This is a genomic window from Frankia sp. CeD, assembly GCF_000732115.1.
GTDB classification, from domain to species: domain Bacteria; phylum Actinomycetota; class Actinomycetes; order Frankiales; family Frankiaceae; genus Frankia; species Frankia casuarinae.
Map to the genome: position 1 here is coordinate 1 of NZ_JPGU01000037.1, position 41,502 is coordinate 41,502.

The following is a 41,502-nucleotide window of genomic DNA, read 5'->3' on the forward strand; positions in this document are numbered from 1 at the left end:
GCCGTAAGAAGACCACGACCAGCCCGGCTGCGACCTCGACCGAGGAGTTCTACCTGGTCACGAGCCTGTCCACCGACCAGGCCAGCCCCGCGCAGCTGGCCCGGTGGGCTCGTGGCCACTGGACGGTCGAGGCCATTCACCATGTCCGCGACCGGACCATGGACGAGGACCGCCACACCATCCGCACCAAGAACGCCGCCCTGAACTGGGCCATCGCCCGCGATACCACGATCAGCGCACTACGCCTGGCAGGCTACAAGAACATCAGACAGGCCCGCCGAGCCACCATCAGAGACCCTGGGCTCGTCCTCCAGATCATCGCCCTGACCAGCCAAAACAGACTTTGACGGAGCCCTGATGTCATGGGGCCGCGTCTCGCGGCAGCCGAGGAGCTGGCCGGCGAGTAGGTCGCGGCCCGGGCGGTGAACGACAAGCTGGCCGCGACGAACGAACGGCTGCGGCGGGCCGTGGCGGACGCGGCCGAGCGTCACGAGACGGAGTTGGGCGCGGCACGGGCCGAGCGAGACCGGGCACGTGAGCGGGTCGGGGAGCTCGATGTTGCCAACCTGCGGCGGCGGTTGTCGATGGACAGCACAAACCCTCGGTGCTGTCGTCGAAGGAGCCGATCGGCGCGGTTGCGCGTTTCAGATGGGACCAGATACCCTCTCGGGCTGGTTCAGGTCGGGGGGTGTAGCCGGACCGGTAGCAGACCATCCCGACCACACTCACCCGCCCGGGCCCACCCCGACCGGGTACCCGCACCACCGGGGGTCACCCCACGCCGCGCCCACGTCCGCCCCGTGGCGGCCTCAGGCCCTGCCCTGTCTCGTCGAGGAAACAGACCCGGGCATCCCGGGCCGCCGCCGTGGTTGTAGCGCCGGCCACTCCCACTTGACCCACTCCCGCGCCGCGGTGTCGTCGCGTTCCAGCGCACGACGGGCCGGCATCTGACCGACCAGCCGTGCCGGCTACGCCTCTCGATTCCCAGGCGCGATACCCGCAGCCCGCCGTTTTCGGGGTCACCTTGAATTCCCGCGCCATCTCCGTTCGGGTCGTTCCCGCCGCGAACCGGTCAGCCGCAGCCATCCGGACCCGCTCCCGTTCCACCTGCTCCGCGGGCGTCAACCCGTCGCACGCCTCATGCAAAGGATCTATCACACACCCACAGCCATCACCAGGAACACTAACCCCACACATTGACCATCAGTACACCTCGTGAACACAGCCTGACCGAAGCCCGTGGCCGTGTGACCACGCATTCCAGCCTACCGCGAAGAGCCATTTAACGTACGGCCATTGCCCCGTCGGCCGCCGGCCCGTCAATTGGTCGCGCCGGGACGAGCGGGTTCCGGCCTGATGGCCGTCGCCAGCTCGTCCCGGCGCAAACAGATTCAACTCTCGCTATTTTCGCGGAATGTTGTCAGCGGCGCAGCGGCGCAGCGGCGGTGTGACGGGCTCGGGCTGAGGGGCCCCGGCCGCCTGGACCGCATCCGCGAGCAGTTGGCGCTCTTCAGCGATCGCCAACAATCCCCCGGACGCGACAAANCGGGAGGCTACATAGTCCGCTTCGGTGGTGGTTATCGGCGCCCGGGTGCGGACAGCCCGTATGCACACCCGTACCGCATCGGCGAGCACGACGAGCACTAGCAGAGCGAACACTATCGCTATGATCCCGTCCACGGTCGAGTTCTGGACGACTTTGTGCATGTCGCTGATACTCCTCGCGGGCGCCAGAACCCTGCCGTCGTCGAGCGCGTCGGCATAGCGGTGCCGTTGGGCGAGGAAGCCGAGCTTGGGATCGTCCGAGAAAACCTTCTGCCAGGCCGCGGTGAAGGTGACGGCGACATCCCAGCCGAGCGGGACGCCGGGCACCCAGGCCCACCGCGCTCGCCCACTCTTGACGAACAGGGTGGTGACGACCGCCAATGCGATGGCGGCAAGCATCTGGTTGGCCATCCCGAACAGCGGGAACAGCTGGTTGATGCCGCCGAGCGGGTCGGTTGCCCCGGTCCAGAGGAAGTAGCCCCAGGTGCCGACCACCAGCACGCTGCTCAGCCAGACCCCGGGCCACCAGCTCACCCGGCCGATTGGCTTCCATACGTTCCCGAGCATGTCCTGCAACATGAATCGGCCGACCCGGGTTCCGGCGTCGACAGTGGTCAGGATGAACAGCGCCTCGAACATGATCGCGAAGTGGTACCAGAAGGCGGCGAGGCGGCCGCCCCCGAATGCGCCTGAAAGGATGTTGGACATGCCGACAGCGAGCGTCGGTGCACCTCCGGTGCGGGCTACCAGCGTCGATTCACCGACGGCCCGGGCCGCGGAGTCGAGGGCGTCCGGGGCGATGGTGAAACCGAGGTCGGTGACCGCGGACGCAGCCGACGCCGCGGTCTTGCCGACGACCCCACCGGGCGCATTCATGGCGTAGTAGAGGCCCGGGCTGAGCACCGCCGCCGCGATCAGCGCCATCAGTGCGACAAGGGACTCGGTCAGCATCGCCCCATAACCGATGAACCGGACCTGGGACTCCTTTTGAATCATCTTCGGCGTGGTGCCGGACGCGATGAGGGAGTGGAATCCGGACAGGGCACCGCAGGCGATGGTGATGAAGACGAACGGGAACAGGCTGCCGGCGAACACCGGCCCGTTTCCCCTGGTCGCGAAAGTACTGACTGCGTCCGCCTGAAGTACCGGAAATTCGACGAGAACGCCGATGGCGAGCAGCCCGATGGTGCCGACCTTCATAAAAGTCGAGAGGTAGTCGCGGGGCGCGAGCAGGAGCCACACCGGCAGCACCGAGGCGACAAAGCCGTAGCCGACAAGGCAGGCGACCAATGCCTTCGGGCTGAGTGTAAAGGCGGAGGCGAGGGCGGAGTCCTGGATCCAGCGGCCGCCGACAAGGGCCGCGAACAGTCCGGCGACACCGACGGCGGTGGCCTCAGCGACCCGGCCGGGTCGCAGCACCCGCAGGTAAATGCCCATGAACAGGGCGATCGGGATGGTCATCGCGATCGAGAAGGTGCCCCATGCAGAGGCGGCGAGCGCGTTCACCACGACAAGCGCCAGCACCGCCAGCAAAATGATCATTATGGCGAAGACGGCGACTAGTGCCGCCGTCCCGCCCACCGGGCCGATCTCGTCGCGCGCCATCTGGCCCAGGCTCTTGCCGTCCCGCCGCATGGAGAAGAACAACGTCACCATGTCCTGCACGGCACCGGCGAAAATAACACCGGCGATGATCCAGATCGTCCCGGGCAGATACCCCATCTGTACGGCGAGCACCGGGCCGACGAGCGGACCGGCCCCGGCGATGGCAGCGAAGTGGTGGCCAAACAGGACCCGCCGGTCGGTCGGCTCGTAGTCGACGCCGTTGTCGAGGCGTTCGGCCGGCGTCGCCCGGCTGTCATCCACCCGCAGCACCCGGTTTGCGATGAACCGGGCGTAGAAGCGGTAGGCGATGGCGAAGGATCCCAGGCCGGCGAGCAGGATCCACGCCGCAGAGATCGACTCGTGGCGGGACATCGCGAGCACAGCCCAGCTGATCGCGCCGACCGCCGACACCGTGGTCCAGATGGCTATCGATCGGAGCCGGCCGGTCCTCCGGCCATGGCCAGGCGCACGACCGCCGCCAGGCGGAAGACCGGTTCCGGCAGTATCGAGATGGGTAGTCATACGATGCGTCCCTTGGCGAGAGCGGCCAGGCCGAGCAGGTCAGCGAGCCCGACATCGGGCGGCAGGTCGGTGCTGAAGCGCCGGAAGCCGAGCCGCGAGCGGCAGTCGATTGTGACATCGCGGCCCAGGAGGAACGGATAGGCGAGTGGATGGGCTACGGCGCTGCCACCGGGATCCGCGTCCACCGGGCGGAAGCCCCGGTGCCGCGGCACAAGCGCCCGCGGCGCGGGGCGCAGCCACAGTTGACCGGTGCAGGCGCAGCACAGCCCCAGCGGGGCCCAGTCAAAAATAACTACCTCGCCCTCGCGGAGCGCGGCCCGGGCCCGGTCGGTGACCTGGATCACCGCAGGCCTTCCGGCGCCGTCCCCCGGCTGTCCAGCCGCCAAGCGGCGGCGGTCAGCAGCGCGCTTAAGGGCACCCAGGCAAGCTGATACCAGTAAAAGAACGGCACCCCGGCCAGCCGTGGCTCATCATGCGCATAAAGCGGGACCGCCAGCAGGGCTGCGAACGGTGTCCCGAGACACGCGACCGCGGCGGTTTGCCGCCGACGTGCCGCCGCGCGGGCCGGACGACCGGCGGCCGGCCGGNCTGTTGCAGGCACGGGCCCTGCCGGGATTCCTGCCGCGGAGTTTGCCGGGACACCCAGCGGAGTGTCCCGGCCCTGCTCATCGTGCCACATCCTGATCTCCCTGCATTTTGATCTTCCTGGTGGACCACTGGCCGGCCCAGGTACCCAGGCCGGGTGGTCACGCAGGCCGCGATGGTGTCACCGGGAGAGTTGCTCGCCGCGCCTCCGCGGTTTACGACTTGGTGAGCTACAGGTTTACGACTTGTTGCGGGATGATGTCGTGTCAACCGCGCCGGCTCGGTGCGCAACTGGAATAAGGACCGGGGGACGACCGGGCGGGCTTCCACCGGCGACCTCGCCGCGCCGTACGGGAAGCCGCGTGCAACGGAAGGTGTCGGATGGCCGACGGGACGACCGTGGCGGGATTCACCGTCGCGATAGCAGGCACTTCGTTACTATCGGTAAGGGCGCGCGCGTTCCATCGGCGGGACGAGCTCCCCTCGCCGGAAGGGTGGGCGCTCGCAGGGCGCCCGTTCGGTGGCGTTCTGACCTGGTTCCTGCTCGGCGGTGCGATCTACACCGCATATACCTTCGCCGCGGTGCCCGGCCTCGTCTACGGCGTGGGCGCTCTCGGCTTCTTCGCGCTGCCCTACACGATCATCGTCTATCCGCTGGCCTTCGTGCTCCTCCCACGTCTGGCGGAGACGGCTCGGCGCCATGATTACGTCACGGTGGGCGACTACGTGCGGGAACGCCACCGGTCGCCGCTGCTCGCGCTCGCCGTGGCGCTGACCGGAATCGTGGCCACCACGCCGTACATCGCGCTGCAGTTGGTCGGCGTCCGCGCGGTGCTCGTTGCCGGCGGCCTCACCCCGCCTGGGCTGCCCGGCGACCTGGTGCTGGCCTCGGTGTTCGGGGTGCTCGCCGTCGCGACCTACCGCAGCGGCATCCGCGCTCCGGCACTCGTCTCGGTCGCCAAAGGAATTCTGATCTTTTTGGCGGTCTTCGCCGTGGTCGGACTCGTCCTAGCCAGGCTCGGCGGACCCGGCGAGATCTTTGCCGCAGCACGGCGGAACATGGCCACGGACGGCTTGCCGGATCCGTCGCTCACGCTGGAGCCGTCGACGTTCGCCTCGTTCGCGAGCCTCGTGCTCGGCTCGGCGATGGCCCTGCTGGTGTACCCGCACGTGCTCACCGCCGCATTTGCGGCGAAGGACCCCGACGTCCTGCGCCGCTCGGCGGTCACCCTGCCCGCATGGACGGGCCTGCTCGGACTCTTCGGGCTGCTCGGCGTTGCCGCCTTGGCCACGGGGGTACGCACACCCCGCGGGCAGGCCGAAGCAGCTGTCCCTCTGCTCGTCCAGCAGCTGGCCCCACCGGTTGTCACCGGCGTCGTATTCGGCGCGCTCGTTGTCGCGGCGCTCGTCCCCGCGGCGGTGATGTCGGTGGCGGTCGCCATGCTCTTCGTCCGCAACGTATACGTCGAGTATTTTCACCCCACGGCCACCCCTAAGCATCAGGTCCGGGTGGCTCGCGGTGTCTCGCTGGTGACAAAGATCGGGGCATTCGCCTTCGTGCTCGGTCTGCGCGACCAGGATGCCATCGATCTGCAGCTGCTGGGCGGGGTCTGGATACTCCAGACCTTCCCGGCGGTCGGGATCGGCCTGTTCTCCACCTGGCTGCATCGCGGTGCGCTGCTTGCCGGATGGGCGGTAGGAATGGCGGCGGGAACCTGCCTGGTAACCTCCGGCGAATTCTCCGCGGTGGTGAACCTGCACCTGTTCGGGGCGTCCGTGCCGCTGTACACGGCGCTCCTCGCGCTCGGGCTGAACCTGGCGGTCGCCACCGCGCTCACCCCGGTCCTTCACCGCGTCGGCGTGGCCCGGAGCAGCCGGACATCCCAGGTGGACCGACTCCCCCGGCCGGACGCGCCGGGATGGCGGTGAGGGCGGTGCGGGCGGTGCAGGGCATTCCCAAAGATCCAGCAGCCGTCACTGCCGGCGACGCCGCCACTCTGCTGCCGGCCGACAAGATCCAGGTGAATCTTCACGATCTTGATCGGGAGACCGCCATCGCGCGGCTCTTCAACACCCACTACGTCTCATTGGTACGACTGGCCGCCCTCCTCGGCGCGGACGACCCGGAGGATATCGCCGCGCAGGCGTTCTACGAGCTCTACCGGCGCTGGCGAAAACTGCGGGACTCGACCGCCACCCTGCCGTATCTACGTAGCATAGTCTGCAATCTCACCCGAATGCGACTGCGCCATCTCCAGGTTGTCCGAAAAAACATGGGATGGCCATCAGACCAGGTAGAATCGGCGGAGACGCAAGCGCTGCTGCGGCACGAACAGCGAGCTGTAGTCGTCGCGTTACAGCGGCTGTCGCCGCGCCAGCGGGAGGCCCTGGTACTGCGGTACTGGCTCGATCTGAAGGAATCCGAGATAGCCGCAGTCATGGGGATTTCCTGCGGCGCAGTGAAATCCCATGTGGCGCGAGGAATGACGGCGCTGTCCCGCGCGATGGAGTCCCAGACATGATATATCACACCGGGCCGCTCAGCGACACCGAACGACGGCTGCACGACGCCCTGGACGCTCTCGCCGGCGGCGTGCCCGTGTCGCCCGACGCCTACCGGCGGGCGCGGGCCACCNGGCGCCGCCGCGAGCGCCGCAGGCGGCTCATCCTCGCCGTCGTCATCGCGGTGGTCTTCACCTTCGCGAACCTGGTCGGCCTGTGGGCGCTCAACCACTGACCGGCGTGGAACTTCGCTCGACCGCAGGCCGTGACGCATCCGCATCGCTCCGCCTTGTGAATCCTCGCAAGCATGCTTACGCCACACCTCTCCCCCTGACGTGCGCTACTGTGGTGCTCACGGTATTAAGTGAACAGCACCTAGCCTAGGGAGTGGTGATGAGCGGTCGGGTGATGGTGGCGGGCGTCGGCATGGTGCCGTTCGCGACGCCGAGCAGGAGCGACAGCTACGACGTGCTGGCCGAGGGGGCGGTCAGGGCGGCGTTGGCCGATGCCGGGATCGACCTGGCGGCGGTCCAGCAGACGTACGCCGGCTATGTGTACGGCGACTCGACGAGCGGGCAGAAGGCGCTGTACCGGGTGGGGATGACCGGGGCGCCGGTGGTGAACGTGAACAACAACTGCTCTAGTGGGTCGTCGGCGCTGTTCCTGGCGCGGCAGGCGGTGGCTTCCGGGGCGGCGGACTGCGTGCTGGCGTTCGGGTTCGAGCAGATGCGGCGCGGCGCGCTGACGATGCAGTGGGACGACCGGCCCAACGCCTTCGAGCGGTTCGACGAGGTGGTCACCAAGGTGCAGGGCGAGGTCGAGGGGGTGCCGTTCGCACCGCGGTACTTCGCCGGTGCGGGTGCGGCCTACTGTGAGAAGTACGGGATGGACCCGGCGGTATTCGCGCGGATCTNGGTGAAGTCGCGCCGGCACGCGGCCAACAACCCGTATGCGGTGTTCACTGATCCGGTGACCGTGGAGGAGGTTCTTGCCTCGCCGCGGATCCTCGGTTGGCTGACCCGGCTGCAGTGCTGCCCGCCCACCTGTGGCGCGGCCGCCGCGGTGGTCGTTTCCGAGGACTTCGCGCGCGCCCACGGCCTGCGCGCCGATGTGGCGATCACCGCGCAGGCGATGACCACGGATACCCCGTCCTCGTTCGACGGGGACCTGATGCGCCTGGTCGGTTACGACATGACCGCGGCCGCCGCGCGGCAGGTGTACGAGGTGGCCGGGGTGGACCCGCTCGATGTGCGCGTGGTGGAGCTGCACGACTGCTTCACCACCAATGAGCTGATGACCTACGAGGCGCTGGGGCTGACTCCGGAGGGCACGGCGGAGAAGTTCATCGTCGACGGCGACAACACCTACGGCGGCCGGGTGGTGACCAATCCGTCGGGTGGGCTGCTGTCCAAGGGGCACCCGCTGGGCGCGACCGGGTTGGCGCAGTGCGCGGAGCTGGTGTGGCAGCTGCGCGGCGAGGCCGACAAGCGCCAAGTCGAGGACGTGACCGTGGCGCTGCAGCATAACATCGGCCTCGGCGGCGCCGCCGTGGTCACCCTCTACGAGAAGGTAGGCTGATCCACACCGAGGAGACCGAGGGGGTTGTACCGAGGGGGTTGTTCTGCCGGACCGCACGCTTGCGCCGCCGCGCGGCACCCGCCCGCGTAACCGGCGGGCGCTGATCCTTGGCGCCGCCTCGGACCTGTTCGCCCGCCGCGGCTACGACCAGATCGGCATGACCGATCTCGCCGAAGCCGTGGCGGTCGGCCCGTCCGCGCTGTACCGGCACTTCTCCGGTAAACAGGACCTGCTCCGCGAGGTCATCGCCGCAGGCCTGGCCCCGCTGCGGCACCTGCTCGATGATCTCGATCTCGCCGACCGCGCCGACCACGCCACGGCGTCGGCCCGGCTCGCCGCTCGCTGCCTCGACGAACGCCATATCGGCGTGCTCTGGCAGCGCGAAGCCCGCCATCTGACCCCTGACGACCATGCCCTGCTGCGCGCCGAGGTCCGCGAGATCGGACGCCGCCTCACCGGCCGGGTGCGCGCCGCCCGCCCCGAGCTCGACGCCCCCACCGCGGACCTGCTCACCTGGGCGATGCTGGCCGTGCTGATGAGCCCGTCCTTCCACCACCTGGACCTGCCCCGGCCCGCCTACGACGACCTGCTCGCCGAGCTCACCGACCTCGTGCTGGACACCCCGCTGCCCGGCACCTGCGCCGCATCGCCGCCACCACCGGCCGGACCGCCACCACCGGCCGGACCGCCGTTGCGGCTGGCCTCCCGCCGCGAGGCGCTGCTCACCCAGGCGGTGCGGATGTTCGCCACCCACGGCTACGCCGGCGTCGGCATCGAGGACGTCGGCAACGCCGTCGGCATCACCGGCCCCAGCGTCTACCACCACTTCCCGAGCAAGCTGGACATGCTGCGCACCGCGTTCCAGCGCAGCACGGCCGCCCTGTTGATGGACGTCAGCGCGATCTATCGGACTTCGAACGGCGCCGCCGACGCCCTGCGCCGACTGGTCGGCTCCTACATCCGGTTCACCCAGGCCCACCACGACCTGATCGGGCTGCTGATCACCGAAGTCGAGCATCTGCCGGAGGACGAACGCCACGCCGCCCGTCGGGCCCAGCACGACTACCTCACCGAATGGGTTCACCTGCTCCGGCTCGTGCACCCCGAGCTCGACCCCACCGCCGCCCGGATCCGGGTGCACGCCGCGGTCGCCGTCGTCAACGACACGGCCCGCACCCCGCACCTGCGGCACAACCCGGGCGTGCCGGGCGCGGTCGAGTCGATCTGCGGCCGGCTGCTCGGGCTCTGACCTGGCGCCTCCCGGGATTGCGCGCGACCGCGCTGGTGGCGCCGGTGGGTTCGATCAGGCCGAACGAGGCGCATCCGCGGACAGATGCCGCACCGGCCGCGCCAAGCCCGAGTCCGCGACCAGTCGGGTGACGATCAGCGTGACGGTGTAGGTGGCGGTGGCGGTGGCAAGGATGGCGAAGCTCGGGGGGATCCGCGGGGCGAGGTAGCTGGTGGTCAGCCCGACCCAGGTCACCGCGACCGCCACCGCGGTGGAGATCATCATTCCGTGGTAAGGGTGGGCGGTGAGCCGGTGGGCGGTGCCGGCGGGNGNGNCNNGCATACCGAGGNGCAGCAGGGNACCGACGGCCTGGGNGGNATCGGCTGCGGTCGCCCCGACGAGGCCGAGGAAACCGACGCCGAGGAGGCGGACGGGGACACCTCGGGCGGCCGCGACCGCGCCGTCCAGGCTGGCGAACAGCAGGGGACGCCCGATCGCGATGGTGGCGAGACAGAGGATTACGGCGAGTATGGCAGCCTCCCAGGCGTGGGAGGCGTCCAGGCCGAAGATCGAGCCGAACAGGACGGTGACACCGGCGGTGCCGTTGCCGGTGTTGCGGTGGGTGGTGTAAAGGGTGAGGAAGAGCACCCCGAGGCCGAGGACCCAGGCGAACACGCTGCCGATGACGACGTCATCGGCGTGGCCGCGGGGGCCGAGGGCGCCGAGGGCGCCGAGGGCGCATCCGACGGCGACGGTGGCGGCGAACAGGCCGACTCGGGCGTCGATCCCGGTGGCCAGGGCGGCGAGTGCGCCGGTGAACGCCACATGGGACAACGCGTCGGCGGTGAAGACCTGGGCCCGCAGGACGAGGAAGTAGCCGACGAGTCCGGCCGCCATGGCAATCCCCGTTCCGGCGATGAACGCATTCTGCATGAACGGGTGCTCGAACNTCGCGGTCAGTCCCGTGTCCGCCGTGGCCGCGGTCATGCTGCTGCTCCGGTCATCCGGGGGACGCGGGCGGCCCGGCCGAGCAGGTCGTGCGCGCCGACGGCGAGACGGGCGAGGAGGTACAGGCCGAAGGAGAAGCTGGTGATGAAAAAGCCGATCGGATAGGGCGAGTAGTAGGCCACGGTCAGCCCGGCCCAGGTGACCAGCAGGCCTAGCAGCACGGTGAGCGTGAGGCTGAGGGCCGGTCGGGTGGTGAGGACCTGTGCGGTCGCGGCCGGGATGACCAGCAGGGTGAAGACGAGGAGGGTTCCGGTGATCTGGCTGACCTCCGCGGCGGTGCTCCCGAGCATGATCAGGAAAGCCACCGACAGACCCCGCACCGGCACTCCGGCGGCGGCAGCCACGGCTGGATCGAGCGAGGCGAACANCAGCGGCCGCCCGATGAGCGCCAGCACTGCCAGGACCGCCACGGCGACGGCGGTCAGCGTGAGGACCATGTCGTCGGTGATTCCCAGGAAGCTGCCGAACAGCAGCGTGTTGACCCCGCCGAGGAATCCCTTGTACAGGCTGACGAACAGGAATCCGCAGGCCAGCGCGAACGCCTGGACGGTACCGATGGTGGCCGACTCCGCGGCCCGCCCGGCGGCTGCCCCGCCCGCCCCGGGGATGGCCGCGATGATCAGCGCCGCGGTGAGGCAGAAGGCGAAGTAGCCGTAGGTCGCGCCCAAGCCGAGCCAGATCGCCCCGGCCGCGCCCGGGAAACCGGCCACGGCGAGGGTGTGGCCGGCGAAGGCCTGGCGGCGTAGGACCATGAACCATCCGGTTGCCCCGGCGGTCAGCGCGACGATGGTTCCGGCCCGGAACGCGTTCACCATGAACGGGTAGGCGAACATCTGCCGAACGTCGCGGACCAGGTCCCACGACAGGCCCGCGTCGGTCGCGACCACCGCTGCAGTGATCACAGGTGGCCGGTCCCGTCGTGACGGTCGGCGTGTACGGCGGGCGGCTCGGGCTGGCCGACGACGACGAGGCGCCCGTCGGAGGNGGTCAGCACCTCGATGGGGGCCTGGTAGAGCCGGCTTAACGTCGCACTGGTGATGACCTCGGCGGGAGGGCCCGAGACCGCGCCGCCGCCGGCGAGGTAGATGACCCGGTCGAGGCTGGACAGGATTGGGTTGACGTCGTGGGCGACCATCAGCACGGTCACCCCCGCCGTCTGGCAGATGGTGCGGATGAGGGTCGCGACCGAGGCGGCGTTGGGCGGGTCCAGGCTGTCCAACGGTTCGTCGAGAAGCAGCAGCCGGGGCCGGCGGGCGAGCGCCTGGGCGATCAGAAGCCGCTGCTGCTCCCCACCGGACAGCCGGCCGATCGGCTGGTGGGCGTAGCCGGTGGCGCCGACCTGCTCGACGAGTTCGGCGACGCGCCGCCGCGCGGTCCGGGCGCGATCTCCGCCGGGCAGCGGCAGACCCCACCGGTGGCCGTCGAGACCGAGGCGGACGATGTCAAGCCCCCGGATCCGTACCGACGGGTCGAAGCTCCGTCGCTGCGGCAGATAACCGACCTCGGTGCGGGCCCGCCCGGGATGCCGGCCCAGCACCACCACCCGCCCCGCGGCCAGCGGCAGCAGGCCAAGGGCCGCCTTGAGCAGGGTGGACTTACCGACGCCGTTGGGACCGAGGATCGCGACGAACTCCCCCGCGCCGGCCTCGACGTTCACCCCGCTCCACACCATCCGCCCACCGAGACGAACCGCCGCACCCTCGAACATCACCGCCGGCGCGGCCGGCCTGCCGGCGCTGACCGGCGCCACCGCCGCGTCAACCTCGGCGCTCGCGCCGTCGGTTCGAGGGTGCGCCACCGCCGCCATTCTCGTCACCTTCCGCTTACTTTCCGGTTGCCTGCGCCAGCGACCCGCGCAGGGCTTCCAACTGGGCGACCTGCCAGTCCTGGAACGACGCTCCGGCCGGGACGAGCGTCTCGGTGATGGTGGTCACCGGGATGTGGGCCGCCTTCGCCTCCTCGATCTGCCGCCGCACGTCCGGGGTGGCGTTCTGGCTGTTGTAGACGTAGATTTTGATCTTCCCGGTCTTGATCTGGCTGTCGCTGGTGCTCTTGTCCGCGACAGTCGGATCGCTGCCCTCCGAGATCGCACGCAGGAAGGCCGGCGGGGTCAGCAGGTTCAGCCCGAGCGCTGGGGACAGCATCGCGAAGATGCTCTCCGAGGCCCCGACCGGCGTCCCGGCATACTTCTTCTTGATTGTCGCGATGAGATCGGTGTACGGCTTGAGGGTCGTGGCGGTGAAGGATGCCCGCTGCTGATCGAAGTAGCCCGAGTCGACGGGGNCGATCTTCTTGTAGTCGGCGGTGACCTGGTCGATCACTTTCGCGACGTCATCCGGGTTGTACCAGCGATGCGGGTTGTCGCCGTCCTTCGCGCCGACCAGGTCGCCGACGGTCAGCGTCACCCGCCCGGTCGCCGGGTTGGCCGCCGCCAGCTTGCCCGCCCACGGGTCGTAGCCGACGCCGTTGTCGATGAACAGCCGCGCACCGGCGATCGCCCGGCCGTCGGCGGGGGTCGGCTCATAGTCATGCGGGTCGGCGTCGGGATTGTCGATGATGCTGGTGACCGCCACCCGGTCGCCCCCCAGCTGGGCGGCGATGCTGCCCCAGAAGTTCTCGGCCGCCACCACGGTGATCTTCTTGCCGCCGGTGGCGCCGGTCCCGGTGTTCCCCGACGAGGACGTCCCACACGCGGCCACGACCATCGCCACGCCGGCGGCCACTACCCCCAGGCCGCGCGGCACCCGCCCGGGCCGCACCCGCCAGCGCCGCACCGTGACCAGCCGTGCACCATCCACCACGATCTCCCTGCTTGTTACCCGACCGGACCTGCTAGCAGGACCGGGATTCATTGCCGCAAAGGTAGTCGCTAATGGAAACCGTTACAAGTTCGAGTTCGAGCGGTCGGCGATGACGCGGGGCGAGCCTCCCCGCCGCCTACCCGTCCACCCACCCGTCCACCCGTCCAACCGTCCGTCCACCCGTCCAACCGTCCGTCCACCCGTCCACCCGTCCGTCCAACCGTCCAACCGTCCAACCGTCCAACCGTCCAACCGTCCACATGATCGACCAGGTGCTTTGTCGGGTCGGACGTCCTGTACCGTCCACCGGGGCGTGCGCCGGGTGCATGGAGGCGGACGCGTCGCATCGCATGGCAGATCCGGCGGGGTGTCGGGGCGCCCCGTCGCGGCGCAATCGATCTGCATACGGAGTATTACTGTTGGTATTGACAACGGTTGTTACATCCAAGACAGTGGTGATCGTTGTCGCTGCCACCAGCCCAGGAGGTATCCATGTCCCTGACGGTGTCGCCCGACCTGTTGGAGCAGGCCGAACAAGGTCACGTCGACGAGGCCGACTTCCTCGCCTGCATCCGCACTTCCCTGCCCTACGCCTACGGCCTGGTCGAGCGGCTCGCCGGCGAGCTGCCCACCGCAACCCGCGACTTCGCCGACAACCAGACCCCGCCCGCGGACGACGCCGAGCAGGGCCAGCTGTTGCGGGCGATGGCCAGCACCTCGATACGCGCGGCTCTGGAACGGCACTTCGGCGTGGCGCTGGCCTTCCAGAACTGCCATCGGCTGGCCGCTTTCCGCCCCCAGGCCACGAGCGGCGAGCAGTACCGCCGCTTCGTCTCCCCGGAGAGCCAGGTCCTCAACCAGCAACCGGAGTTCGTCAACTGCTAGCCTGGGCTCCCGGGATATTTTGATCCCGATGGCCTGGTGGGCCGGTGTTGTCCATTTTGTACCGGATTTTTTGTACCGGATCTGTCCTGGACGTTCATCCACCGGCCCGCCTGGCCCATCGATCAGAATCGGGTAACGCCCACAATGTGGCGTCGATCGGGGANGCGTCGAGGCAGACGGACCTCCTACCTCGCGTTCATCAACGCCACGAACACCAAAGCGTCGATCGCGCAACGGGGCAGGGCGCTGTGGCGTGTTACCGCTACCGCGTTGGGATGCTCAGGATGACGTCGCGGCCCACGCTGCTCACGGTCGGATGCGCCGGCGGTGCTGGCCTGCGTCCACACAGCCCGAGGTAGTAGGTCACCACACCCTCGAAGTCGCCGCCCTGCTTCACGTGGACGACATTCGTTGTCCGGCCGAGAGGGAAGAGGTTCCTTGGAGCGGCGGGTCGACCTTCGATGTTGTGCGCGGCGGNATTNTGGNAGGNGNCCTTCACGAAGGATCGGCCCAGCACAAAGACTCGATTACCGGATCCGTCCTGGATCAGCCCCGATCTCGGCACGTACTCGGCTCTGACATCTTTCGGCGCTGACGGCCGGAAGACGAAGGTGACGATGTCCACCCGGGCGCTGGCCGCGTGGGCGAAGCGGATGTGCATGAGCACGGGTGTGACCGGTGGAGCCGCCCGAGAAACCCCCGCCTCGGTGAAGACCAAGCTGAGGGTGAGGAGCAGGACGGCGCTTATGGCTGCGGCGATCCTTCTCATTGCTGGTTCCTTTTTCTTCGCTGCTTGAGGGGCACCGAAAGGCGTCCAACCTGATACGTGTGGCCAAGCGTCCCGTGGTGGCGCCCGGGCCGGGCCGGGCACCGCACGCGGGGCGTGTGCGCCGCTCGCGCGGACCGCTTCCGGGTAGCTGGCGCNCGGCAATCGGTATGAGTCAGGGCCCTGCCACGGAGGGAGACACGGATCGCCGTTATGAGTCTCGGCGAAGGCGTTGCTCCTTACTCCGTGCATGAGGCCACCCCCTCGGGGGGTTCCGCTCGCGGCCTACAGGTTCCGCCCTGCCCTGGGGGGTGTCAATTTGGCGAACCGGCGGAATCCGGGCCGGTGGCCGGGGGCCGGTGGCCTAGGCTGGAACCGTGCACGATGGCGTGGTGACGCTGTTCCTCTGCGGCGACGTGATGCTAGGTCGCGGTGTCGACCAGATTCTGCCGCATCCGGGCGATCCGAGGCTTTCCGAGGGATATGTCCAGGATGCCCGCGCCTATGTCGAGCTGGCGGAGGCGGTGAACGGCCCGATTCCTCGTCCGGTCGAATTCTCCTGGCCCTGGGGTGACGCGCTGCCCGTGCTGGATGAGGTCCGGGCCGATGTTCGGGTGGTGAACCTGGAAAACAGCATCACCCGGTGCGATGACTTCGCCGCCGGAAAGGAGGTTCATTATCGGATGAGTCCGGACAACCTTCCCTGTCTGGCCGCCGGCCGGCCCGATGTGTGCGTGCTGGCGAACAACCACCTGCTGGATTTCGGCCACCGCGGGCTCGTCGAGACCCTCGACGCGTTGTTCACGGCCGGGCTGAGAGCGGTGGGAGCCGGACGCGACGCGGACGAGGCGTGCAAACCGGCCATGGTCCCGCTCGGCGGGGGCCGGCGGGTCCTGGTCTCCTCGTTCGGCCTGTCCTCCAGCGGCATTCCACGGACGTGGGCCGCGGCCCCGGGCCGGGCCGGCATCGACGTCATCCCCGAACTGTCGGACGCCACCGCCGAGGAGGTGACCGCCCGCGTCCGGCGGGCGAAGCGCCCCGGTGACCTCGTCGTCGCCTCCGTCCACTGGGGATCCAACTGGGGCTATGACGTAGACGACGACCAGATCCGCTTCGCCCGCCGGCTCATCGATGGCGGTGTCGACGTCGTGCACGGGCATTCGTCGCACCATCCGCGTCCCGTCGAGGTGTACCGGGACCGGCTTGTCCTGTACGGCTGTGGCGACTTCATCAACGACTACGAGGGCATTACCGGCTACGAAATGTACCGGGACGATCTGCGGCTGGCGTACTTCGTCTCCGCCGGGGTCTCCGTCGATCCGCCCGGCGCGACGCTGACCGGCCTGCGGATGGTGCCCCTGCAGACACGGCGGATGCGGTTGTGGCGCGCCGCACCCGAAGACGCCGGGTGGCTACGGGGGGTTCTCACCAGGATCAGCCGTGGCTTCGGGACGCGGTTCGATCTCAACGCGCCCGGCGTGCTGTCGCTGCGCCAGCCATGAGCGAACCCTCGATGGTGCGCTCCAGCGCTTCGACAGCCTCGGCCAGCGACGAAGGCCGGAAGGTCAGGACCGGTCCGTCAGGCACGCTCACGCCGGCGTGAGGGCACCAGCCGGCTGAGCACGTCGAGTTCCGCCAGCCACAGCTGCCCCAACCGGGCGTGGTTCGGCACGCTGGCACTGGCCACGAACGTGACACCGACCCGCTCGTCGATGCCAAGCATGGCGACGGCCAGATGCTGACGTCCGACGAGTAGTTGGCCCGTGCCGACCAGCCCGGTCACCGCGCGTCCCGCGACAGCCAGCGGCCCGCGCATCGTCCGGACGTTGCTCGCCACCAGGGCCATCTTCCGGATCTGGGCCGGGTAAGCGGCGGCGCCCGCGAGCATGCGGGGCGAGGCGATCGTCGCCAGGGTGGAGAAGTGGTGACGTTCCACCACCCCCAGCCCGCCCTTCTTCATGCGACGGGTCTCCGCGGCGATCCACGCCAGTCGCCGGCCGGGGTCCGGCTCCCCGCAGGGAAGCGGGACACGCACGCCCGAGGAATAGTTCGACAGCACGTTCCGTTCGGCGGCGGTCCGGAAACTGATGGGCATCAGCGCGTGGATGGGCTGACGGTCCCGGCGCCATTCGGGAAGGGACCACGTCCGCAGCGCCCCGGCGAGCGCGGCGAGATAGACGTCGTTGACCGTGACATCGTGGTGGCGGGCCACCGCTCGCAGCGTGCCCAGATCGGTGGTGACCCAGGAATGNCGCGCCGNCCCGGCNGGNGGCCCGCCCCAGGCGTCGAGGGCGCGGGTGGGCGCCAGGCAACGCAGCCCCCGGCCGACGAAACCCGCATAGTCCGAGGGCCGCGGCCGGCGGACAGCGGGAGGCAGACCGAGGTCGAGTTCGTCCTCCCCCCCGAAGAGCAGGTGCAGCGCCTGGTAGAGCGCGAAGCCGTCCTGCTGGATGTGGCTGGTCCGATACACCAGCACCGTGCCGGACGACCCCGGGGCGCGCAGCAGGTAGAGCATCCACGGCGACCGGCTGAGGTCGATCGGCTGGGCGGCAATGCGGTCGACGGCGGCACGCAGCCGCGCATCGCCGGCACCACCGTCGCCCCCGCCCACACCGCCAACACCGCCAACACCGTCGGCGGACGGTAGGTCCATGGCGACAACGTGGTCGTCGACGTTCAGGCCCGGACCGCGGACCCAGAGGGTCTCGTTCGCCGTCGAGCGGCGACCGGAGAACCGGACCGCGACAGTCTCGAGACGGTCGGTAAGCATCCGTGCCCGGGGGTCGCGCAGCCGCTCGGCGACGTGCGCACGCAGGTCCGCCAGCTCCAGCGGAGGGCCGTCGACGAACAGCAGCGCACCGACGTCCTGGAACTCCCCGGGATTGAGCCGGCTGAAGGCGAGGTAGGCCCGGTCACCCGAGGTCAGTGGACGAGCGTATGTCCGCTCGGGACCGGCCTTCGTGACCACGTCGAGCAGGGCCATCAGACGCTCCCCCACCCCGTCCTGGGGCGCGGAGCGCGGGCCTGGAAATCGGGCTGAACAACTTCACCAGATTGACGCGTCAACACGCCAAAGACACATGGGCCCATGTACCTATTACTCCTGATTCCGAGCAGGCCACCGGGGGTCTGTGTCGCACGTCTCCACGGAACAGACCCGAATGGGGAAAAGAACACCGTAGAGCACCATCACCAGCAACAATCAGATATGGCGTCGCCAGCGCAAGATAATGACACGTTTANGACATCACCACGAAAGGGCTATGGCACCGCTTCATCAGGCGCACCGAACAATGGCCGCCGGATCGCGTCCGCACGCCGCCCAGTTCGCACGCCGCCCAGGCACGCACGCCGCCCAGATCCGCACGCCTCCCAGTCCTCACCACGGCCGTCCAGGCAGCGAGCGAGCCAGTCGGCGGCCCTGACGAACTCGTGATCCGTCATGCTTGGGGGTACGGACGGGGCGGCCTCGTCGGCGCGGGGGTAAGACCCCAGGAAACGGATCTTCCGGCAGATCCGGTGCAGCCCCATCAGGGCCTCGCGCACCCGGCGGTCGCTGATGTGCCCTTCCGCGTCGATCGAGAAGCAGTACCGGCCCAGGCCCTCGCCGGTCGGCCGGGACTCGATCCGCATCAGGTTGGCCCCGCGAACGGCCCATTCCTGCAGGAGTTCCAGCAGCGCGCCCGGCTCGTCCGCGGCCGGCCACACCACGATGGACGTCTTGTCCGTGTTGGTCGGCGCGGTGGCGCGGCCTGGACGGCCGAGCAGGACGAAACGGGTGGTGGCGTCGGGGACGTCGTGGATGTCGGTCACGAGGGCCTCCAGTCGGTAGCGCCGTGCGGTGAACTCCCCGGCGAAGGCGCAGTCGAAGCGCCCCTCCCGCACCAGCCGGGCCCCCTCGGCGTTGGACGCGGCCGATTCCCACTCCGCGTACGGCAGGTGAGCCGCGAGCCAGCGGCGTACCTGGGCCCGGGCGACCGGGTGGCCGGTGACGGTCTTGACGTCCTCCAGCGTGGTTCCCGGCCGCACGAGCAGCGCGAAGCTGATCGGTAGCAGCACCTCGCGGCAGATCATCAGCGGCCTGCCGGTCGCGAGCTCGTCCAGCGTGGCGGTAACTGCCCCCTCGACGGAGTTCTCGATCGGTACCAGCGCGCCGGACGCGTCCCCGTTGCGCACCGCGTCCAACGCCTCCGCCACGGAGAGGGAGGGGAACAGCTCATGCGTCCGCGCATCCGGCAGCGTCCGCAGCGCGGCCTCGGTGAAGGTCCCCTCGGGGCCGAGGTAGGTGTAGCGGGGGGGGTAAGCAGGCAAGACAGACCTCCTAGGACCGGGGCGGGCAACGGTCATCGCCTGCTGGTAAGGCGGTGGTCAGAGGTGCGGTGGTCAGAGGTGGCGCAGCAGCACCGTGGGGTCTTCGACCGCGTCGGCGACGAAGCGCAGAAAGGACCCGGCGGTGGCGCCGTCGCAGACTCGGTGGTCAAAGGTGAACGAAAGCTGCACGATCCTGCGGACCGCCAGTTCGCCGTCCACCGCCCAGGGCCTGGGGACGATCCGGCCGATGCCGATCATCGCGGCCTCGGGGTGGTGGATGATGGGCGTGGAGCCGTCGACACCGAAGACGCCGTAGTTGTTGAGCGTGAACGTGCCGCCGGTCAACTCGGCGGGAGTGAGCGTGCCCGCGCGGGCGGCGGCGGTCAACCGGGCGATCTCGGCGGCCAGTCGAGCGGTGGTCAGGCCCTGAGCGTGGTGCACCACGGGCACGACCAGGCCGCGCGGGGTCTGGGCGGCGAATCCCAGGTGGACGGCGGCGTGGTGGCGCACGCCGGTCGCGCGGCCGTCCGCGTCGGTGACGACGGCGGAGTTGAGTGCGGGAAAGCGGACCAGGGCGGCGACGCAGATGCGGGCCAGGATCGCCAGGAGACCGATTCTGGGCTCGGCGCCCCCAGCGTTGCGGGTGTCGTTGAGGGTGTCCTTGGCGGCGAGCAGCGCGGTGGCATCCGTGTCGACCCAGCAGGTGGCGTCCGGCACCTCGCGCCTGCTGCGCGCGAACGTCTCCGCCGCGCGCCGCGCCAGCGGGTCCAGCGGGACGACGGTCGAGTCGGTCTCCGCCGGGCGCGACGGAGCGGAACGCGGGGCGATGGCACTCTCCACGTCCTTGCGCAGAATCAGCCCGTCCGGGCCGGTGCCGACGAGTTTTCGGAGATCGACGGAGTTCTCGCGGGCGAAGCGGCGAACGAGGGGCGAGACGACCTTGACCACGGTCTGGGCGGAAGGCCCGAGTGGCGTCGCCGGTCCGGGAGTCGGGGTGAGCGCCGGTACGGGGGGCGCTCCGGGAGCGCCGACGCGTCGTCGGCGGCGGGTTCGGGGGGGTTCCGTGCTGGTGCCGTAACCGACGAGGATGTTCCCGGAGCCCGTTCGCCCTGCTGCCGGCTCGCTGACGGCCACGGTGATCAGTGGTGTGCCGACCGGGACACTGGTACCGGCCAGGCCCGCGAGGGAGGTGACGACGCCGGCGTAGGGGCAGGGCACCTCGACGACGGCTTTGGCGGTCTCGACCTCGGCTACGGGTTGGTCGACGGTGATGACGTCCCCGACGCCGACAAGCCAGCGGACGACCTCGGCGGAGGTCAGGCCCTCGCCGAGGTCGGGGAGGGGGAATTCGCGTACCGCGGCCACGGTGTCACTGCTCCCACTGGAGTCGGGCGACGGCGTCGAGGATGCGGTCGACGCTGGGAAGGTAGTGATGTTCGAGCATGGGGGGCGGGTAAGGGATGTCGAAGCCGGTGACCCGCAGGACGGGGGCGGCAAGGTGGTGGAAGCACCGCTCGCTGACGCGGGCAGCGATCTCCGCACCGACCCCGCCGAAACCCGCGGCCTCGTGGACCACAACGGCGCGCCCGGTGGCGCGGACCGCCTCGCAGACCGTCTCGTCGTCGAAGGGGACCAGCGAGCGCAGGTCGACCACCGCCAGGTCCCAGCCCTCCGAGCGCGCGGCCGCCGCCGCCTGGAGGCACACGGGGAGCGAGGGGCCGTAGGTCAGGAGGGTCGCCGAGGTACCGGTCCGGCGGACCACCGCCCGGCCGATCGGCGGCACCTCGGCCGCAGAGAAGTCGTCCGTGGACCGCTCGTCCGTGGACCAGTAGAGCCGCTTGGGCTCCAGGAACACCACCGGGTCGTCCGAGGCAATCGCCGAGCGGAGCAGCCCGTAGCCGTCGGCGACGGTGGCGGGGGTGACGACGTGCAGGCCGGGGGTGTGCGCGTAGTAGGCCTCGCTGGAGTCGCTGTGGTGCTCGACGCCGCCGACGCCGCCGCCGTACGGGATGCGGATGGTGATCGGCAGCGTGGTCTTCCCGGCCGTGCGGTTACGCATCTTGGCCACATGCGACGCGAGCTGCTCGAACGCGGGGTAGGCGAAGGCGTCGAACTGCAGCTCCACGACGGGCCGCAGGCCGTACATGGCCATGCCCACGGCGGTACCGAGGATGCCTGCCTCGGCCAGGGGGGTGTCCAGGCAGCGTTGCGCGCCGAATTCGGCAGCCAAGCCGTCGGTGACTCGGAAGACGCCGCCGAGAGTGCCAACGTCCTCGCCGAGGATGTGGACGCGCGCGTCCTCGCGCAGCGAGTCGCGCAGCGCGGCGTTGAGGGCCCGCACCATGGTCGCGGCGCTCATCGTGCGTCGTCGCTCTTGGCTGCGTCCGCGGCCTGCCAGGCCATCAGCTCGGCGGCCTGCTCACGAAGCTGGCTGGTCGGCTGGGCATAGACGTGCGTGAACAGTGAGCCCGGATCGAGATCAGGCACACGATCGAACTGGGCGCGCATCTCGGCGGCGAGTTCCTCGGCGGCCCGCGCGACTGCGGCGACGCCGGCGTCGTCGAGGAGACCGGCCTTGCGTAGCTGCCGCTCCAGCAGCGTCAGCGGATCGCGGGCCTGCCAGGCGGCGACCTCCTCCGAGGTGCGGTAGCGGGTCGCGTCGTCGGCGTTGGTGTGCGCCTCCAGCCGGTAGGTGACCGCCTCGACCAGCACCGGGCCGCGACCCGACCGCGCGTGCTCGACCGCCGCGCGCAGCACACCGTGCACCGCGGGCGCGTCGTTGCCGTCCACCAAACGACCGATGATCCCATGGCCCACCGCCTTGTGTGCCAGCGTCGGCGCCGCGGACTGCTGGGCCAGCGGCACCGAAATCGCATAGCCGTTGTTCTGTACCAGGAACACCACTGGCGCGTTCAGCACCCCGGCGAAGTTCAGCGCCTCGTGGAAGTCGCCCTCGCTGGTGCCGCCGTCGCCGATCAGGGCAAGCGCCACGACGTCCTCCGCCGCCCACGGATCCGAGGCCGCGCGCAGGCGAGCGGCGTGGGCCAGGCCCACCGCATGGCAGGCCTGGGTGGCCAGCGGAGTCGACAGCGGCGCGATCCGGTGCTCCCGCGGATCGTAGCCGCTGTGCGCGTTCCCGCGCATCAGCGTCAGCGCGTCCACCGGGCGCACGCCCCTCGACACCACCGCCAGCGTGTCGCGGTAGCTGGGGAACAGCCAGTCCGACTCCCGCAGCACCATGGCCGCGGCGATCTGGCATGCCTCCTGGCCGGTGGACGCCGGGTACACGGCGAGGCGGCCCTGCCTGGCCAGGGTCGTGGCCTGCTGGTTGAAGCGCCGTCCCAGCACCAGACGGTGGTACAGGACGCGCAGCAGATCGGTGTCGACCTTCCCCACCGCCTCCGTGCCGAGGACCCGGACCGGCTCGGGGTCGGGCAGGAGCGGAGCCGGGTCACGACGCGGACCGTGGGAGCTCGGCGGCCCGACGAAGCCGGGCGCGGTGCTGTCGTCGAGGATTGTCATGGTCCACCTTCGGCAGTTGGTGGCGGAAAGGGTTCGGGGATTCCGGTCAGGTCTACGCCGCCGTTGACCGGCTGCTGATGCAGGTCGGAGCTGTCCGTGGGCTGGCGGACGAACTGGGGAGGAGTCGTCCACCATCGGGCCTGGTCGGTCTCGCGGAAGTGGAGCGCCGGTGCACGATCAGCAGTAAGGTCCGCTCGGCCAGCGGTCCTCGATGCGTGCTGGCTCGCGGTCTCGAGCTCCGGACGCGGACGCCGGACCTCGGACGTCGGACTCCGAGTCGAGCTGCGGGACCTGAGTAACAGCCTGGCCAGGACGAGAGGTGCTTCTCACCGTCCGGATGAGCCGCCCAGGCCAGGTTCGACGATCAGGAAGCGAGGTACGGGGAGCCGTGGCCTCGCTTGAGCTGTCCCGGTTCGCCGGCTTGCCCGGTTCGGGCGCCGTCCGTGGTCACGATCCTCCTCCGCTCAACTTCTCGGCTCTGGTCCTCTGATTTTCCATCCCCCGTCGGCGGCTGGATCGTGTCCATAATCACCTTGATAGTCATCGTGCGGGCTCCGGCATGGCATTAATGCGTGGAGCGCGCCGCGCATCAGGTAGAAATACTTTCGTAGGTCGACTCGCCGAAGAGGCGGGGGNAGCGAGTCTGACGTAACCGGTGGAAAANCGACCCCGAGGGCTTGAGGTGATTGTCATCTCACCGGCGACAGGAGTGAATCTGCCTGGTCAGGGCCGTGCGGGCCCGATCCTCGCCGAGTCGGGCCCCGGCGGGCGTGAAGTGCGCAGCGCGACGTTCACCGAACGAGCCGGCCAGTACCGCTCGCCGCGGAAGTACCCGGCTGTTTCGATGCCATGTTTGTCGGTTGAATTTCCCTGGACATCGGTTCTCCGCTGTGACCAGCGTCTCGTGGGAGCCCGCCGAAAGTGCCTTCGACGGCTGTTACGTTGCTCTCCGAGCCCGCGCCAAGTTTTTATTGGTTGGGCCAGGCGAGTTGATCCTCTCGGCGCGCCGTTCAAATGGTGGTCGCCTGTTGGCTGATGCTTGCGTTCCGGGAATACCCATTATGGGCCCCCGCCGGCCGAATGCTAGGCGCGGGGACGGGTGAAGAAGCCGACGACGGCGCGACGGAGGCGGGCCTGCCCGCGCTGGCGGCCACTGGTGGGGCCTTCGATGGCGGGTGGGACTCGCTCGGCGGCGGCGAGGGCGGGTGCCGGGGCCGAGGGTTTCGGCAGTTCGACCTCGGTGTACCGGCCGGCGGGTTCGAGGCGGATCCAGCCGGTCTCTTCGGGAGCGGCCGCCTGCCGGCGTTCGCGGGCGGCAGCGGCGCGGCAGAGCCTGCGGGTGGCATAGAAGGCGAAGGGTGGCAGCACCAGCAGGCCGATGCGGCCGGCCCAGACGACGGCGTTGAGGGACAGGTGCAGGACGAGGGCGAACACGTCGTCGCCGCCGGCAAGCAGCAGGACGCCGTAGAAGGTCAGCGCCATCACCCCGAACGCGGTGCGGTCGGGGTGATGGCGGGGGCGTTGCAGCAGGTTGTGCTGATCATGATCCCGGGTGACCAGCGCCTCCAGGAACGGGTAGGCCGCGAGCAGGCCGAACAGCACTCCCGGCAGGACCACCCCCGGCCAGAGTACGGGCGGGACGTCGTGGCCGAGGCCCCGGTACTCCCAGGGCAGGAACAGCCGCAGCGAGCCCTCGAGGAACCCGACGTACCAGTCCGGCTGCGCCAGCGAGGAGACGTCCATGGGGGTGTACGGGCCGTAGGCCCAGACCGGGTTGATCNGCGCGACGCCGCCGAGCACCGCGAGCAGGCCGGCGGTGATGAGCAGGAAACCGACCGACTTGGCGGCGTAGCCGGGGAACAGCCGGCTACCGACAACGTTGTCCTCCGTCCGGCCAGGGCCGGGGAACTGGGTGTGCTTCTGGTGCCACAGGATCCCCAGGTGGGCGCCGATCAGCGCGAGGAGGAGACCCGGGACGAGCAGGATGTGCACCACGTAGAGCCGGGTGATGAAGTGCGTGCCGGGGAACTCGCCACCCCAGAAGCCCCAGGCGATCCAGGTTCCCACGACGGGGATGGACTCGGCGATCGCGTAGGCGATACGCACCCCGGTCCCGGACAGCAGGTCGTCGGGCAGGGAGTAGCCGGCGAAGCCCTCGGCGATGGCGAGCAGCAGCAGGCTCACCCCGATCAGCCAGTTGATCTCCCGGGGGCGACGGAAGGCGCCGGTGAAGAAGATCCGGCACAGGTGCACGATGATCGCCGCGACGAACAGCAGCGCCGCCCAGTGGTGGATCTGGCGGATGACCAGGCCGGCGCGGACGTCGAAGGAGATGTCGAGGGTCGAGGCGTAGGCACGGCTCATCGTCACCCCGCGCAGCGGCACGTAGGAGCCGTCGTAGACGGTCTGCTGCTCGCTGGGTTCGAAGAAGAACGTCAGGTAGACCCCGGTGGCCACGAGCACGCCGAAGCTGTAGAGCGCGATCTCGCCGATCATGAAGGACCAGTGGTCGGGGAAGACCTTGTTCATCACGCTGCGCAGGAACCTCGCGCTGCCCAGGCGCCGGTCGATGAATCCGACCGCCTTGTGACCGGCAGCGGTCACCGGCGATTCCCGCCCGGGGCCCGGCGATTCCCGCCCGGGACGGTCCGCGCGCCGCGTGGAGGTCCCGGAGCCGGTGGTGGCGGTCATGAGCGGCTCCAGAAGCCGGGCCCGACCGGTTCGGGGAAATCCGACCGGGCTCGGAAACACCCATCGGCGTCGACCGTGACGGGCAGCTGGGGCAGGGCACGGGTCGCCGGGCCGAAGATCGGCCTGGCCAGGTCGGTCATGTCGAAGACCGACTGGTGGCACGGGCACTGGAGCTGATGCGGCTGGCTCATGTACATGCTCACCGGGCAGCCCGCATGGGTGCAGATCTTCGAGAACGCGACGTGGTTGTCGTACCCGNCCGCGGCCTGCCGGGGCGGGGTGGCCAGTCCCGGGGGCAGCCTGATCAGCAGCGCCGCGCTGTCCGCCTGGGCGTCGAGGCCGAGATGCCCCTCAGGCAGCACGGTGAGGATGCCGCCGATCGCCAGGTCGCCAAGGCGCACCGGCCGGCCCTCCGGCGTCACCAGCCGCGCCCCGGGTGACCAGCGGGTGGTGAACAGGTCCCGATGCGGGGCCCGCCTGACCAGGTTGAGCAGCGGCACCACGGCTATCNCCCCGAAACCGCCGAGCATGGCGAGCACGAGCCGGCGCAGCACCGGCAACTGGCGCAGCCCTGTCTCGGCCACGACCCGGTCCACGGTCTGCTGGGTGGCCGCCTCCTCGGCGCCCGGCGAGACCATGGGGTGACGTTCCTCGACCGCCTCCTCCTGGGGGATGAGACGCTTGTCCCACAGCACCGCGCCGATGCCGGCGGCGATGATGGCCAACCCCAGGGAGAGACCGAGCAGCGCGTTGTAGCCGACGGTGCCCGTCCGGCCGGTGAAGTTCACCACCGCGAACGCCACCGCGCCGACGAGCGAGAGCGACAGGCAGGCCGCTATCCCCGCCACGCCCCCGGGCCCGCCGGGCCGGGCTGCCCCGTCTGGTCCAGCCGGTCGCTGCGGTCGCTGCGGTCGCTGCGGTCGCTGCGGTCGCTCCGCGTCGGCGGAGCCCGCCGGAGTCAACGCCGTCCCCGCGGAAGCAGTGCCATCACGCCCCCGAAGGCGAACACGGCGCCGGCGAGCACGAGGGTGTCACCCAGTGCCCGGCTCGTCACGACCACGGCATCGACAGCGAACAGCGCACCGGCAAGCGTCGCGAACGCCGCAGAGAGCGCCAGACCGCGTGGAAAGATCATATACTCCTCCTTCGGGCTCATCGCCGTACGCCGCCGTGGCGGCCCCCACCGGCCTTCACCGGCCTTCACCGGCGCCCCTGTATCGACCATCACCGGCCCTCGCCCGGTGCGGAGGTGCCGTGACCCCGGGCGGCGTCCTGCGAGTTCTTCTCATCGGTGGATTCGTGCTGGAACACCAGGCCCACGATGGTGATCGCGGTCAGCACGCCACCGATGAACAGCAGCCAGTAGCTGATGATCGGCCCCAGCAGGAGCAGCCCGAAACTGACCGCAATCGCCGCCGGCCAGTAGCTGAACGGGCTGAAGAAGCCGATGTCACCGGCCCCCTCGGGGATCTCGATCTGGCTGTCGTCGGCGGGCAGGCGGCTGCGCCGGCCGGTGTACCAGAGGAATCCAGCGACCAACAGGCTCATCACCATGCTGAAGATGAGCGCGGCCGCACCTGCCGGGTCATGTCCGGTGAACAGGTACACCCCGCCGGTGACCAGGAAGAACAGAGCCAGAACGGCGAACAGCCGGGCGGAGGTAATCACCCGGCCGCGTCCGGGTCCACCGCGGTATCACGCCGCGAGGCCGTCTCCCCCTCGACGGAGGCCAGCTCGCGCCGGTGCCTCTGGTCGNCCCGGCGCGGCTGCCGCTGGCGACCTTCCCGCCCCTCCGGCCCCTGCCGGGGGTGGTTCAGGTCGAAGGCCGGCCGCTCGGATCGGATACGGGGTATCTGGTGAAAGTTGTGCTTCGGTGGTGGGCAGGACGTCGCCCATTCCAACGAGTTCCCGTAGCCCCAGGCGTCACCACTGGTCGCCGGGTCACCATGCCGCAGCGACCGCCAAACATTGTACAGAAACGGTAGGGTGGACAGGCCGAGCAGGAAGGAGCCGGCACTCTCGATCGTGTTCAGCGTGGTGAAACCGTCGGTGGGCAGGTAGTCGGCGACCCGCCGCGGCATTCCCCTGACACCCAGCCAGTGCATCGGCAGAAACGTCACGTGGAAACCGACGAGAAGACTCCAGAAGTGCAGCTTCCCCAACTTCTCGTTCAGGAACCTTCCCGTCACCTTGGGGAACCAGAAGTACACACCGGCGAACGCGGAGAAGACGATTGTCCCGAACAGGACATAGTGCAGATGACCCACGACGTAATAGCTGTCGGTGACGTGAAAGTCGATGGGTGGGCTGGCCAGGGTGACCCCGGTCAGCCCACCGAACAGGAAGGTGATAAGGAATCCGATCGAGAACAGCATTGGCGTGTTCAGGATGATCGTTCCGCGCCACATGGTGCCGATCCAGTTGAAGAACTTCACCCCGGTCGGGACGGCGATCAGAAAGGACAGCAGAGAGAAGAACGGCAGCAGCACGGCACCGGTCGCGAACATGTGGTGCGCCCACACCGCCATCGACAGCGCGCCGATTCCCACGGTCGCGAAGACCNACCCCCGGTACCCGAAAATCGGTTTACGGCTGAACACCGGCAGGATCTCCGTGACGATGCCGAAGAAGGGCAGCGCGACGATGTAGACCTCGGGATGACCGAAGAACCAGAAAAGGTGCTGCCAGAGGATCGCTCCTCCGTTGCTCGCGTCGTACACGTGGGCGCCGAACCGGCGATCGGCCTCCAGCGCCAGCAGGGCCGCGGTGAGGACCGGGAACGCGAGCAGCGCCAGCACCGACGTAATCAGCACGTTCCAGGTGAATATCGGCATTCGGAACAGGAGCATGCCCGGCGCGCGCAGCGTGATGATCGTGGTGATGAAGTTGACGCTCGCCAGCACGGTGCTCAGCCCGGACATCACCAGGCCCACCGCCCACAGATCACCGCCGAGGTGCGGCGAGTACTGCGCCGAGGTCAACGGGGAGTACGCGAACCAGCCGAAGTCCGCCGCCCCGCCCCGGGTCAGGAACCCGGAGACGACGATCAGACCGCCGACCAGATACAGCCAGTAGCCCAAGGCGTTCAACCGGGGGAAGGCGATGTCAGGCGCCCCGATCTGCAACGGGACAAGATAGTTCGCGAACGCGGAGAACAGCGGGGTCGCGAACAACAGCATCATCACCGTGCCGTGGATCGTAAAAAACTGGTTGTACCGCTCGTTCGAGACGATCTGTAGACCGGGCCGGGCCAGTTCCCCCCGCATNAGCATCGCGAGGATCCCGGCGAATAGGAAGAACCCGAACGAGGTCACCAGATACATCAGACCGATCGACTTGTGATCGGTCGTACCGAGGATGTCCAGGGCCGTCGGCGGCTCCCCTCGCTGCTCCCCGACACTCGGCGGAAAAGGACGGACCTCGACCGTCATCGGGCCATCCGACCAGACACGGCCACGTCGGGCACGAGTTCCTCCTCGCATACTATTCAAGCCAGCGAAAACGGGCGGTCTCGACAACCGGACATGCCGCCAGGATCACCCGCTACGAATGGCTCACCCGCTCGTCGGCGTATGGATGTACCGGCAGTGCATCACGTCTCTACCAACCTCCGCCGCGTTGAAACGCCCGGCCACCGGAAAATCCACTCCCCACAGATCCGCGACCGCCGCCGGGCCGTGACCGAGACGCCTCATCCCGGGTCGGTGCCGTCGAGGGGTCGGAGGGTGGCGGCAGTCTCCAGAACCAGGGCATGGACGAACGCCTGGGGAATGTTGCCACGCAGCTGGCGCTGAGTGACATCGAACTCCTCGGCGTAGATGCCGGGCGGCCCGCAGGCGGCGCGGCCACGCTCGAAGTACCGCCGGGCCTGATCGTGCCGGCCGGCACGGTGGTAGGCCAGCGCCAGCCAGAAGCCGCACAGCAGGAAGGCCCCTTCGGCCACCCCGAGCCGGATCCCGGCATGATCGAATCGGTAGACGTAGCCGTCGTCGGTCAGCTGCTCGGCCACCGCCCGCAGCGTCGCCACCGACACCGGGTCGCGGACGTCGACCGCTCCCCGCACCGCGGGCAGCAGCAGCGCCGCGTCCACCCGCGGGTCGTCGGTCGCCCGCTGCCAGCGCCCGCTCGAATGCCGCATCTCCTCGCGGGCGGCGCTGAGCAGCCGCCTTGCCAGCGCCCGCCAGCCGTCGGCCTCCCCCACCCCGGCGCCGTCCACGCCGGCCAAGGCGAGCAGCCCTGCCGCGCAGGTCAACCGGCTGTGCGTCCAGTGCCGCGGCTCCAGCTCCCAGACCCCTGTGTCCGGGATCCGCCAGCGTGCCGCGATCACCCCGGCGGTCACCGCCGCGGCCCGCCGGGCGTCATCGGTCAGCCGGCCCCGCCGCGCCGCGGCCGCCAGCAGCAGCGCCGCCTCCCCGAAGACGTCCAGCTGGAACTGGTGGCCGACCTTGTTCCCGACCACGTCGTCGCCGCCGGGGTACCCCGGCAGATCGAGTCGGCGCTCGTCCGGGATCGGGCCACCGCGGGCGGTGTAGGCCGGACGCAGGTTCGGGCCGTCCGCCAACAGCCGTTCGGTGACGAACGTGACGGCGTCGTCGAGCAGCCCGTCGAGGCCGGCCCGCGCGGCCGCCAGCCCCGCGTAGCACTGATCTCGGATCCAGACATACCGATAGTCGTAGTCGCGGCCCTGACGGGCCCGCTCGGGCAGGGAGATGCTGGCCGCGGCCACCATCCCGTGCCCGCCGCCGGTCAGCCCGCGCAGCACCGCGACCGCGTGCTGAGCGTCGCGGACACCGGCCAGGCTCGGCAGCTCCGGTACCGCGGACCGCCAGGCCCGCTTCGTCTCGGCCCACAGCACGTCCGGGNCCGGACGGTCCGCCGGCAGCTCACCGAGCTCCAGCACAAGATCGAGACAGTCGCCGGCCCGCACCAGGCGCTCCGCGACGAGACTGCCACCGCCCGCATCATGGTCGATCCGGGCGACCGCCGCGAGCCGTCCCGACCAGCGCAGCTCCAGCTCGCCGACTCGCCCGCACCAGGCCTCCACCCCGTCCGGCCCGTCCGGCCCGTCCAGCCCGTCTTGCCGCAGCCCCGCCACCGCCCGCCGGCCGAACCCNGGACGCGGATCCAGCGTCACCCGCACCGGCACGGTCCCCTCGACCCCGAGAATCCGGCGCAGCAGCACCGCACGGTGCCGCCGCCCGGGGAGGGCGAGAGCCTCCCGGCACTCCGCCACGCCCGCCCGCGTCACCCACCGGCTGTGCCAGATCAACGACCGGTCCTCGTAGTAACCGCCCCAGGTGAAGGCGGTCGCCGGAGTCACCGAGTAGGAGCCGGCGCCACCGATCAGCGTCGAGAACACCGCGTCGTCCGCCCACGAGGGCACGCACATCCAACACACGCGGCCGTCCGGGCCGATCAGCGCACCCCGTTCCCCGTCCGCGAGCAGGGCGAACTCACGCAGCGTCGGCACCAGCCCCGGATTATCGTCCCGCTCGCTCCGCTCCGCTGTCATCGGCGCGTGCCCTCCACATCCGGCATGCCCGCCCCCTTCCCTGCCCCGCCACTCCCCGGACCGGGCTGTCACTCCCTCGGCTGTCGGCACGACGTAGGGGTTCCGCTGCCGGCACGACAGCTGCCGACACGGCACCTCGGCACGGCACAGGCCGCGATGCCCAGGCGCTCGATCGCCGGCACAGCGGCTACCTCCCGAGGTAGGGGCCCGAGGTAGGGGATGGCCTCCCCGGGGCGGGGTGGCGGGAACGGGCAGATCGCAGGTGGGGAAACTACCTGCGGGCGGCGTGCGGGAGGTGCTCCCTCGCCTCCTGCCACTTGCCCTTGAAGCCCTGCACGGCGATGCCGACGGCCTCTGGGTCGCCCTGCAGGAACGCCCGGGCGGTCTTGCGCATCTGCTCGGGCCGGACGTGCGGCGGCAGCGGCGGCACCTTCGCGTCGACAACGACCTCAAGCACAACCGGCCGGTCCGCAGCCAGCGCCTGTTCCCACGCGGCACCGATCTTGTCCGGCGAGTCGCAGCGGATCCCGGTGAAACCGAGGAGCCGGGCGAAATCCGCCGCCGGCACATACGGGATCTTCTGCGTCTCGACATTGATCCGATCACCCGCCATCACCNGCTGCTCGTAGGAGACCTGGTTGAGGTCCTCGTTCACGAACACGGTGAACACCAGCCGCGGATCGGTGTTCATCCTCTCCCAGTACCGCTTGACCGTGAACAGCTCGTTCATGCCCAGCATCGAGAACGCCCCGTCGCCGACGAACGCGATCACCGGTCGTTCCGGATAGGCCAGCTTCGCCGCCACCGCGTAGGGCACTCCGGGCAGCATGGTCGCCAGGGTTCCCGACAACGACGCCTTCATGTCCCCACGGATGCGCAGGTAACGGGCCCACCAGGTGGTCGCCGACCCGGAGTCCGCGGTGAGGATCGCGTTATCGGGCAGTCGCTTGTCCAACTCGTACGCGACGATCNGCGGGTTCATCGGATCCGCCCGCAGCCTGGCCCGGTCCGCCAGCACCCGCTGCCAGGTCGCCACCTCCCGTTCGATGAACCGCCGCCAGGAACGGTCCTCCTTGCGGATGAGCAGGGGAATCAACTGGCGCAGCGTCTCGGCCGCGTCGCCGACGAGATGAACATCCATCGGATAACGAATACCGATCATCCGGCCGTCGATATCGATCTGGACGCCGGCGGCCTGGCCCTCCCGCGGCAGCCACTCCGAGTAGGGGAAGCTCGTCCCGACCAGGAGGAGCGTGTCGGCGCCCATCACCATCTTGTGGCTGGCTTCGCTGCCGAGCAGCCCGATGGGGCCGGTCACGAACGGCAGGGTATCGGGGAGCGCATCCTTGCCGAGCAGGGCCTTGGCGACACCCGCGCCGAGCAGGTCGGCGGCCTCCGTCACCTCCTCGCGGGCGCCGGCCGCCCCTTGCCCGATCAACATCGCCACCCGGCGGCCCCGATTCAGCACGGCGGCGGCGCGGCGCACCTCGTCCGGATCCGGCAGGATGCGTGGTTTCGTCCAGCCAATGCTGGTCCGCACCGCCCCGTGCTCATGCGGAGGCTCGGTGTACTTCTCCTCCTGGACATCCTCCGGGAAGATCAGGCAGACCGGCGCCCGGCTGGACAGCGCTGTCTTCATCGCCCGATCGACGAGATGACGGGCGCTGGGCGGGGCCATGCAGTACTGCACGTACTCGGTGACGTCCTTGAACAGCGAGATCAGATCGATTTCCTGCTGGTAGTGGGCGCCGAGGGAGGNCCGCCGCTGCTGGCCGACGATCGCCAGCACCGGCTGATGGTCGAGCCGGGCGTCGTAGAGACCGTTGAGCAGATGGATCGCCCCCGGGCCGGAGGTCGCGACACACGCGCCTACCTCACCGGTGAACTTGGCGTGCGCGCAGGCCATGAACGCCGCNATCTCCTCGTGCCGGGTCTGCAGGAACCCAGGATCACCGCCGGCCCGGTCGAAAGCCCCGAGGAAGCCGTTGATGCCGTCCCCGGGATAGCCGAATATGCGGTGAACNCCCCAGCCGGTCAACCGCTGCAGGACATAGTCCGCGACCTGTGACATAGCTGCGCTTCCCTCCCNCCCATCGATCAGCCGACCGCCGCTCGCACCAGCACCGTGAGTCTGGGTATGGACGGTGCACGCCACCGTCAAACCCGTTCGTCGCGGCCGGTCCCGGCCGGTCTCTCGTGCCGTTGAAGGACCGTCGCCCGACGCACCGACGTCATTGTCAGCCGAATGTAAGGTTCGTTCCCGAGTCATGCCGGCATCCCGGGGCAGGAACAGGAAGATGACAGGCGACGCGGAGTCGGCGCCCGGGCGGAGAGCGACCCACGGGCGACCCACGGGCAGTACCCGGCACGCAGGGTCCCCGGCACGCACGTTCGGGGCGGGACCGCATCAGTCCGCATCAGTCCGATCCGCCCAGGCCCGCCCTCGAACACCTAGATCCGTCCCCGAACAGGCGAGAGGAGCAACATGCGTGTCCTGCTGGTTCATCCCAGCGCGCTGATGTACTCGAAGATCTTCCTACGGCTCGAACCGCTGGGGCTGGAACGGGTGGCGGCCGCGCTGCTCGCCGCGGGCCACGAGGTGAGCATGCTCGATCTTCAGGTGGAGAAACCGGCCGCCTACGCGCGCCACCTGCGAAAGTGCCGTCCCGACGCGGTGATGTTCGGGGTGAACTATCTCGCGAACGTCCCCGAGGTCATCGAGTTCGCGCACCGGGCGAAGCGGGAACTGCCCGACTGCCTGGTCGTGGCCGGCGGCCACAGCGTCTCCTTCATCGCCGAGCACCTGCTGAAGCAGTGCGACGGCGCACTCGATGTGGTCGCGCGCGGCGAGGGCGAAGTGGTCGCCCCACGCATCCTCGAAGCCGACCGCGCCCGTCTCGCGGACGTCCCGGGCGCGGTCACCGCCGACGGGGCGGGCCCGNCCCCGGCCCTGCTACCCGGCCTCGACGAGCCGCTACCGGCCCGCCATCTGCTGGCCCACCGCCGCCGCTACTTCATCGGGGAACTGGACCCGTGCGCCTCGGTCGAGTTCACTCGCGGCTGCCCATGGGACTGCTCCTTCTGCAGCGCCTGGACCTTCTACGGCCGCAGCTACCGCCGCCTCTCCCCGGACGCGGCCGGCGAGGAACTGTCCGCCATCCGGGAACCGAACGTCTTCATCGTCGATGACGTCGCCTTCATCAGGCCTGAACACGGCATGGCCATCGCCGATCAGGTCGAACGCCGAGGGATTCGCAAACGGTACTATCTGGAAACCCGTAGCGACGTCCTGCTGCGCCATCCCGAGGTGTTCGAGCGCTGGCGCCGCCTCGGCCTCGAATACATGTTTCTGGGCATGGAAGCCCTCGACGCGGACGGCTTGGACCTCTACCACAAGCGGATCTCCCCGGACGAGAACATCCGCGCCCTCGAAGTTGCCCGAAAGATCGGCATCACGGTCGCGGTGAACCTCATCGCCGACCCGGACTGGGACGAGAAGCAGTTCCGTCTCGTCCGCGAATGGGCGTTGTCGGTGCCGGAAATCGTGCATCTCACGGTGTGCACCCCCTATCCGGGTACGGAGATCTGGCACACCCAGTCCCGGCGGCTCACCACCCTGGACTACCGGCTGTTCGACATCCAGCACGCCGTCGTCCCCACCCGGCTCCCCCTCGACCGCTTCTACCGCGAGCTCGTCGCCACCCAGGCGGTCCTCAACCGCAAACACCTGGGCGCGAAGGCGCTTGCCGCGACCGCCCGGATCGTCGCCGCGAACCTGGCGCGTGGCCAGACGAACTTCCCACGGATGCTCTGGAAATTCCCCCGGGTCTACAATGCCGGCCGGCTGTACGCCGAGCACCAGCATCCCGCCCGCTACCGGCTGCCGGAGCCCGTCCCCGCGGCCATGACCCCGCGGCGGCGCGAGCTGTACGTCCATCAGCCCGCCGCTCGCCACCCAGTGGCGAGCAGGGAACGGGAGAGGACCGATCCATGACGACCGGGAGGCGGTCCTGCCGCTGAGGCTGCCACGGTCTCGGCTACCGCGGTCGCACCGGTCAACGGTCGTGCCCGCCCAGGTCAACGGGTCGTGTCCAGGCGAGCGAGCCAGTCATTGTACGCCCGCCAGCTCGCCTCATCATCGTCGAGGTCGACGGATCGCGCCCGGGCGGCCGGTCTGGCGACCACCATGGTGGTGGGGGCGGGTTCGTGGCCGGTGTGGGTGGCAAAGGTCGCGGTACGGGCCCGTTCCAGCCAGCTCGAACGGGCCCGGCGCACCGGCTCGGGTTTACGCGTCCATACCCGAAACAGCAGCACGATGAGCACAACCATGATCCCGTCACCGACGACCCACATGATAGCGCCGCCGGTCTGAGTGTCCAGCAGGGGGCTGCTGCCCCAGGTGTGCGGTGCCATGGCAATCGGGGTGCGGGACTGTAGCAGGACGACGCCGACGAGGGTGTCGACGCCCATGGACAGGATGACGAGCGCGAGCCGGCCGGGCATGGACAACCGCCAGCGGATCGGTTCGTCGCCGACGAGCAGCACGAAGAACTGGTAGCCGGCAGCGAGGTAGAGAACGTGTTCGAGCTGGCCGAGCCAGGGCCGGGCCATCGCCTCGTTCATGAAGCCGGTGAGGTGGGTTCCGATGATCGTGATGGCGTAGCCGGCGAGGGCGGCGGGCGGGGAGACCAGGACGCTGACCGGCCATGAGCGGATCATCTTACGGACCCTGGTGTGCAGGGGGTTGCCGACAGCGTGCAGCAGGAGGATGAGGGGCCGGCCCGCGACGAACAGCGGTGGCGCCACCATGATCAGCATCAGATGCTGGACCATGTGCATGCTGAACAGCGCTTCATCGTAGACGCCGACGGCGCTGCTCGTCGCGAGGACCACCACCGCGACACTGGCGAGGTGGGCGCAGGTGCGGGGCCAGGGCCAGGACCGCGCGGGATGGCGGGCGCGGACCCGGGCGACGCCCCACAGGTACAGGACAGTGACCGGCACGAGGAAGGCGAGCGCGGCCGCGTCAAGCTGCCAGGTGTCCACCAGACGCGCCGGGGTCAGCGGGGGCGGCCCGTCGCCCTGGCCCCAGCGGCACCACGAAACCGGCAACAGGGGTGTCGTCGGCTGGCGGCGGGTCCACCAGGTGGCCGCGGCCGCCGCCCCCGCCATGACAGTGACAGCGGCCAGCGCGACCCGGGCACGGCGCCCACGCCTTCCGCGCTCGCCGAGATCGATCAGAGATGAGGTGTCCCGGGTCATGGTGTCTCCGCGAGGTCGGGGTGCGCTCATGCGCCATCGAGGAGCTGCTGAGCGAGGAAGCCGCCCGGCGGCGGGGCGGGNGGGATGGCGAACAGGGCGTTGGAGGTATGCCGGATGAAGGTGCTCAACGCGTCGGAGGCGGCGAGGGCGCGCTGGACGGGAACGAAGGCGGTACGTGGGTCGGCCTGGTAGGCCTGGAAGAACAGCCCCGCGTCCGGTTCACCGGTGGCGTCGAGGCCGTCGTCGTAGGAGTAGCCGCGGCGGAACATCGCGACGCCGCCGTGGAACTGCGGATGGGCCAGTCGGATGTGGGCGTTGACGGCGATCGCGGGCCGGCCGTCGGCAGTGCGGGCGGCGAAGTCCGGCGCTGTCGTCTCGCCCCCGCCCTGGTCGGCGGGCGGGGCGGACAGCGGTGCGCCATCGGACTTGCGCCGGCCGATGACCTCGCTCTGCGCCGCCTCGGTCAGCCGGTCCCAGCTGTCGAGCAGCATGCGGATCCGCCGGCAGACGACGTAGGTCCCGCCTCGCATCCATGCCGGCCCGTCGGCGGCCCACACCGCGAGGTCGAACTGTGCCGTGCCCGGCCGGGGATTGTCGGTGCCGTCGACCTGCCCCATCAGGTTACGCGGGGTGGCATCGGGGTCGGCGGCACCGGCCGCGGTGCGCTGGAACCCTCGCTGCACCCAGCGGGGCTGGACGTACGCAGCGGCGATGCGACGCAGTTGGCGGGCCGCCGAGTAAGCGACCATCGGGTCCTCCGCGCAGACCTGCACGGCGAGGTCCCCGCCGCCACGGGCCGCGTCGATCCGGTCGCCGGGCAGGGCAGGGATGTCCGCGAGCGGACCGGGAATCCGCGTGTCGAGGCCGGCGCGGCGCAACGCTGACGCGCCGAGCCCGACGGTGACCGTCAAGGCGGCCGGCCCGAGCCCCGCCGTGTCCCGCTCGGCGCCGGCGGTCGGTTCGCCGCGCATCAACACCGCCGAGGCCGACGTCCAGGTCCGCAGCAGCGCGGCGAGGGCGGATCGGACCGCCGTCGGCTCGGTCGAGATCAGGTCGTAGGCGGTGAAGATCAGATGCGCGGGGGCCCGTTCGGCGATCCCGGGCTGGTGACGGCCGTCACCGGCCACGGCGGCCACCGCGGCGCGGCGAGCCGCCTCGACCGGGTTCGGCCGGTCCGGTAGCAGGCGTTGCGTGCCCAGGGCGACCCCCGTGCCGAGGACGACTCCGCCACCGAGGCCGAGCAGCCCGGCGCCGCCCAGCAGCCGACGGCGGTCCGGCCCCGGCCGTCCGCGCTCGTCGACCGGCGCGGCTCCCGGGCTTCCGGTCGGCGCGTCGGTCGGCGCGTCGGTCGGCGCGTCGGTCGGCGCGTCGCCGGTCACGCGTCGCCCCGCAGGAGCAGCGGGAGGTCATGGGCGTAGTCGGCCACCGGGGTGCCGGCGAGGTAGACGACACGCGCCTGGCCCTTCGGCGTGAATGCCAGGACCTGAGCACCGTGGTCCACGGTGTAGCTCCCGTCGGCCTGCCGTCGCGGCGGCTCCAGCGGCACCCCGACGCTGCGCGCGGCGGTGTCGATGGTCTTCACGTCACCGGTCAGGCCGACGAAGGTGTGGTCGAACATGTCCAGCCAGTGGCGGATCACCGGCGGGGNGTCCCNCGCCNGGNCCGAGGNGACGAACACGACGCTCGTCTGCCGGCGCACGGCCGGGGAGACCTGCGTCAACGCGGCGGCGAGATCGGCCATCGTCGTCGGGCAGATGTCCGGGCAGTGGGTGTAGCCGAAGAACAGCAGGGTGAGCCGGCCCGCGGCATGCGGGCGCAGGTCGTAGGGCCGCCCGGCGGTGTCCGTCAGACGCAGGTCCGGCATCGCGATCGGTGCGCCGAGCGTGGTGCCGCGGATCCCCGCGCTCGGTGACGTGGATGCGCCGCGCACCAACGGGCCCGCCGAGGAGCCTCCCGAGGAACAGCTGGAGATCGCTACGAGAGCGACGAGAAGGACGAGGGGGAGGACGGGAACGAGGAATGTCCGGCCGGGAGGAAGGAACGGGCGGTCGGTCCCGGCGGGGGTGGACAGGCCACGGCGGAACCGGGTGGCGCGAGGCGCCGGCATGTAGGGCATGGGAGAACTCCAGACTNGGTACTACCCCGGCGACACGGTGTGACGCGAACCCGTCACTTTCGGCGATGATTCGGATGAGATACCCCAGGGGATCTCCACCCGGCCCGGCCGGGGCGGAACCGTGCCCGGCGAGATGGGCAAGCGCGGAGAGGGCCACGCATGTGCCGGCGAACACGGTTGTTCGCATCACGCGTGCCCCCGCTCCGGCGGACGCCTCCATGCCGTCAGAGTGTAGGAGCCTTCCCGACCGAATGTTCTACGTGACGTCGAAGATTTGGGTCGAAGATTTTGTCGGCCACCCGCGAAGGCCGGTCAGGTCCAGCCGAGGGCCGAGGCGTCCCGACCGGATATCGCCGCCGGTTCGCCGCCGGCGTCCGCGAAGGCGCGCAACGCGCCGACCAGGCTGCCCCGCACGTCCGGAGCGAGCCGGGCGACGATCGTCGCGATCTCGGCCCGGCGCCGGGCGGTGACCTCGTCGACGAGGCGCCGGCCCGGCCCGGTCAGCTCGACGATGACCTCCCGCCGGTTACGCGGGTTGCCGACCCGGAGGATCAGCCCGGCAACGACGAGCCGGTCGGCCATCCGGGTGGCCGTGGAGGGGTGCACGTCAAGCGACTCGGCGAGCTCCCCGGCGCGTTGCGGTCCACGCCCGGCGAGCACGACGAGCATCCGGAACTGCGGCAGGGTGACATCCTCGCCGACGGCGGCGATCGAGCGGGCCGACACCGCCACCAGCAGCCGGGATGCCGTCAGGACCGCATCGGTGACCTCGTCGACGTCCACGCCCGGCACTCCCGCGGGGTCGGGAACCGAGGGCGGCAGGGCGGAGCCATCCGGCGGGCATGCCATGTCACCGTTTTACCGCGCAACGCGATCNCTACTCGGACCGGATCATGGCAAGCACAAAGCAACAGTTGTATGGTGCAAACATGCCGGTGACGTCACGCGGGATCTCCACCCGATGGGCAGCCCGTCCGGAGATCTACCAGCACCGAGCCGGCGCCGTCCTCGCGGCCCTGGCCGTCATGATCGGCGCGGGGGTCGGGCTCGGCGCGGTCGCCTTCCGCGGGCTGATCAACCTCTTCACAGAGGTGTTCTGCGGCCGGGCGGACTGCTCGGTCGGCGGACGGCTGCCCAACCCCCACATCCCGGACCTGGGTTTCTGGTTCCTGCTGGCCGTCCCGGTGATCGGAGGCTTGGTCTACGGACCGCTCATCCACCGGTTCGCCCGGGAGGCCCGCGGCCACGGAGTCCCCGAAGTGATGTCCGCCGTCGCCGAACGCGACGGCCGCATCTCCCCCCGCGTCTCGGCGGTGAAGTCACTGGCCTCGGCGTTGTGCATCGGTGCCGGAGGGTCGGTCGGCCGGGAAGGCCCGATCGTGCAGATCGGCGCGTCCCTCGGGTCGGCTCTCGGCCAGCTCCTGCGCGTGCCGGGCCGCCGGCTGCCGATCCTCGTCGCCTGCGGCGCCGCCGGCGGCATCGCCGCCACCTTCAACGCCCCCGTCGCCGGCGTCCTGTTCGCCCTGGAGGTGATCCTGCGGNCCTTCACCGCCGAGGCCTTCGGCGTCGTCGTGCTGGCCGCCGTCACCGCCAGCGTCATCGGGCGCGCCGCCTTCGGTGACACTCCCTTTCTCAGCCTGCCCACCTTCGCCCTTCACAGCCAGGGCGAATNCCCCCTGTTCATCCTGCTCGGCGTGGTGGCCGGCCTAACCGGCGTGCTGTTCACCCGCCTGCTCTATCTCATCGAGGACCTCTGCGACTGGGCCTGGCGCGGCCCCGAATGGCTACGCCCCGCTGTCGGCGGCCTGCTCCTCGGCACCGTCCTGCTCGCCCTGCCCCAGATGTATGGCGTCGGCTACCCGGTCCTCGAACACACCGTTCACGGCGGGTACGCCCTGTGGTTCCTGCTCGTCCTCATCGGCGGGAAGATCGTGGCCACGAGTCTCACCATCGGCATCGGCGGCTCCGGCGGCGTCTTCGCCCCGTCCCTGTTCATCGGCGCGTCCACCGGCGCCGCCTTCGGCACCCTCGCCCACCATATCGCCCCGGGCACCATCGCCCCTGTCGGGGCCTACGCCCTGGTCGGCATGGGTGCCGTCTTCGCCGGCGCGGCCCGCGCGCCCATCACCGCCGTGCTCATCCTGTTCGAGCTCACCGGCGAGTACACGATCATCCTCCCCCTGATGNCCGCCGTCGTCGTCGCCACCCTGACCAGCCGGCTCCTGAGCACCGACACCATCTACNCCCTGAAGCTGACCCGCCGTGGCGTCGACCTCGACGCCTCCCACGACCTGCGCCGCCTGCGGGCCATCCCGGCCACCGCCGCGATGCGGTCACCGCCCCCGCCGGTCCCGGCCGGCGCGCTCCTCTCCGAGGTCGCCGCCCTGCTCGCCGGCTCGCCGTTCCCCGCCCGCCCCGTCACCGACGGACACGGGCACTACCAGGGGATCATCACCACACCGGCCGTCACCCACGCCCTCGAGACCGACGCCCGGGCCGAGCAGCGCGCCGCTGGCGACCTCGCTGTCCGCCCTCCCGCCCTCACCGTCGACGACAGTGTCGCCACCGCCCTGCATGCACTCACCGACGACCCCGGCGCCCCGGGCCTGCCCGTGCTCACCAGCGACGGCCATACCGTCGCGGGATGGGTCACCCACCAGTCGGTACTTGCCGCCGTCTACCCGCCGCCGGCCGAAACGGGCGGGACGCGCACCGAACCGGTCCAACGCGTCGACGAACACCGCCTTCAGGGTCAGGTCACTTTTCCCGGTGAGATCACTCATCGCACACGCTCCAGGACACTCGCATAGTTGGCGACCGCCAGGCCACCCATGTTGAACACCCCGGCGACGGTGGCCCCGGGGATCTGCATCGCCCCGGCGGTGCCGGTGAGCTGCAGGACCGCCATCACATGCTGGGACACCCCGGTGGCACCAACCGGATGACCCTTGGCCTTCAACCCCCCGGAGGGGTTGACCGGCAGCGTGCCGTCCCGGTCCACGACCCCACCGAGGATGACCTGCCCCCCGCCGCCCGGCGGGCACAACCCGACGACCTCGTACT

At 70.0% G+C, this 41,502-nt stretch carries 34 protein-coding genes and 3 pseudogenes; 12 read left to right on the forward strand and 25 right to left on the reverse strand.

Going from position 1 to position 41,502, the window contains the following annotated elements; genetic code table 11:
* Positions 1-347, forward strand: a 347-nt coding sequence (locus CED_RS16625; RefSeq protein WP_152569775.1) for a transposase, incomplete at its 5' end; no start/stop codon positions are given.
* Between the two features lie 63 nt (positions 348-410).
* Positions 411-634, forward strand: a pseudogene (locus CED_RS25450) (IS66 family transposase); the annotation flags it as partial.
* A 767-nt stretch (positions 635-1,401) separates the two neighbouring features.
* Here CED_RS25450 and CED_RS16630 read toward each other — a convergent pair.
* The 3 genes from CED_RS16630 to CED_RS16640 are packed head-to-tail and all read right to left on the reverse strand — an operon-like array spanning position 1,402 to position 4,273.
* Positions 1,402-3,672 (reverse strand): carbon starvation CstA family protein, encoded by a 2,271-nt coding sequence (locus tag CED_RS16630; protein WP_035912111.1) that lies wholly within the window; start codon positions 3,670-3,672, stop codon positions 1,402-1,404.
* Positions 3,669-4,016 carry a hypothetical protein gene (locus tag CED_RS16635; RefSeq protein WP_011436880.1) on the reverse strand — a complete coding sequence of 116 codons (348 nt, stop codon included), beginning with the start codon at positions 4,014-4,016 and terminating at the stop codon, positions 3,669-3,671. Before CED_RS16635 ends, CED_RS16630 begins: the two co-directional genes overlap by 4 nt.
* A complete protein-coding gene (locus CED_RS16640) occupies positions 4,013-4,273 on the reverse strand; it encodes a DUF3311 domain-containing protein (protein WP_200875422.1) in 261 nt (86 codons plus the stop codon). Before CED_RS16640 ends, CED_RS16635 begins: the two co-directional genes overlap by 4 nt.
* Positions 4,274-4,638: 365 nt before the next feature.
* Here CED_RS16640 and CED_RS16645 point away from each other — a divergent pair, with 365 nt between their 5' ends.
* The 5 genes from CED_RS16645 to CED_RS16665 all read left to right on the forward strand — a co-directional run bounded on the left by CED_RS16645 (position 4,639) and on the right by CED_RS16665 (position 9,586).
* Entirely contained in the window at positions 4,639-6,186 is a 1,548-nt protein-coding gene (locus CED_RS16645; RefSeq protein ID WP_011436882.1) for a sodium:solute symporter, read from the forward strand.
* Complete coding sequence (locus tag CED_RS16650) at positions 6,183-6,779, forward strand: sigma-70 family RNA polymerase sigma factor (RefSeq protein ID WP_011436883.1); 597 nt, start codon at positions 6,183-6,185, stop codon at positions 6,777-6,779. The genes CED_RS16645 and CED_RS16650 overlap by 4 nt, the downstream gene beginning before the upstream one ends.
* Positions 6,776-6,994, forward strand: coding sequence for a hypothetical protein (locus tag CED_RS16655; RefSeq protein WP_035912113.1), 219 nt, complete (start codon positions 6,776-6,778; stop codon positions 6,992-6,994). Before CED_RS16650 ends, CED_RS16655 begins: the two co-directional genes overlap by 4 nt.
* A gap of 158 nt (positions 6,995-7,152) precedes the next feature.
* Positions 7,153-8,337: a lipid-transfer protein gene (locus tag CED_RS16660; protein ID WP_035912159.1), complete on the forward strand. Its 1,185-nt coding sequence runs from the start codon at positions 7,153-7,155 to the stop codon at positions 8,335-8,337.
* A gap of 103 nt (positions 8,338-8,440) precedes the next feature.
* On the forward strand, positions 8,441-9,586 hold the full coding sequence (locus CED_RS16665; RefSeq protein WP_255353886.1) for a TetR/AcrR family transcriptional regulator: 1,146 nt from the start codon (positions 8,441-8,443) through the stop codon (positions 9,584-9,586).
* 54 nt (positions 9,587-9,640) lie between these two features.
* Here CED_RS16665 and CED_RS16670 read toward each other — a convergent pair whose 3' ends face one another.
* From CED_RS16670 to CED_RS16685, 4 genes are all read right to left on the reverse strand, one after another.
* Positions 9,641-10,552 carry a metal ABC transporter permease gene (locus CED_RS16670; RefSeq protein ID WP_035912118.1) on the reverse strand — a complete coding sequence of 304 codons (912 nt, stop codon included), beginning with the start codon at positions 10,550-10,552 and terminating at the stop codon, positions 9,641-9,643.
* Positions 10,549-11,475, reverse strand: coding sequence for a metal ABC transporter permease (locus tag CED_RS16675; protein ID WP_051868875.1), 927 nt, complete (start codon positions 11,473-11,475; stop codon positions 10,549-10,551). The genes CED_RS16670 and CED_RS16675 overlap by 4 nt, the downstream gene beginning before the upstream one ends.
* A complete protein-coding gene (locus CED_RS16680) occupies positions 11,472-12,380 on the reverse strand; it encodes a metal ABC transporter ATP-binding protein (protein ID WP_035912123.1) in 909 nt (302 codons plus the stop codon). The genes CED_RS16675 and CED_RS16680 overlap by 4 nt, the downstream gene beginning before the upstream one ends.
* Before the next feature lie 16 nt (positions 12,381-12,396).
* Positions 12,397-13,371, reverse strand: coding sequence for a metal ABC transporter solute-binding protein, Zn/Mn family (locus CED_RS16685; protein WP_035912125.1), 975 nt, complete (start codon positions 13,369-13,371; stop codon positions 12,397-12,399).
* Between the two features lie 112 nt (positions 13,372-13,483).
* Between CED_RS16685 and CED_RS26320 the strand changes: the two genes are divergently transcribed.
* Positions 13,484-13,876 (forward strand): PT domain-containing protein, encoded by a 393-nt coding sequence (locus CED_RS26320; protein WP_152569776.1) that lies wholly within the window; start codon positions 13,484-13,486, stop codon positions 13,874-13,876.
* On the forward strand, positions 13,867-14,259 hold the full coding sequence (locus tag CED_RS16690) for an SCO5389 family protein (protein ID WP_011436891.1): 393 nt from the start codon (positions 13,867-13,869) through the stop codon (positions 14,257-14,259). Before CED_RS26320 ends, CED_RS16690 begins: the two co-directional genes overlap by 10 nt.
* 262 nt (positions 14,260-14,521) lie before the next feature.
* Here CED_RS16690 and CED_RS16695 read toward each other — a convergent pair.
* Positions 14,522-15,028 (reverse strand): annotated as a pseudogene (locus CED_RS16695) (hypothetical protein).
* Between the two features lie 374 nt (positions 15,029-15,402).
* Between CED_RS16695 and CED_RS16700 the strand changes: the two are divergent.
* Entirely contained in the window at positions 15,403-16,527 is a 1,125-nt protein-coding gene (locus tag CED_RS16700) for a CapA family protein (RefSeq protein ID WP_011436893.1), read from the forward strand.
* Between the two features lie 77 nt (positions 16,528-16,604).
* Here the strand turns inward: CED_RS16700 and CED_RS16705 are convergent, their stop codons facing one another.
* From CED_RS16705 to CED_RS16755, 12 genes are all read right to left on the reverse strand, one after another.
* Positions 16,605-18,023, reverse strand: coding sequence for a WS/DGAT domain-containing protein (locus CED_RS16705; RefSeq protein ID WP_369807850.1), 1,419 nt, complete (start codon positions 18,021-18,023; stop codon positions 16,605-16,607).
* A gap of 263 nt (positions 18,024-18,286) precedes the next feature.
* Complete coding sequence (gene pheA / locus CED_RS16710; RefSeq protein WP_011436895.1) at positions 18,287-19,336, reverse strand: prephenate dehydratase; 1,050 nt, start codon at positions 19,334-19,336, stop codon at positions 18,287-18,289.
* 72 nt (positions 19,337-19,408) lie between these two features.
* Positions 19,409-20,701 carry a dihydrolipoamide acetyltransferase family protein gene (locus tag CED_RS16715; protein WP_011436896.1) on the reverse strand — a complete coding sequence of 431 codons (1,293 nt, stop codon included), beginning with the start codon at positions 20,699-20,701 and terminating at the stop codon, positions 19,409-19,411.
* 4 nt (positions 20,702-20,705) lie between these two features.
* The gene (locus tag CED_RS16720; RefSeq protein ID WP_011436897.1) at positions 20,706-21,695 is read right to left on the reverse strand and encodes an alpha-ketoacid dehydrogenase subunit beta; all 990 of its coding nucleotides are present in this window, start codon (positions 21,693-21,695) and stop codon (positions 20,706-20,708) included.
* Positions 21,692-22,858, reverse strand: coding sequence for a pyruvate dehydrogenase (acetyl-transferring) E1 component subunit alpha (gene pdhA / locus CED_RS16725; RefSeq protein ID WP_035912136.1), 1,167 nt, complete (start codon positions 22,856-22,858; stop codon positions 21,692-21,694). The genes CED_RS16720 and pdhA overlap by 4 nt, the downstream gene beginning before the upstream one ends.
* A 1,083-nt stretch (positions 22,859-23,941) precedes the next feature.
* Entirely contained in the window at positions 23,942-25,549 is a 1,608-nt protein-coding gene (locus CED_RS16730) for a ubiquinol-cytochrome c reductase cytochrome b subunit (protein WP_035912162.1), read from the reverse strand.
* Positions 25,546-26,397 (reverse strand): ubiquinol-cytochrome c reductase iron-sulfur subunit, encoded by an 852-nt coding sequence (locus CED_RS16735; RefSeq protein WP_051868876.1) that lies wholly within the window; start codon positions 26,395-26,397, stop codon positions 25,546-25,548. The genes CED_RS16730 and CED_RS16735 overlap by 4 nt, the downstream gene beginning before the upstream one ends.
* Positions 26,398-26,507: 110 nt before the next feature.
* On the reverse strand, positions 26,508-26,684 hold the full coding sequence (locus CED_RS24400; protein ID WP_157902540.1) for a hypothetical protein: 177 nt from the start codon (positions 26,682-26,684) through the stop codon (positions 26,508-26,510).
* Between the two features lie 89 nt (positions 26,685-26,773).
* Positions 26,774-27,217 carry a cytochrome c oxidase subunit 4 gene (locus tag CED_RS16740; protein WP_011436902.1) on the reverse strand — a complete coding sequence of 148 codons (444 nt, stop codon included), beginning with the start codon at positions 27,215-27,217 and terminating at the stop codon, positions 26,774-26,776.
* Entirely contained in the window at positions 27,214-28,980 is a 1,767-nt protein-coding gene (ctaD, locus tag CED_RS16745) for a cytochrome c oxidase subunit I (protein WP_235187117.1), read from the reverse strand. Before ctaD ends, CED_RS16740 begins: the two co-directional genes overlap by 4 nt.
* 260 nt (positions 28,981-29,240) lie before the next feature.
* Positions 29,241-31,061, reverse strand: coding sequence for a glycoside hydrolase family 15 protein (locus CED_RS16750; protein WP_035912142.1), 1,821 nt, complete (start codon positions 31,059-31,061; stop codon positions 29,241-29,243).
* 271 nt (positions 31,062-31,332) lie between these two features.
* Positions 31,333-33,132: a thiamine pyrophosphate-requiring protein gene (locus tag CED_RS16755; RefSeq protein WP_035912145.1), complete on the reverse strand. Its 1,800-nt coding sequence runs from the start codon at positions 33,130-33,132 to the stop codon at positions 31,333-31,335.
* A 414-nt stretch (positions 33,133-33,546) separates the two neighbouring features.
* On the opposite strand from CED_RS16755, the gene hpnR reads away from it, so the two are divergent.
* Positions 33,547-35,055, forward strand: coding sequence for a hopanoid C-3 methylase HpnR (gene hpnR / locus CED_RS16760; RefSeq protein ID WP_035734003.1), 1,509 nt, complete (start codon positions 33,547-33,549; stop codon positions 35,053-35,055).
* 83 nt (positions 35,056-35,138) lie between these two features.
* On the opposite strand, the gene CED_RS16765 is transcribed toward hpnR, so the two are convergent.
* The 4 genes from CED_RS16765 to CED_RS16780 all read right to left on the reverse strand — a co-directional run bounded on the left by CED_RS16765 (position 35,139) and on the right by CED_RS16780 (position 39,288).
* Positions 35,139-36,323 (reverse strand): cytochrome c oxidase assembly protein, encoded by a 1,185-nt coding sequence (locus tag CED_RS16765; RefSeq protein ID WP_011436907.1) that lies wholly within the window; start codon positions 36,321-36,323, stop codon positions 35,139-35,141.
* A 26-nt stretch (positions 36,324-36,349) separates the two neighbouring features.
* Positions 36,350-37,702, reverse strand: a complete 1,353-nt coding sequence (locus tag CED_RS16770; protein ID WP_023841673.1) for a Dyp-type peroxidase — start codon at positions 37,700-37,702, stop codon at positions 36,350-36,352.
* On the reverse strand, positions 37,699-38,439 hold the full coding sequence (locus CED_RS16775) for an SCO family protein (RefSeq protein ID WP_035912148.1): 741 nt from the start codon (positions 38,437-38,439) through the stop codon (positions 37,699-37,701). The genes CED_RS16770 and CED_RS16775 overlap by 4 nt, the downstream gene beginning before the upstream one ends.
* A gap of 312 nt (positions 38,440-38,751) precedes the next feature.
* Complete coding sequence (locus tag CED_RS16780) at positions 38,752-39,288, reverse strand: MarR family winged helix-turn-helix transcriptional regulator (protein ID WP_011436910.1); 537 nt, start codon at positions 39,286-39,288, stop codon at positions 38,752-38,754.
* An 80-nt stretch (positions 39,289-39,368) separates the two neighbouring features.
* Between CED_RS16780 and CED_RS16785 the strand changes: the two genes are divergently transcribed.
* Positions 39,369-41,249, forward strand: a complete 1,881-nt coding sequence (locus CED_RS16785) for a chloride channel protein (RefSeq protein ID WP_051868877.1) — start codon at positions 39,369-39,371, stop codon at positions 41,247-41,249.
* Here CED_RS16785 and CED_RS16790 read toward each other — a convergent pair.
* Positions 41,219-41,502 (reverse strand): annotated as a pseudogene (locus CED_RS16790) (thiolase domain-containing protein); the annotation flags it as partial. The gene CED_RS16785 and the pseudogene CED_RS16790 sit on opposite strands and share 31 nt — an antisense overlap.

Excerpts from the sequence above, each read along its gene's own strand:
- CED_RS16690 (WP_011436891.1), top strand. The coding sequence starts at position 13,867 with ATGTCCCTGACGGTGTCGCCCGACCTGTTGGAGCAGGCCGAACAAGGT.
- pdhA (WP_035912136.1), bottom strand. The coding sequence starts at position 22,858 with ATGACAATCCTCGACGACAGCACCGCGCCCGGCTTCGTCGGGCCGCCG.
- CED_RS16720 (WP_011436897.1), bottom strand. The coding sequence starts at position 21,695 with ATGAGCGCCGCGACCATGGTGCGGGCCCTCAACGCCGCGCTGCGCGAC.
- CED_RS16765 (WP_011436907.1), bottom strand. The coding sequence starts at position 36,323 with ATGACCCGGGACACCTCATCTCTGATCGATCTCGGCGAGCGCGGAAGG.
- CED_RS16780 (WP_011436910.1), bottom strand. The coding sequence starts at position 39,288 with ATGGCATGCCCGCCGGATGGCTCCGCCCTGCCGCCCTCGGTTCCCGAC.
- CED_RS16645 (WP_011436882.1), top strand. The coding sequence starts at position 4,639 with ATGGCCGACGGGACGACCGTGGCGGGATTCACCGTCGCGATAGCAGGC.
- CED_RS26320 (WP_152569776.1), top strand. The coding sequence starts at position 13,484 with ATGACGCGGGGCGAGCCTCCCCGCCGCCTACCCGTCCACCCACCCGTC.
- CED_RS24400 (WP_157902540.1), bottom strand. The coding sequence starts at position 26,684 with ATGATCTTTCCACGCGGTCTGGCGCTCTCTGCGGCGTTCGCGACGCTT.